50 protein-coding genes and 1 pseudogene are annotated in these 56081 nt (G+C 73.4%); 24 read left to right on the forward strand and 27 right to left on the reverse strand.

All coding sequences use genetic code 11. From position 1 onward, the window contains the following. Nucleotides 1-836 precede the first annotated feature (836 nt). The gene (locus F8568_RS17800) at nucleotides 837-1610 is read left to right on the forward strand and encodes a hypothetical protein (RefSeq protein WP_328600933.1); all 774 of its coding nucleotides are present in this window, start codon (nucleotides 837-839) and stop codon (nucleotides 1608-1610) included. Here F8568_RS17800 and F8568_RS17805 read toward each other — a convergent pair. Beyond that, nucleotides 1548-2387 carry a putative RNA methyltransferase gene (locus F8568_RS17805; RefSeq protein WP_151594684.1) on the reverse strand — a complete coding sequence of 280 codons (840 nt, stop codon included), beginning with the start codon at nucleotides 2385-2387 and terminating at the stop codon, nucleotides 1548-1550. The genes F8568_RS17800 and F8568_RS17805 overlap by 63 nt on opposite strands. Before the next feature lie 162 nt (nucleotides 2388-2549). After that, on the reverse strand, nucleotides 2550-2903 hold the full coding sequence (gene trxA, locus F8568_RS17810) for a thioredoxin (RefSeq protein WP_151594685.1): 354 nt from the start codon (nucleotides 2901-2903) through the stop codon (nucleotides 2550-2552). Between the two features lie 131 nt (nucleotides 2904-3034). Between trxA and F8568_RS17815 the strand changes: the two genes are divergently transcribed. Further along, nucleotides 3035-4045: a sigma-70 family RNA polymerase sigma factor gene (locus F8568_RS17815; protein ID WP_236008875.1), complete on the forward strand. Its 1011-nt coding sequence runs from the start codon at nucleotides 3035-3037 to the stop codon at nucleotides 4043-4045. Nucleotides 4046-4249: 204 nt separating this feature from the next. Then, nucleotides 4250-5599, forward strand: a complete 1350-nt coding sequence (locus F8568_RS17820) for a class II 3-deoxy-7-phosphoheptulonate synthase (protein WP_328600934.1) — start codon at nucleotides 4250-4252, stop codon at nucleotides 5597-5599. Nucleotides 5600-5702: 103 nt separating this feature from the next. On the opposite strand, the gene F8568_RS17825 is transcribed toward F8568_RS17820, so the two are convergent. From F8568_RS17825 to F8568_RS17835, 3 genes are all read right to left on the reverse strand, one after another. Then, complete coding sequence (locus tag F8568_RS17825) at nucleotides 5703-6071, reverse strand: ATP-binding protein (protein ID WP_067469847.1); 369 nt, start codon at nucleotides 6069-6071, stop codon at nucleotides 5703-5705. Between the two features lie 84 nt (nucleotides 6072-6155). Further along, entirely contained in the window at nucleotides 6156-6482 is a 327-nt protein-coding gene (locus F8568_RS17830; protein ID WP_202125101.1) for an STAS domain-containing protein, read from the reverse strand. A 43-nt stretch (nucleotides 6483-6525) separates the two neighbouring features. Then, nucleotides 6526-8808 carry a SpoIIE family protein phosphatase gene (locus F8568_RS17835; RefSeq protein ID WP_151594688.1) on the reverse strand — a complete coding sequence of 761 codons (2283 nt, stop codon included), beginning with the start codon at nucleotides 8806-8808 and terminating at the stop codon, nucleotides 6526-6528. A gap of 337 nt (nucleotides 8809-9145) precedes the next feature. Here F8568_RS17835 and F8568_RS17840 point away from each other — a divergent pair, with 337 nt between their 5' ends. The 3 genes from F8568_RS17840 (at nucleotide 9146) to F8568_RS17850 (ending at nucleotide 15315) form a co-directional block, all read left to right on the forward strand. Further along, nucleotides 9146-13381, forward strand: coding sequence for a HAMP domain-containing protein (locus F8568_RS17840; RefSeq protein WP_202125102.1), 4236 nt, complete (start codon nucleotides 9146-9148; stop codon nucleotides 13379-13381). A 141-nt stretch (nucleotides 13382-13522) separates the two neighbouring features. Further along, nucleotides 13523-14185, forward strand: a complete 663-nt coding sequence (locus F8568_RS17845) for a response regulator (protein WP_151594690.1) — start codon at nucleotides 13523-13525, stop codon at nucleotides 14183-14185. Nucleotides 14186-14292: 107 nt separating this feature from the next. Then, nucleotides 14293-15315 carry an urease accessory protein UreH domain-containing protein gene (locus F8568_RS17850; RefSeq protein WP_151594691.1) on the forward strand — a complete coding sequence of 341 codons (1023 nt, stop codon included), beginning with the start codon at nucleotides 14293-14295 and terminating at the stop codon, nucleotides 15313-15315. An 11-nt stretch (nucleotides 15316-15326) separates the two neighbouring features. Here F8568_RS17850 and gltX read toward each other — a convergent pair whose 3' ends face one another. Both gltX and F8568_RS17860 read right to left on the reverse strand, forming a co-directional pair. After that, entirely contained in the window at nucleotides 15327-16727 is a 1401-nt protein-coding gene (gene gltX, locus F8568_RS17855; protein WP_151594692.1) for a glutamate--tRNA ligase, read from the reverse strand. A gap of 83 nt (nucleotides 16728-16810) precedes the next feature. After that, nucleotides 16811-17407, reverse strand: a complete 597-nt coding sequence (locus tag F8568_RS17860; RefSeq protein WP_236008876.1) for a TIGR03086 family metal-binding protein — start codon at nucleotides 17405-17407, stop codon at nucleotides 16811-16813. A 118-nt stretch (nucleotides 17408-17525) separates the two neighbouring features. On the opposite strand from F8568_RS17860, the gene F8568_RS17865 reads away from it, so the two are divergent. After that, a complete protein-coding gene (locus tag F8568_RS17865; RefSeq protein WP_151594693.1) occupies nucleotides 17526-18170 on the forward strand; it encodes an NUDIX hydrolase in 645 nt (214 codons plus the stop codon). Between the two features lie 64 nt (nucleotides 18171-18234). Here the strand turns inward: F8568_RS17865 and F8568_RS17870 are convergent, their stop codons facing one another. Both F8568_RS17870 and F8568_RS48250 read right to left on the reverse strand, forming a co-directional pair. Beyond that, nucleotides 18235-18735, reverse strand: a complete 501-nt coding sequence (locus F8568_RS17870) for an HAD domain-containing protein (protein ID WP_151594694.1) — start codon at nucleotides 18733-18735, stop codon at nucleotides 18235-18237. 358 nt (nucleotides 18736-19093) lie between these two features. Further along, nucleotides 19094-19492: a transposase gene (locus F8568_RS48250; protein ID WP_328600949.1), complete on the reverse strand. Its 399-nt coding sequence runs from the start codon at nucleotides 19490-19492 to the stop codon at nucleotides 19094-19096. Between the two features lie 644 nt (nucleotides 19493-20136). Between F8568_RS48250 and F8568_RS17880 the strand changes: the two genes are divergently transcribed. After that, nucleotides 20137-20991 (forward strand): class II glutamine amidotransferase, encoded by an 855-nt coding sequence (locus F8568_RS17880; protein WP_151594695.1) that lies wholly within the window; start codon nucleotides 20137-20139, stop codon nucleotides 20989-20991. 67 nt (nucleotides 20992-21058) lie between these two features. Continuing rightward, nucleotides 21059-21874, forward strand: a complete 816-nt coding sequence (locus F8568_RS17885) for a PIG-L family deacetylase (protein ID WP_151594696.1) — start codon at nucleotides 21059-21061, stop codon at nucleotides 21872-21874. Nucleotides 21875-21899: 25 nt separating this feature from the next. Here F8568_RS17885 and F8568_RS17890 read toward each other — a convergent pair whose 3' ends face one another. The 5 genes from F8568_RS17890 to F8568_RS17910 form a co-directional block, all read right to left on the reverse strand. Beyond that, a complete protein-coding gene (locus F8568_RS17890) occupies nucleotides 21900-23054 on the reverse strand; it encodes an ARPP-2 domain-containing protein (protein WP_151594697.1) in 1155 nt (384 codons plus the stop codon). Further along, nucleotides 23051-24493, reverse strand: a complete 1443-nt coding sequence (locus tag F8568_RS17895) for a hypothetical protein (protein WP_151594698.1) — start codon at nucleotides 24491-24493, stop codon at nucleotides 23051-23053. Before F8568_RS17895 ends, F8568_RS17890 begins: the two co-directional genes overlap by 4 nt. 178 nt (nucleotides 24494-24671) lie before the next feature. Beyond that, on the reverse strand, nucleotides 24672-25061 hold the full coding sequence (locus tag F8568_RS17900) for a VOC family protein (RefSeq protein WP_236008877.1): 390 nt from the start codon (nucleotides 25059-25061) through the stop codon (nucleotides 24672-24674). A gap of 58 nt (nucleotides 25062-25119) precedes the next feature. Further along, on the reverse strand, nucleotides 25120-25794 hold the full coding sequence (locus F8568_RS17905; protein ID WP_151594699.1) for a TetR/AcrR family transcriptional regulator: 675 nt from the start codon (nucleotides 25792-25794) through the stop codon (nucleotides 25120-25122). Beyond that, entirely contained in the window at nucleotides 25791-27083 is a 1293-nt protein-coding gene (locus F8568_RS17910; protein ID WP_151594700.1) for an acyl-CoA dehydrogenase family protein, read from the reverse strand. The genes F8568_RS17905 and F8568_RS17910 overlap by 4 nt, the downstream gene beginning before the upstream one ends. A gap of 118 nt (nucleotides 27084-27201) precedes the next feature. Between F8568_RS17910 and F8568_RS17915 the strand changes: the two genes are divergently transcribed. Both F8568_RS17915 and F8568_RS17920 read left to right on the forward strand, forming a co-directional pair. Next, a complete protein-coding gene (locus tag F8568_RS17915) occupies nucleotides 27202-28266 on the forward strand; it encodes a phosphotransferase family protein (RefSeq protein WP_328600935.1) in 1065 nt (354 codons plus the stop codon). A 126-nt stretch (nucleotides 28267-28392) separates the two neighbouring features. Continuing rightward, nucleotides 28393-28905: a GNAT family N-acetyltransferase gene (locus tag F8568_RS17920; protein ID WP_151594701.1), complete on the forward strand. Its 513-nt coding sequence runs from the start codon at nucleotides 28393-28395 to the stop codon at nucleotides 28903-28905. A 155-nt stretch (nucleotides 28906-29060) separates the two neighbouring features. On the opposite strand, the gene mctP is transcribed toward F8568_RS17920, so the two are convergent. After that, on the reverse strand, nucleotides 29061-30695 hold the full coding sequence (gene mctP / locus F8568_RS17925) for a monocarboxylate uptake permease MctP (protein ID WP_151594702.1): 1635 nt from the start codon (nucleotides 30693-30695) through the stop codon (nucleotides 29061-29063). Beyond that, complete coding sequence (locus F8568_RS50435) at nucleotides 30692-30877, reverse strand: DUF3311 domain-containing protein (protein WP_202125103.1); 186 nt, start codon at nucleotides 30875-30877, stop codon at nucleotides 30692-30694. Before F8568_RS50435 ends, mctP begins: the two co-directional genes overlap by 4 nt. A gap of 251 nt (nucleotides 30878-31128) precedes the next feature. Between F8568_RS50435 and F8568_RS17935 the strand changes: the two genes are divergently transcribed. Beyond that, nucleotides 31129-32103 carry a TIGR03621 family F420-dependent LLM class oxidoreductase gene (locus F8568_RS17935; RefSeq protein WP_151594704.1) on the forward strand — a complete coding sequence of 325 codons (975 nt, stop codon included), beginning with the start codon at nucleotides 31129-31131 and terminating at the stop codon, nucleotides 32101-32103. A 6-nt stretch (nucleotides 32104-32109) separates the two neighbouring features. Here F8568_RS17935 and F8568_RS17940 read toward each other — a convergent pair whose 3' ends face one another. From F8568_RS17940 to F8568_RS17950, 3 genes are read right to left on the reverse strand one after another with little or no spacing between them, the layout of a single operon-like run. Further along, nucleotides 32110-33642 (reverse strand): sugar ABC transporter ATP-binding protein, encoded by a 1533-nt coding sequence (locus F8568_RS17940; protein WP_151594705.1) that lies wholly within the window; start codon nucleotides 33640-33642, stop codon nucleotides 32110-32112. 1 nt (nucleotide 33643) lies between these two features. Continuing rightward, the gene (locus F8568_RS17945) at nucleotides 33644-34717 is read right to left on the reverse strand and encodes a sugar ABC transporter substrate-binding protein (RefSeq protein ID WP_151594706.1); all 1074 of its coding nucleotides are present in this window, start codon (nucleotides 34715-34717) and stop codon (nucleotides 33644-33646) included. Continuing rightward, on the reverse strand, nucleotides 34714-35778 hold the full coding sequence (locus F8568_RS17950; RefSeq protein ID WP_151594707.1) for an ABC transporter permease: 1065 nt from the start codon (nucleotides 35776-35778) through the stop codon (nucleotides 34714-34716). The genes F8568_RS17945 and F8568_RS17950 overlap by 4 nt, the downstream gene beginning before the upstream one ends. A gap of 102 nt (nucleotides 35779-35880) precedes the next feature. Here F8568_RS17950 and F8568_RS17955 point away from each other — a divergent pair, with 102 nt between their 5' ends. Genes F8568_RS17955 through F8568_RS17965 form a run of 3 tightly spaced genes read left to right on the forward strand, consistent with a single transcriptional unit; the run spans nucleotide 35881 to nucleotide 39197 of the window. Continuing rightward, the gene (locus tag F8568_RS17955; RefSeq protein WP_151594708.1) at nucleotides 35881-36636 is read left to right on the forward strand and encodes an SDR family NAD(P)-dependent oxidoreductase; all 756 of its coding nucleotides are present in this window, start codon (nucleotides 35881-35883) and stop codon (nucleotides 36634-36636) included. Nucleotides 36637-36663: 27 nt separating this feature from the next. Continuing rightward, nucleotides 36664-38331: a thiamine pyrophosphate-binding protein gene (locus F8568_RS17960; protein ID WP_151594709.1), complete on the forward strand. Its 1668-nt coding sequence runs from the start codon at nucleotides 36664-36666 to the stop codon at nucleotides 38329-38331. Between the two features lie 53 nt (nucleotides 38332-38384). Continuing rightward, the gene (locus F8568_RS17965; RefSeq protein WP_151594710.1) at nucleotides 38385-39197 is read left to right on the forward strand and encodes an IclR family transcriptional regulator; all 813 of its coding nucleotides are present in this window, start codon (nucleotides 38385-38387) and stop codon (nucleotides 39195-39197) included. Here F8568_RS17965 and F8568_RS17970 read toward each other — a convergent pair. Both F8568_RS17970 and F8568_RS51050 read right to left on the reverse strand, forming a co-directional pair. After that, nucleotides 39188-40201 (reverse strand): glutamine amidotransferase, encoded by a 1014-nt coding sequence (locus F8568_RS17970; RefSeq protein WP_151594711.1) that lies wholly within the window; start codon nucleotides 40199-40201, stop codon nucleotides 39188-39190. The two genes, F8568_RS17965 and F8568_RS17970, sit on opposite strands and share 10 nt — an antisense overlap. A 160-nt stretch (nucleotides 40202-40361) precedes the next feature. Next, nucleotides 40362-40853, reverse strand: a pseudogene (locus F8568_RS51050) (BtpA/SgcQ family protein); the annotation flags it as partial. A 144-nt stretch (nucleotides 40854-40997) separates the two neighbouring features. Here F8568_RS51050 and F8568_RS17980 point away from each other — a divergent pair. Genes F8568_RS17980 through F8568_RS46845 form a run of 3 tightly spaced genes read left to right on the forward strand, consistent with a single transcriptional unit; the run spans nucleotide 40998 to nucleotide 43018 of the window. Then, nucleotides 40998-42017, forward strand: a complete 1020-nt coding sequence (locus F8568_RS17980) for a LacI family DNA-binding transcriptional regulator (RefSeq protein WP_151594712.1) — start codon at nucleotides 40998-41000, stop codon at nucleotides 42015-42017. Between the two features lie 43 nt (nucleotides 42018-42060). Continuing rightward, a complete protein-coding gene (locus tag F8568_RS46840) occupies nucleotides 42061-42339 on the forward strand; it encodes a hypothetical protein (RefSeq protein ID WP_202125138.1) in 279 nt (92 codons plus the stop codon). A 31-nt stretch (nucleotides 42340-42370) separates the two neighbouring features. Then, nucleotides 42371-43018, forward strand: a complete 648-nt coding sequence (locus F8568_RS46845; RefSeq protein ID WP_328600950.1) for a peptidase dimerization domain-containing protein — start codon at nucleotides 42371-42373, stop codon at nucleotides 43016-43018. 162 nt (nucleotides 43019-43180) lie between these two features. Here F8568_RS46845 and F8568_RS17990 read toward each other — a convergent pair whose 3' ends face one another. The 4 genes from F8568_RS17990 to F8568_RS18005 form a co-directional block, all read right to left on the reverse strand. Beyond that, nucleotides 43181-43843 (reverse strand): RlpA-like double-psi beta-barrel domain-containing protein, encoded by a 663-nt coding sequence (locus F8568_RS17990; RefSeq protein WP_328600936.1) that lies wholly within the window; start codon nucleotides 43841-43843, stop codon nucleotides 43181-43183. A gap of 786 nt (nucleotides 43844-44629) precedes the next feature. Further along, a complete protein-coding gene (locus tag F8568_RS17995; protein ID WP_151594714.1) occupies nucleotides 44630-45070 on the reverse strand; it encodes a hypothetical protein in 441 nt (146 codons plus the stop codon). A gap of 146 nt (nucleotides 45071-45216) precedes the next feature. Next, complete coding sequence (locus tag F8568_RS18000; RefSeq protein ID WP_202125104.1) at nucleotides 45217-45999, reverse strand: siderophore-interacting protein; 783 nt, start codon at nucleotides 45997-45999, stop codon at nucleotides 45217-45219. A 37-nt stretch (nucleotides 46000-46036) separates the two neighbouring features. Further along, nucleotides 46037-47563, reverse strand: a complete 1527-nt coding sequence (locus tag F8568_RS18005) for an MFS transporter (protein WP_202125105.1) — start codon at nucleotides 47561-47563, stop codon at nucleotides 46037-46039. Nucleotides 47564-47757: 194 nt separating this feature from the next. On the opposite strand from F8568_RS18005, the gene F8568_RS18010 reads away from it, so the two are divergent. The 4 genes from F8568_RS18010 to F8568_RS50440 all read left to right on the forward strand — a co-directional run bounded on the left by F8568_RS18010 (nucleotide 47758) and on the right by F8568_RS50440 (nucleotide 52260). Next, nucleotides 47758-48678, forward strand: coding sequence for a LysR family transcriptional regulator (locus F8568_RS18010; protein WP_202125106.1), 921 nt, complete (start codon nucleotides 47758-47760; stop codon nucleotides 48676-48678). A gap of 94 nt (nucleotides 48679-48772) precedes the next feature. Further along, the gene (locus tag F8568_RS18015; protein WP_151594716.1) at nucleotides 48773-49870 is read left to right on the forward strand and encodes a winged helix DNA-binding domain-containing protein; all 1098 of its coding nucleotides are present in this window, start codon (nucleotides 48773-48775) and stop codon (nucleotides 49868-49870) included. Nucleotides 49871-50534: 664 nt separating this feature from the next. Next, nucleotides 50535-50804 carry a hypothetical protein gene (locus F8568_RS18020; protein ID WP_151594717.1) on the forward strand — a complete coding sequence of 90 codons (270 nt, stop codon included), beginning with the start codon at nucleotides 50535-50537 and terminating at the stop codon, nucleotides 50802-50804. A 133-nt stretch (nucleotides 50805-50937) separates the two neighbouring features. Next, nucleotides 50938-52260 (forward strand): DUF2786 domain-containing protein, encoded by a 1323-nt coding sequence (locus F8568_RS50440; RefSeq protein WP_151594718.1) that lies wholly within the window; start codon nucleotides 50938-50940, stop codon nucleotides 52258-52260. A gap of 97 nt (nucleotides 52261-52357) precedes the next feature. On the opposite strand, the gene F8568_RS18030 is transcribed toward F8568_RS50440, so the two are convergent. After that, nucleotides 52358-52570 (reverse strand): helix-turn-helix domain-containing protein, encoded by a 213-nt coding sequence (locus F8568_RS18030; protein WP_151538805.1) that lies wholly within the window; start codon nucleotides 52568-52570, stop codon nucleotides 52358-52360. Between the two features lie 166 nt (nucleotides 52571-52736). Next, nucleotides 52737-53867: a class II glutamine amidotransferase gene (locus tag F8568_RS18035; RefSeq protein WP_328600937.1), complete on the reverse strand. Its 1131-nt coding sequence runs from the start codon at nucleotides 53865-53867 to the stop codon at nucleotides 52737-52739. A 254-nt stretch (nucleotides 53868-54121) separates the two neighbouring features. Between F8568_RS18035 and F8568_RS18040 the strand changes: the two genes are divergently transcribed. Further along, nucleotides 54122-55054 carry a hypothetical protein gene (locus tag F8568_RS18040; RefSeq protein WP_151594719.1) on the forward strand — a complete coding sequence of 311 codons (933 nt, stop codon included), beginning with the start codon at nucleotides 54122-54124 and terminating at the stop codon, nucleotides 55052-55054. 23 nt (nucleotides 55055-55077) lie between these two features. Next, nucleotides 55078-55371, forward strand: a complete 294-nt coding sequence (locus tag F8568_RS18045; protein WP_202125108.1) for a hypothetical protein — start codon at nucleotides 55078-55080, stop codon at nucleotides 55369-55371. Nucleotides 55372-56081 lie beyond the last annotated feature (710 nt).

Below are 56081 nucleotides of genomic sequence, written 5' to 3' on the forward strand. Positions count from 1 at the left end.
CGCCAGCGTTCGTCCTGAGCCAGGATCAAACTCTCCATCAAGGCCCAACGACCACCCCAGGGGGCGAACCCCGAAGCAGCCAAACCTCAGAAGAAAATCCCAGCAACACGATCCATCCGAAAACAGATCGCTTTGCCTCAAAGAAATCCCCACCACCCTCGCGAACGAGGATGGCCACGGGGCGACCCGGCCTGCCGACCGGATCGATAAAGGCACTGGCTTTTAACACGCTGTTGAGTTCTCAAGAAACGGACACCCACCGCGCCGGACCCGCTCTCGCGAGCCCCACCCCGGGGCAACCCTGCTAACTTACCAGGTTCATCCTCGGTGTCAAGCCGATCAGTGAAGATCTTTTCGACAGTCGGGGAAGTGCCTGTGTTCTCCACGCGTCACGGCTCACAACAGACCTGAGGCCTGCCGCGTTCGTTCGTCGGGAGATGCCCTCCGGGCCGGCCACCTTGCGGCGTCCTGCATCCCGTCTCGGGCTGACCCAGTCATCGTACATCAGTCCGAGCGGTGCCCGAACCATTTTCCGAGTCCTGGTTCCCCAGGGCCGTCCGCCTCTCGGCGTCCCGCATCCCTCGGGGCGAGTGAGACATTAGGACCCGCCCGCGGGAGCGTCAAATCGAGACGCTCCGGCTTCGCCTCCCACCGGCGTCCGGGCGCCATCGTAAGCCCCGTTGACCTCCCTTTTCACACCTTTCGTGGACCGGGTCACAGTGCGGTACCGTTCGCAGTCCCGAGTCGCTCGCCCGTCCGCCGGTTCCGGCGGACCGGCGGCGCCGGTCCCCGGTTCGGCCGGTCCCCGATGCCGGCCGAGGTGAGGAGGAACGCCCGTGAGTGTCCCCGCAACCGTCCGCGCGTCGGCGGAACGCCTGGTGGTCGCCGCCACGATGGGACCGACAGTCCACGACGTGCACGCCTGGCGGTTCAAAGTCGTCGCGGGCCTCATCGAACTGCACGCCGATCCGGACCGGTTCAAGCCCCTGCGCGATCCCGCGGGCCGCGGGCTGCATCTGGCGAGCGGGGCCGCACTGGTGAATCTGCGTCTCACCGCCGCCCAGCTCGGGCACGAGGCCGTGGTGCGGCTGCTTCCCGACGCGGGACGCCCGGCGCTCCTCGCCACCGTCCGCCTCGCGGGACGCCACCGGGTGACACGTGAGGAGCGGCTGCTCTGCGCGGCGACGCTGCGCCCGTTGTCCGCCACGGCGTCCCCGTCGGGTGACCGTCCGTCCGCGAACATCCTCAACGAGCTGCGGGAGGCGGCCCGGCTGGAGGGGGCCGCGCTCCATCCTCTTCCGACCGCGGCGGACGGGGGCGCGCAGCGCGCCGTCCTGACCACCACAGGGGACGGCCGCACCGAGTGGCTTCGCGCGGGGCAGGCGCTACAGCGGGTTCTGCTCAGCGGCACCGCGCGTTCGGTGTCGGCGTCGTTCAGCTTCGAGGCCGCGGACGTCCCCGGCGTGCGGGAGGTCACCACGCCGGGTGAGATCCCCCAGGCATTGCTCGAACTCGCTCAGCAGGCCCCGGTGCGCCCTCGCGGCCGGCTATTCGAGCCGGCGGTAGACCGACAGCGCGAAGGAAAGGGGAACTGGCAGCGGATCCGGTAGCGGCCGGAGCCGTTCCCACAGTTGCTCCGCCGGTACGTGGTGGGCGCTCGGTCCCATTCCCACGAGCGTCGCGGCCTCCTCATGGGTGAGAACGGCCTCGCCTTCGATCTGCTGCCGTGAGTCGAACTTGAAGTAGCCGGACAACGCCGCGTCCATGCGCTCGGTCTTGCGCTCGTCGATCGACAGCAGCCCGAGCGACTCCACGAGCGTGCCGAGATGCCGGGGCGACGGCGTGACGGTGAAGAGCAGCCCGTCGGCGCTCAGGACGCGGTGGAACTCGGCGGCGTTGCGGGGAGCGAACACGTTCACGACGGTCGCGGCGGCGCCGTCGCGCACCGGGAACGGACGCCACAGGTCCGCGACCACCGCGCCGGCTCGCGGATGCGCCTTCGCGGCACGGCGGGCGGCGTGCTTGGAGATGTCCAGGGCGAGGCCCGCCGCGTCCGGCGCCCGGTCCAGGATGCGGGCGAGGTAGTGGCCGGTGCCGGCGCCGGCGTCCAGGACCAGGCAGCGCCCCTCCAGCGACCGACCGACGCTCGCGGCGAGGCGTGCGGCGAGGGCGTCGAAATGGCCGGCGCCGAGGAACGCGGCGCGGGCGCGCACCATCTCGGGCGTGTCGGCCGTGCCCGGCCGGGCGTTGCCGGGCAGCAGGTTCGCGTAGCCCTGCCGCGCGATGTCGAACGTGTGCCCGGACGGGCAGAGCAGGCCCCGCTCCGCCAACCCCAGATCCTCTCCGCAGACGGGGCACACCAGGTACGGGACGACATCGGCGAGCATCCGTCCATCATCGTCCATCGGCGGGCCGCGGCGGGCACCGCGGGCCGCATCTTTGCCATCCCGCCGCGCCCGGGACGGCTGCTCGTCCCCCGCCCGCAACCCCGCGCACGACCACCGCGCGAGTCTCGCCCGCGCGGCCGCCGGGACGGGCGGCCCGGAGTCTCAGGTGTCGGCGCGGCGGTGGACGTCCTCCATGTCGAGGGCCCGGACCTGCTCGATCACGTTCTCCAGCACGGACTCCGGCAGCGCGCCCGGCTCCGCGAAGACGATCACTCCCTCGCGGATGGCCATCAGCGTGGGGATCGAGGCGATCCCGAAACGCTCGGACAGCTCCGGCTGGGCCTCGGTGTCGACCTTGCCGAAAACGATGTCCGCGTGCTTGCCCGCGGACTTCTCGAAGACCGGCGCGAACCGCTTGCACGGGCCGCACCACTCCGCCCAGAAGTCGACCAGCACGATGCCGTCCCCTTGGGCCACCTCGTCGAAGTTCTCGGCGGTGAGTGTGACGGTCGCCATGTCGGTTTCTCCTCTGCCGGGGTATCAGGACGGTAGAGCGGCTGCCAGCCTCGCAGTATTCCCCACTCGGGAATCACAGGACGGTAATTAGCGTTGACCTCATAGGGAGATCGCACCGGAGAAGGGTCAGGATGGCTGCAACCCGTACCAAGGGCGACAGGGTCGACGTCACCGACAAGGATCTTGTCGGAGCGTACCTCGACCGGATCGGCCGTACTCCCCTGCTCGACGCGCAGGAGGAGGTCGATCTGGCCAAGGCGATCGAAGGGGGCCTGTACGCCGAACAGCTGCTCGAGGAGGGACGCACGCCCGCGGGCGCGTCCCGCGAGGAGCTGGAGGACCTGGTCGCGGCGGGGCTGCGCGCCAAGCAGCGCTTCGTCGAGGCCAACCTGCGGCTGGTCGTCTCGATCGCCCGGAAGTACCCGACCGACTCATTGCCCCTCATAGACCTCATTCAGGAGGGGAACCTGGGGCTGATGCGCGCGGTGGAGAAGTTCGACTACCGGCGCGGCTTCAAGTTCTCCACGTACGCGACGTGGTGGATCAGGCAGGCGATCGGGCGCGGGCTCAGCCACACGGCCCGCACCATCCGGCTGCCCGTCCACGTGGAGGAGGAGCTTTCCCGGCTGCGCCGCGCCGAGCGGCAGCTCGGCCGCGAGCTCGGCCGCGAACCGACCCGCGAGGAGCTCGCCGGATCGCTGGGGGCCGAACCGGAGCACGTCGACGAGCTGCTGCGCTGGCGGCGCGACCCGGCGAGCCTGGACGCGACCGTCGACGACGCCGGCGAGACGCCGATGGGCGACCTGCTGGAGGACCCGGAGGCGGTGACGCCCGAGGCGGAGATCCTGGCGCTGGACGACCTGGAGGGCCTCGGCCGGCTGCTGGACCGGCTGCCCGAGCGGGAGTCGGCGATCCTGCGGGCCCGGTTCGGGATGGACAACGGCCAGCCGCTGTCCTACGCGCAGATCGGCGCCCGGTACGGCCTGAGCCACAACCGGGTGCGGCAGATCACCGACCGCTCGCTGCGGCGGCTGCGGCAGCTGGCCACCGAGACCGACCTGAGCGGGCGCCGTGCCCTGGCGGGCGCGCCGCATGCCGCGCAGGAGCCCGTGCGGGCCGGTGCGGGAAGCCGCGCGGCCTAGCGGCTCCGGGCCCGGACAACTGAACGATCGACCATCGCGCGCCGGCCGGGCGGCCCTCGGGGCCTTCCGGCCGGCGTTCTGCTGCGCCCCCGCGGCGCTCCTGTGGCGGCTCCGCACCGTCCCTTGGGGGAAGAAGCGCCGCAGAACGGCAGGCGGACTCCGGACGAGGCCTCGGCAGCGCGCGGAGCCCTATAGCCTTTGCGCGTGAGTACTTCCAGCGTCTCGGGGGCGCTCGACGCCTGGCGCGACCTCCCCGCACTGCAGCAGCCCGAGTGGGACGACCCGGCCGAGGTCCGCGCCGTCGCCGCCGAACTCGCCGCGCAGCCGCCGCTCGTCTTCGCGGGCGAGTGCGACCAGCTCAAGGCCCGCCTCGCGGACGTCGCGCGGGGCGAGGCGTTCGTCCTGCAGGGCGGCGACTGCGCCGAGACGTTCGAGGGGTCGAACGCCGACGCCGTCAAGAACAAGCTCAAGACGCTGCTGCAGATGGCGGTGGTGCTCACCTATGCCGCCAGCGTGCCGGTGGTGAAGATCGGCCGGATGGCGGGGCAGTTCGCCAAGCCGCGGTCCAAGCCGTCGGAGGTGCGCGGCGGCGTGGAGCTGCCCGCCTACCGGGGCGACGCGGTGAACGGCTTCGCGTTCGACGCCGAGTCCCGCCGCAACGACCCGCGCCGGCTGCTGCGCGCCTACCACTGCTCGGCGGTGACGCTGAACCTGTGCCGGGCGTTCACCAAGGGCGGCTACGCCGATCTGCGGCAGGTGCACGCCTGGAACCAGGACTTCGTGGCGACGAGCCCGTCGGGCCGCCGCTACGAGCAGCTCGCCGGGGAGATCGACCGGGCGCTGACGTTCATGAAGGCGTGCGGGGTGAGCCCCGACGAGTTCCACAGCGTGGAGTTCTACTCCAGCCACGAGGCGCTGCTGCTGGAGTACGAGCGGGCGCTGACCCGCATCGACCACCTCAGCGGCCTGCCCTACGACGTGTCGGGGCACTTCCTGTGGATCGGTGAGCGGACCCGGCAGCTGGACGGGGCGCACGTGGAGTTCCTGCGGCGGATCCGCAACCCGATCGGGGTGAAGCTCGGGCCCACGACCACCGCCGACGACGCGCTGGCGCTGATCGACAGGCTGAACCCGGAGCGGGAGCCGGGCCGGCTGACGTTCATCACCCGGATGGGCGCGGGCCGGATCCGCGACAATCTGCCGCCGCTGATCGAGAAGGTGCACCAGTCCGGCGCGCCGGTCGCGTGGATCTGCGACCCGATGCACGGCAACACCTACGAGGCGCCGAGCGGGCACAAGACGCGGCGGCTGGACGACGTGCTGGACGAGGTCGCCGGGTTCTTCGAGGTGCACCGGGCGCTCGGCACGCACCCGGGCGGCATCCACATCGAGTTCACCGGCGACGACGTGACGGAGTGCACCGGCGGGGGGCACGGGCTGGCGGAGGACGACCTGCACCAGCGCTACGAGACGGCCTGCGACCCGCGGCTCAACCGCGGCCAGTCGCTGGACCTGGCGTTCATGGTCGCGGAGCTGTACCGCAAGTCGTCCTGACGAGAAGGCCGGACACGGCGCGCCCCGCGCGGGCGCGCCGTTGTCTCCGGGCACGGCCGGCGGGCGGCGCGGCGAACGCGTTCGGGAGCGGCGGGGCGCCGGGTCAGATGCTGACCTCGGCCCAGACGACCTTCCCGCCGGTGACCGGGTCGGCGCCCCAGGAGGTGGCGAACCGGTCGACGATGAACAGCCCGCGGTGCGACTCGTCGAGGGGGCCGGGGACGGTCAGGCGGGGCAGTTGCGCGGCGCGGTCGCGGACCTCCACGCGGACGCGCCCGGTGCCGCGCAGCAGGCGCAGCTCCAGCGCCGTCCCCGCGTGCCGGACGGCGTTGGCGACCAGTTCGGCGACGATGGCGGTGACGAGTTCCTCGCGCTCCATCAGCGCCCAGGTGCGCATGGTGCGGGCGGCGAGGCGGCGCGCGTACTCGACGGCCTCCGTCTGGGGCGCCGCGCGCAGCGTGGTCTCCGTCATGGGATCGGTCACTCCGCCCGCTCGCCGTTCCGCATCGTGTGCCGTCCCGTCCGGTCCGGCGGCCGCCGCACGGGCGGCCGCGTGTCAGCGTCCATCGGCGGACGCCTCCTCCGCGGGCCCCTCGATCAGGAAGCGGTCGAGGCCGGTGGTGCGCAGCACGTTCTCGACCCGGCCGTAGGCGCCGGTGACGGTCAGCGTGGCGTTCTGCGCCCGCGCGTGCTTGTAGGCGCGGACGAGGACGTTCAGCCCGGAGGAGTCGCAGAAGTCGACGGCGGTGAGGTCGACCACGACGACGCGCTCACCGGCGTCCACGAGCTCCGCAAGCCGGGCTCGCAGCTCGTCGGAGGAGTGCAGATCGATGGAGCCGCGCGCGGCGATCGTCGCGCGGCCGTCCTGTCGTGTCGTGTGCATGGCAAGCCCCACGCCACCCCACCTTACCGATTGTTGGTCTCCATCATGACGCCCGCAGAACGATGAGGGCAACGTCGTCGTTCGAGGGTTCGGGGCCGAAGTCGCGGACCGAGCGCTGGATGCGGGCGGCGACGGCCCCGGCGCTCAGCCCGGTGCAGCCGGCCAGCAGCCGCTCCAGGCCGTGGCCGTCGCCGAGCAGCCGGTTGCCCGAGCGCCGCTCGGTGACCCCGTCGGTCACGCAGAGCATCACCTCGCCGCGGCGCAGCTCGAGGGTGTCGGTGTGGAACTCCACGCCGTCGAACACGCCGAGCAGCGGCTGGGGCTCGGCGGCCTCGCGGACGCCGCCCTCCGGGTCGAGCACCAGCGGGGGCGGGTGCCCCGCGCTCGTGAGCCTGATCGTCACGCCGTCGCGGCGGCGGCGCGCCGCGATCTCGCCGTGCAGCAGGGTGAGCAGCCGGCCGCGCTCGCCCTCACCGAGGATCAGCCGGTTGAGGCGGGCGAGCACGCCCGGCACCGACATGTCCTCGGCGGCGAGGATGCGCAGCGCGTGCCGGGCGAGGCCGGTGACGGCGGCGGCCTCCGGTCCGGTGCCGCACACGTCGCCGATCGCGAAGCGCCAGCGGGACGCGGCCTGCGGCGCGCCGGGCCGGACGCCGGACTCGAACACGTCGTAGAAGTCGCCGCCGACCTCGCTGCCCTCCCCCGCCGGCTCGTAGACGACCGCGACCTCCAGGCCGGGGATCTCCGGGATACCGGGCGGGAGCAGGCTGCGCTGCAGGGCGCTGCTCATGGCGGTCTGGGCGGAGAACAGGCGGGCGTTGTCGACGGCGAGGGCGGCGCGGCGGCTGAGCTCCTCGGCCAGCTCGATGGCGCTGCGCTGGAACCGGTCGCCGGCGGGCCGGCCGATGACGATGCTGCCGATGCGGCGGCCCCGGGCGATCAGCGGGAACGCGTAGACCTGGTCGTCGGCGGTGTCGCCGGCGGCGGCGCGGACGTCCTCCGGGGCGCCGGCGAGGCCGTTCCAGGGGCCGGGGGCGTCCATCGGCGGTGCGGAGCTGGCCTGGTCGAGCAGGTCGCGCAGGCCGTCGGCGCGGGTCTCGTCGGCGTGCCAGACGTAGGCGAGCCGCGCGGGCTCGGCCTCGGTGACGGTGTAGACGGCGCACCAGGTGGCGAGCCGGGGCACGACGAGCTGGGCGACCAGCGCCATCGTCCGCTCCTGGTCGAGGGTGCCGGCGAGCAGGTCGCTGGCCTCGGCGACGAAGCTGAGCCAGCCGCGCCAGGACCGTTCCAGCTCGCCCACCCTGGCCTTCTCCAGGGACAGCGAGATCTCGTCGGCGAGGCGGCCGAGGCGCGCGCCGTCGGCCTCCTGGAACCGGCCGGGGGCCGACGTGACGGCCACGAGCAGGCCGGTGAGGCGGCCCTGCGACTCCAGGGGCGCCGCGGCCAGCGAGCCCGCCCGCAGCGCGGCGGCGGCCGGGTCGGCGGCGTCGGGGGCCACCCAGGGCGAGCCGGCGCGGACGGCGGGGGCGAGGCCGCCGACCGTGAGGCCGCCGAGCGGCATCTCCGCGGCGGTGCCGCCGGACGCGCCCATGATCAGGCGTCCGTCGCGCTCGGTGAGCAGGACGGCCGCGCCGTCGGCGCCGAGGACCTCGCGGACGGCCGCGACGGCGTCCTCCATGGCCTCGACCGCGGCCGGGGAGCGCAGCAGCCGGTCGCCGGCGGCGGGCGTCTCGCCCATCCCGTCGGACTCCAGGCGCTCGCCGCCGAGCCGGTCGTCACGGGGCTGCGCGCCGGGGACGGCCGGGACGGCGGGCTCGAGCCCGGCCTCCGCGGACGCGTCGAGGCCTGTGAAGCCGCGGGCGGCCCGCTCCGCGCGGGCGATGCCGTGGTCCGGCGCCGGCTCCGCGGCCTCGTCGGCGGACGCGCCCGGCTGGGCGCCGTCCTCGTCGGCGCCGGGACGCGGCAGCCGGAACCACACGCCCTTGGTGCGGCGGTCGTAGGAGACGCCCCAGGAGGCGGCCAGGCGGGCGATCGAGGGCAGCCCGCGGCCGCTGGAGGCGGTGACGCCCGGCATCTCGATGCCGCGGGTGGGGTGGCGGTCGCGGACCTCGATCTCGATGCCGCCGGCCTCCAGGCGGCAGGACACCTCGAAGGACGTGCCCGCGTAGGCGACCGCGTTGGTGGCCAGTTCGCTGGTGGCGAGCACCGCGTCGTCGGCGGCCTCCTCCATGCCCCAGTCGGCGAGCACCTTCCGGACGAAGCGGCGCGCGTCCGCCACCGCCGCGGCGGCGGACGGGAAGGTCGCCGACGCCGTCTGCCGATCCAACTGCCGTCCCTCGTTCGAAGCCTGTTCATCCTGGCCCGTTCACCCGGGCCTGGCCATCGTGGCAGACCGTGCGGCCCCAGGGCCACGAGAGTGCCGAACCGGGGCCGCGCGATGCCTCTGACCTCGGTGTGCGCCCCTCCGCCACAACACGACAGACCGTAACACGAAGACTACGGGCCCCGATCCATGACCTATGCCGCGTGTCACCCGTGAGCGTGCGATTCGGGTTCCGGAACGGGTGGCAACGTAGAGTACAGATGCGGCCGGGAGGCGGTCCGGAACAGACCGGCCCGTCGCGTCGGGCACCCGGCGACCGCGGGCCAGGAGGATGAAGAACATGCCGCGTACAGCGTCCCGTGCCCGCCCCGCGGGCGGGTCTCGCGACACCACTCCGCGTTACAGCGACGCCGATCTGGCGCCGCTGCTGAAGGCGCTGGCCGCCGTCCGAGACGGCCGGACGGGCGCCGGGCTCGACGTGCCCGGCGAGGGCGCCGTGGCGGAGGCCGCGGCGATCCTGGACGAGATCCGGCAGAACGGCCAGGAGCTGGCGTCCGGGCTGGCCCGGGTACGGCGCGAGATCGGCCGCGAGGGGCAGCTGCGCGGGCGGCTGACGCCGGGGACGCTGCGCGGGTCGTGGGCGTCGGCGGTGGAGGACTCGAACGCGATCATCGACAAGCTGACCGACCTGGCCACCGGGATGCACCGGGTGGTGGAGGCGGTGGCGGCCGGCGACCTGAGCCAGCGGGTGGAGCTGCGGGTGCGCGGCAGGCCGATGCGGGGCGAGCTGCTGCGGATGGGCAAGTCGGTGAACGGCATGGTCGAGCTGCTGGACCAGTTCACCTGGGAGGTCACCCAGTTCGCCCGCGAGGTCGGCACGGAGGGCCGACTCGGCGGCCAGGCCCCGTCGCGCGGCATGACGGGCCGGTGGCGGGACGTGACGGCGTCGGTGAACGTGATGGCGGCGCGGCTGACGTCGCAGGTCCGCGACATCGCGGAGGTCACGACGGCGGTGGCGCAGGGCGACCTGACCCGCAAGGTCACGGTCGAGGCGACCGGTGAGCTTCAGGAGCTGAAGCTCACCGTGAACCAGATGGTGGACCAGCTGTCGGCGTTCGCCGACGAGGTCACCCGCGTCGCCCGCGAGGTCGGCACCGAGGGCCGCCTCGGCGGCCAGGCCAACGTGCGGGGCGTGAGCGGCGTCTGGAAGAACCTGACCGACAACGTCAACGCGATGGCGAACAACCTGACGTACCAGGTGCGCAACATCGCGCAGGTCACCACCGCCGTCGCCGAAGGCGACCTCGGCAAGAAGATCACCGTTGACGCCCAGGGCGAGATCCTCGAACTCAAGGACACCGTCAACACGATGGTCGACACCCTCTCGGCCTTCGCCGACGAGGTCACCCGCGTCGCCCGCGAGGTCGGCACCGAAGGCCGCCTGGGCGGCCAGGCCAATGTGCCCGGCGCGGGCGGCGTGTGGCGGGACCTGACCAACAACGTCAACGGGATGGCGTCCAACCTGACCTACCAGGTGCGCAACATCGCGCAGGTCACCACCGCCGTCGCCGAAGGCGACCTCGGCAAGAAGATCACCGTTGACGCCCAGGGCGAGATCCTCGAACTCAAGGACACCGTCAACACGATGGTCGACACCCTCTCGGCCTTCGCCGACGAGGTCACCCGCGTCGCCCGCGAGGTCGGCACCGAAGGCCGCCTGGGCGGCCAGGCGAACGTCCAGGGCGTCAGCGGGGTCTGGAAGAACCTGACCGACAACGTCAACTCGATGGCGAACAACCTGACCGTGCAGGTCCGCGGGATCGCGCAGGTCACCACGGCGGTCGCGCAGGGCGACCTGACCCGCAAGATCGAGGTTGACGCGCAGGGCGAGATCCTCCAGCTCAAGGACACCCTGAACACCATGGTCGACACGCTGTCGGCGTTCGCGGACGAGGTCAGCCGCGTCGCCCGCGAGGTCGGCACGGAGGGCCGGCTCGGCGGCCAGGCGCACGTGCCCGGCGCTGGCGGCATGTGGAAGGACCTGACCGACAACGTCAACGGCATGGCGTCCAACCTGACCTACCAGGTCCGCAACATCGCGCAGGTCGCGACCGCGGTCGCGCACGGCGACCTGACCCGCCGCATCGACGTCGACGCGCAGGGCGAGATCCTTGAGCTGAAGACGACGCTGAACACGATGGTGGACACGCTGTCGTCGTTCGCGTCCGAGGTGACCCGCGTCGCCCGCGAGGTCGGCAGCGAGGGGCGGCTCGGCGGGCAGGCCGAGGTCGAGGGCGTCTCGGGCACCTGGAAGCGGCTGACCGAGAGCGTCAACGAGCTGGCGCGCAATCTGACCACGCAGGTCCGCGCGATCGGCGCGGTGGCCAGCGCGGTCGCCACCGGCGACCTGACCCGGACGATCACCGTGGAGGCGCGCGGCGAGGTCGCCGAGCTGTCCGACAACGTCAACCTGATGGTCGCCACCCTGCGCGAGACGACCCGCGCGAACGAGGAGCAGGACTGGCTGAAGACCAACCTCGCCCGGATCGGCGGGCTCATGCAGGGCCACCGCGACCTGATGCAGGTCGCCGAGCTGATCATGCGGGAGCTGACGCCGACCGCGAGCGCCCAGTACGGCGCGTTCTACCTGGCCGAGGGCGGCGAGGAGGCCGAGCTGGTGCTGATCGCCGGGTACGGGACGCGGCGCAGCCGGATCGGAACGGTCCGGTTCGCGCTCGGCGAGGGACTGGTCGGGCAGGCGGCGCAGGAGCGCCGGGCGCTGCTGATCAACGACGCGCCGGCCGACTACGTCCGGATCGGGTCGGGGCTGGGCGAGTCGTCGCCGGTCAACATCATCGTGCTGCCGATCGTGTTCGAGGACGAGGTGCTCGGCGCGATCGAGCTGGCTTCGTTCGGCCGGTTCACCGACGTGCACCTGGCGTTCTTCAGCCAGCTGATCGAGACGATCGGGGTGACGCTGAACGCGATCCGCGCCAACACCCGGACCGAGGCGCTGCTCGGCGAGTCGCAGCGGCTCGCGCAGGAGCTGCAGGAGCGCTCCGACGAGCTGCAGCGCCAGCAGGGCGAGCTGCGGCACTCCAACACCGAGCTGGAGGAGAAGGCGGCGCTGCTGGCCCAGCAGAACCGCGCGATCGAGATCCAGAACTTCCAGATCGAGCAGGCGCGGCGGACGCTGGAGGAGCGCGCCGAGCAGCTGGCGATCTCCTCGCGGTACAAGTCGGAGTTCCTGGCGAACATGTCGCACGAGTTGCGGACGCCGCTGAACAGCCTGCTGGTGCTGGCCAAGCTGCTGTCGGAGAACCAGGGCGGCAACCTCACCGACAAGCAGGTGGAGTTCGCGCGGACGATCCACGAGTCCGGCACCGACCTGCTGGAGCTGATCAACGACATCCTGGACCTGGCCAAAGTGGAGGCCGGGAAGATGGAGGCGCACCCGCAGCGGCTGTCGGTGCCGGCGCTGGTGGACTACGTGGACGCCACGTTCCGCCCGCTGTCGGTGGACAAGGGGCTGCACTTCGGGGTGGAGGTCGCGCCGGACGTCCCGCCGACGCTGAACACCGACGAGCAGCGGCTGCAGCAGGTGCTGCGCAACCTGCTGTCGAACGCGGTGAAGTTCACCGCGGAGGGCGAGGTCCGGCTGGTGATCGAGCGGGCCGGGGACATCGACTTCACGCTGCCCGCGCTGTGGAACACCCCGGACGTCATCGCGTTCCGGGTGATCGACACCGGCATCGGGGTGAGCGCCGACAAGCTGCAGGAGATCTTCGAGCCGTTCCAGCAGGCCGACGGGACCACCAGCCGCCGCTACGGCGGCACCGGGCTCGGCCTGTCGATCAGCCGGAACATCGCCCGGCTGCTGGGCGGGGAGATCCAGGCGGAGAGCCAGCCGGGCCGCGGCAGCGTGTTCACGCTGTACCTGCCGGCCCAGTACAGCGAGGCCGAGGGCCGCCGCCGGGCCGCGGCGGCCGAGGAGGCGGACGGCGCGGCGGAGGCCGTGCCCGTGCTTCCGGCGGCCGGTTCCGCGGACGGCGGCGGCGCGCGCGCGGCGTCCGGCCGGGAGAACGGGCGCGCGGCCGACCAGCGGCCCCCGGCCGAGGGCCAGGGGCGTCCCGAGCCCGCGCTGAACGGGATGCTGGCGGAGCCGCCGGCGGACTTCGTCGACACGGTGCTGTCGGGCCGCAAGGTGCTGATCGTCGACGACGACGTCCGCAACGTGTTCGCGCTGACGTCCGTCCTGGAGGGGTACGGGATGGAGGTCCTGTACGCCGAGGACGGGCAGGCGGGGATCGACCTGCTGCACCGCAACCCGGACGTGGCGATCGTGCTGATGGACGTGATGATGCCGGGCCTCGACGGGTACGCGACGACGGCGGCGATCCGGCAGATGCCGCAGTTCGCCGAGCTGCCGATCGTCGTGATCACCGCGAAGGTGATGAAGGGCGATCGCGAGAAGAGCCTCGAATCGGGCGCGTCGGACTACGTGCCGAAGCCCGTCGACGTGGATCATCTCCTTGACGTCATGAGGAACTGGCTGCAACCCTCCATCGTCCGCTGAGGAGAGGAGTCGCCTGGCAGGTAGGGTCGCCGTGGACGTGGTCATGGGACGTGGTCATCGGGCGGGGTCGCCGGGCATGGTCATCGGGCATGGGCGTGGCCGCACGGCGGGAGGGCCGGACCGGAATCGGAGAGACGACGCGTGGACGACAAGGCGAAGATCCTGCTCGTGGACGACCGCGAGGAGAACCTGATCGCGCTGGAGGCCATCCTCAGTTCCCTCGATCAGGACCTGGTCCGGGCGCGGTCCGGCGAGGAGGCGCTGAAGGCGCTGCTCACCGACGAGTACGCGGTCATCCTGCTGGACGTCGTCATGCCGGGGATGGACGGGTTCGAGACGGCGCGCGACATCAAGCGCCGCAAGAAGACCCGCGACCTGCCGATCATCTTCCTGACGGCGGTGAACAGCGATCCCGACTACGCGTTCCGCGGGTACGCGGCGGGCGCGGTCGACTTCATCTCCAAGCCGTTCGACCCGTGGGTGCTGCGGGCGAAGGTGTCGGTGTTCGTGGAGCTGCACACCAAGAACAAGCAGCTGCGCGACCAGACGGCGCTGCTGCGGGAGCAGGCCGCGCTGCTGCGCGAGCAGTCGACGCTGCTGAAGGCGCGCGGCGCCGAGGGCTCCGCCGAGGCCCCGGCGCCGGGGGATGCGCGGGTCGCCGACCGGCTGGCGGCGGTGGCCGAGCAGGCGGCGACCGTCGGCAAGCACCTGCCGCCGGCGCTGCACGGCGAGTACGACGAGCTGGAGCGGCGCCTGGCGGCGCTGCGCGAGGTGCTGCGGCCCGGCGGCTCGACCGGCGACTGAACCGGCGGCTGAACCGGTACCGCGCCCGCGGCGATCGACTGGCCGTGTCCGGTCAGTGACGCTTTGCGCCCCTTCGTACCGGGGATGGTTCCGTCGGGAGGTGGGCCGTGGACGTCGCGGGGCTGTTCCTCGCCGGCGCCGGGGCGGGCCTGCTGGCGGGCGGCACCACGTGCGCGGCGACGCAGCTGGGCCTGCTGACCGGCGCGGTGGGCGGTGCCGCGGGCGCCGGCCCCGGTCCGGCGGCGACGCGTCCGGTCCGGCAGGTGTCGGTGTTCCTGACGGCGAAGCTGGCCTCGCATATGGCTCTGGGCGCGTTGCTCGGGCTGGTGGGCGGTGCGGTGCAGCCGGGCCCGCGGGTGCGGGGGGCGCTGCTGGCGGGGGCCGCGGCGGTGCTGGCGCTGTTCGCCCTCGATCTGCTGGGCTTCCGGCCGGCGCGTCGGCTGCTAAGACGGAACGGAACGCCCTCGTCCAGGCCCGGCGAGAGCGAGGACGGCTGCCATCCGCCCCGAGCCGGACGGTCCGGGCGGCCCGTGCTGCTGGGGGCCGCGACGGTGCTGGTCCCGTGCGGGCTGACGCTGTCGGCGGAGCTGCTGGCCGTGACCTCGCGTTCCGCCCTCGGCGGCGCGGTGGTGATGGGCGCGTTCGTGCTGGGGACGGCGCCGCTGTTCGGGCTCATCGGCGTCGCCGTCGGGCGGACGCTCGCGCTGCTGCGGGGGCGGCTGACCGCGCTGCTCGCCGTCGCACTGCTCGCGGCGTCCGGCTGGACGCTGCTGTCGGGGCTGCGGCTCGGCGGCTGGCTCCCGTCCGGCGGCGCGGCCACCGCGACGGCCGATTCGGCCCGGTTCGTCCGAACGGACGCGGCGGGCACCCAGGTCGTGACCATCTGGGCCCTCGACCGCGGCTACCGGCCCGCGCTGCTCACCGCGCGGGCGCGCGTCCACACCGTCCTGGTCCTGCGGACCCGGCGGACCTCGGGGCACATGCGGGTGTTCACCATCCCGAGCCGCGGCAAGGACGTGTACCTGCCCGCGACGGGCGAGACCCGCGTCGCCCTGGGCGCCCCGGGGCCGGGCCGGATGCCGTTCATGTGCGCGTCCGGCCACTTCCCCGGGGCGATCACGTTCCGGTAGCTCCGCGCGGGTCAGGAGGACGCGGCGAGCTTCGCGCGGGCGGCGGCGATGCGGGCGAGGGTCCGGTCGCGGCCGAGGATCTCCAGCGACTCGAACAGCGGCAGGCCCACGGTGCGGCCGGTGACGGCGACGCGGACGGGCGCCTGCGTCTTGCCGAGCTTCAGGCCGCGCTCGGTGCCGACGGCCTCCAGCCGGTCCTTCAGCTCGGCGGCGTTCCACGGCGCGTCCCGGTAGGCGGCCTCGGCGGCGGCCAGGATGTCGGCGGCGGGCTCCTTCATCGCCTTGTTCCAGGACTGCTCGTCCTCCGGCGGCTCGTCCAGGAACGCGAAGTCGATCATCTGGACGATCTCCGACAGCAGCGCGACGCGGGTCTGCGCGAGCGGCGCCAGCTCGGCGAACACCGCGACGTCCACGTCGAACGGCGCCTCCTGCAGGAACGGCAGGCACTCGGCGATGAACTTCTGCTCCGGCAGCGCCCGGATGTACTCGCCGTTGATCGCGCGGAGCTTCTTGACGTCGAAGAAGGCCGGCGAGGAGTTGACGTCCTCGATGCGGAACTCGTCGACGATCACGTCCCAGGGCACGATCTCGCGGTCGCCGGACGGGGCCCAGCCGAGCAGCATCAGGTAGTTGCGCATCGCCTCGGCGAGGTAGCCCTCGGCCCGGTAGTCCTCCAGGGCGACCTTGTCGCGGCGCTTGGACAGCTTCTGCCGCTTCTCGTTGACGATCACCGGGACGTGCGCCCAGACGGGCGGCTCGCCGCCGAGCGCCTCCCACAGCAGCTGCTGCTTGGGCGCGTTGGACAGGTGCTCCTCCCCGCGCACGACGTGGGTGATGCCCTGGCTCATGTCGTCGACGGCGTTGGCCAGCAGGAACGTGACCGACCCGTCGGCGCGGGCGATGACGAAGTCCTCCAGGACGGCGTTGTCGAAGACGGGCTTGCCGCGCAGCAGGTCCACGACGGTGGTCTGGCCCTCGTCGGGGGTGCGGAAGCGCAGGGCGCGCCCGGGACCGGCCTCCAGGCCGCGGTCGCGGCAGAACCCGTCGTAGCCCTTGTGCTGGTCGCCGGTGCGGGCGACGACGGCCTCGCGGGTGCAGTCGCAGTAGTAGGCGCGGCCCTGCTCCCGCAGCGTGCGGGCGGCCTCGACGTGCTTGTCGGCGTTGGCGGACTGGAAGTAGGGGCCCTCGTACTGCTCGCCGTCCATGCCGAGCCAGGCCAGGGCGCGGATGATGCCCTCGGTCCACTCGGGGCTGTTGCGGGAGGCGTCGGTGTCCTCGATCCGCAGTACGAGCGTGCCGCCCGACTGGGCCGCCATCACCCAGTTGAACAGCGCGGAGCGGGCGCCGCCGACGTGGAACATGCCGGTCGGCGACGGCGCGAAACGTACCCGGATCGAAGAGCTCGTTGACATGCCCTCAAGGGTAGAGCGCGCGGGACCCCGCTCGCGCCCGGTCGGCGCGCGGCGCGCCGCCCGCCAGAGGCGCCGGACGCCCGTCAGGGCGTCCAGTGCGGGTCGCGGCCGGCGAGCCCGAGGACGCGGTCGAGCAGCGGGGCGTCCTCCGGGACCGCGACCCGCGGGCCGAACGCGCCGTACTCGCGGCTGATCTCCGCAGTGGGGACGATCTGCTCCCAGGCGGCCTCGACGACCTCCGGCGGGAAGCCGGGCTCGCGGCCGGCGGCGACGGCGAGGTCCCAGCCGTGCACGACGCACTCGCCGAAGACGATCCCCCCGATGAACGCCGCGGGCATGCCCTTCCCACCGCCGGTGAGGCTGGTGTCGCCCTCCCACGCGTCCGGGTCGGTCCACGCGTCGGCGGTCCTGCGGGCCTGCTCCTGGAAGCGCTCGGCCCAGCCGGGCTCGGCGGTGAAGTCGTGGTCCTCGCCAGGCCCGGTCACGGGCTCCCTGCGCGCGGCCGTCTCGCCCCGCCCGTTCCACAGGATCAGGTGGTTGACCAGCGCGCGCACGTCCCAGCCGGGGCACGGGGTGGGCGCGCCCAGCCGGTCCTGCGGGACCTCCAGGACGATCCGCGCCGCGGCGTCCGCGGCCGGCCGCATCTGCTGCCGGATGTCCATGACGACTCCTTCGCTCATCCGTTCGAACATGGCGCCATGCTAGGCCGGGCCGCCGCGCGCGGTCTTGAAGAAACGCGACACCGCCACCCGTCCCCCGCCCGGTACCCGCGCGAGGCGGTCCTGGCAGGATCGGGACATGACGGACCCCCTCCCGGCCCCCGGCCCCCTCGATGACCTGACGGCCTTCCACCGGCTCGCCGCGGAGCGGCTGGCCGGGTTCGAGCACACCACCGTCCCGGACGCGCCGGGCCTGCGCCGCGCCGGGGTCGTGCTGTGCGCGGTGGAGGACGGCGGCGTCCCGTCGGTGATCCTCATCAAGCGGGCGTACCGGGGACGCAACGCCGGGCAGTGGGGCCTGCCCGGCGGGCGGCTGGAGGACGGCGAGACCGCCGAGGAGGCGGCGCTGCGGGAGCTGCGGGAGGAGATCGGCTTGGCCGCGGGCCCGGGCGACGTGGTCGGCCGGCTGGACGACTTCCCCGCCGCGTCCGGTTTCGCGATCACGCCGATCGTCGTCGTGCTGGACGATCCCGGGCCGCTCGCGCCGAACCCCGACGAGGTCCATTCGGTCCACTACACGAGCCTGCGCAGGCTGGCCGACGACGACACCCCGAGGTGGGTGCCGCTGCCGGACGGCGGCAGCCTGCTGCAGATGTGGCTCGCGCCGGACTGGCGGGTGCACGCCCCGACCGGCGCCATGCTGTGGCAGTTCCGCGAGGTGGTGCTGCTCGGGCGCCGGGCCAGGGTCGCGGACTTCGCCCAGCCCGACTGGACCCGCAACTAGCGGGCCGCGCCGGGTCCGGCGGGCCGGCGGCGGTCAGACGCGGAGCACCGTCCTGACCGGTCGGTCAGCCGTCCAGGGAGCGCAGCCACGCCGCGCCCCGCTCCAGATCGTCGTCGGTGAGGCCCACCAGCGGGTCGACGGCGACGAGGAGGTGCTCGGCGACGCCCTCCTCGGCGGCGATGCACTCCGTCGCGTCCGGCTCGTCCTCGAACCACACGAACGGCCTCCGCTCGGTCCAGGCCGCGACGTGCCGGGCCTTCCACGCGCCGAGGGTGCGCCCCTCCTCGATGCCGGGGAACCGCGGGATCGGCACGAACGGGAGCCGGGGCAGCCCGACCCGGGGCGAGATCCACTCGTTGGCGTTGTCGCACCAGTAGCTCGCCCAGGCAAGTTCGGCGCCGGCGGCCTCGGCCAGCGCGAGCAGCGCGGGCCCGTGCGCGGCGTTCAGCCAGAGGCGGAACGTGACGCCGTTGGGCGAGCAGCGGTGCCGGCGGTAGCCCCGGTGCGGCCTTTCGAACGGATTGAGAACCCCGTCAACGTCCAGCAGCACCAGCGGCGACCCCATACCCGAGAACCTACGGCATGGAGCACGGAAGTTACATCAAGGTCATTTCGGGCAGCGTTTTGACAGGTTCGGATCCATGACCGAAACTGCGCCGGGCCATCGAGGCGACACCCCGTGGAAAGGCGGTAACGAGGCGTGAGCGGGCGCTCGGCGAGCTGGTCCTGCACCGCCCGTCGCCGGGGTCGTTCGTCTCCTACTCGCGCGAGTTCATGTGCTGGAAAGGAGGCTGGATGCACTTTGTCAACTACTCGGCCTTTCTAAACCGAGCTTGTTGGCTCGGTCCGGTGAGGCTTGGTTTATGCTCCCGGCTGTCCTCTACGGTGGGGCGGTCACGGGGCACATCGCCGGTCCCCGGTGCTCAGATGGGGGCCGGTTGGGGCATGTTGACGAATACCCACGCCGAGCGTGCGCGGTCGCGCACGTTGACCCCGGCGACGACGTCGGCGGGCCCAGCGAGACCGCACCGGCGACAATAGAAGGTGTCCCGCGAAGGCCGGTTGGCCTTGGCGGTGTGGCCGCAGCGCGGGCAGCGCTGCGAGGTGTAGGCCGGGTCCACCTCGATGAACGGCACGCCGGCGCGGCGGGCCTTGTAGGCGATGAACGCGCCGAGCTGGTGGAACGGCCAGGACGACAGTCGTGCTCGCTGGTCGCGTCGAACCGTGACCCGCTCGCGGATGCCCTGCAGGTGTTCCAGGGCGATGCCGCGTTCGGTGCGTTGGGCGACAGCAACGACCGCCTTGGAAATCCGGTGGTTGATTGCGTGGCGTGCCGCGACTCACGGCGTGCACGTTTCTTGAGGAGCTGCTTGGCCGAGCGTGTCCGCTTGGCTTGGATCTCGGCTTTCTTGCGGGCCTGCCAGCGGCGGTAGCGGTCCAGCCGCCGCCCGGAGTGGTTGTCGCCGTCGCTGGTGGTGGCCAGGTTGGCGATGCCCCGGTCCACCCCGATCCAGTCCCGCGGCTCATACTGCTCGGCTTCGCCGATCTCGCAGGTGGCGACCAGGAACCACTTCCCGTCCCGGCGGACGAGGTCGGATTCGCCCTTGCGGTGTTCGGTGAGCTGCTTGAGCGCTGCCGCCGAACAGGCGAAGCGGACGGCTTTCAGGCGCCCGTCCATGGTCCAGATGGACACGGTCTGGGCGTCGTAGTTCCACGACAGACACCGGTCGTCGTAGGTGTGCGCCGCGTCCGGATACCCGGTTGGCGCAGTGGTTGACAGTGCGCAGGGTGCGCTCAAGCGCCGACGCTTGCGCGGCGTCGGGGGTGAGCTTGACCTGCACCACGATCTTCACGTCCGTGATCGTGGCATTACCCTTTGTTACCGTGGGGTGCAGGTAGGGGAAGATGACCGATCCCTGACCCGCCGCGGCCGGTTCGGCCCCGGCGGCGCGGGCACCGTGCAGGCATGTGCCGACTCTTCGGGATGACGAGCGGCGGGCCGCGCGTGCACGCCACGTTCTGGCTGCTGGACGCCTCCGACAGCCTGGCGTCGCAGAGCCGCCGGATGCCCGACGGGACGGGGCTCGGCTGGTTCTCGCTCGGCGAGGAGCCGGTCCGCGACCGGGCGCCCATCGCCGCGTTCAGGGACGCCGACTTCAACGCCGAGGCCCGCGACCTGGTCTCGCACACGTTCATGTCGCACGTCCGGTACGCCTCGACGGGGCGGCCGGACGTGCACAACTCCCATCCGTTCGTGATGGACGACCGGCTGTTCGCGCACAACGGCATGGTCCGGGGCCTGGACGTGATCCGGTCCTGGCTCTCCGCCGTGGACCGCGCGCGGGTCCGCGGGCAGACCGACTCCGAGCTCGTGTTCGCCTACGTCACGGCGGAGATCCGGCGGCACGGCGACACCACCGCCGGGCTGATCGCCGCGGTCCGGCGGATCGCCGCCGAGGTGCCGGTGTACGCGCTCAACGTGCTGCTCGCCGAGCCGGGGCGGCTGTGGGCGCTGCGCTACCCCGGCACCCACGAGCTGTGGGTGCTGAAGCAGGAGCTCGGCGAGGAGGAGACGCCCTGCCGCCTGGAGGCCGGCCGGGAGCCCGGGCGGGTGCACGTGTCGGCGCACCGCGAGCCGGCGCCCGCGCACATCGTGGCCAGCGAGCGGATGGACGCCGCGCCCGGCTGGCGCCTCCTCGACCCCGGCGAGCTGCTCGTCGTCGACGGCGCGGTCGCGACCTCGCTGTTCCCGTTCGACCCGCCGGCCCGCCCGATGTCCGTCGACGATCTCTCGGTGACCGAGGCCACGTCGCAGACGTGATCTGCTTCACCCGCGGCCACGTAGGGTTGATCGGGTCGGACGAGCGCCCACGAGGAGTCGCGGAGCAATGGAGCACGAACTCACCTTGATGGCGGTCCACGCCCACCCGGACGACGAGGTCCTCAGCACCGGCGGGCTGCTCGCGCGCTGCGCCGCCGAGGGGATCCGGACCGTGCTGGTCACCTGCACCAACGGCGAGCAGGGCGACGACTCGGGCGGCGTGAAGCCGGGCGAGCCGGGCCACGACGCGGAGGGGGTCGCGCGGCGGCGGCTGGCCGAGGTGCGCGAGTCCGCCGGGATCCTCGCGGTCGAGCACCTGGAGCTGCTCGGCTACCGCGACTCCGGCATGGAGGGCTGGTCCACCAACGACGACCCGCGGGCGTTCGCGAACGTGCCGCTGGAGGAGTCCGCCGGGCGGCTGGGTGAGCTGATGGAGCGGTACAGGCCGCAGGTCGTCGTCACCTACGACGAGAACGGCGGCTACGGGCACCCCGACCACATTCAGGCGCACCGCATCGCCGTCGCGGCCACCGAGAAGACCGGCATCCCCGACAAGCTGTACTACACGGCGATCCCCCGGTCCGGCATCGCGCAGATGTTCGAGGTCGCGAAGTCGGCCGGCGTGGACCTCGGCTTCGAGCCGCCGGACGACTTCGGCGTCCCGGACGAAATGATCACCAGCGTGGTGGACGTCGCGCCCTACGCGGCCCGCAAGGTCAAGGCGCTGGAGGCGCACGCGAGCCAGGGCGAGAACATCTTCTTCCTGCGGCTGCCCGAGGAGGTCCAGCACATGGCCTTCTCGAGCGAGACGTTCATCCGGCACTTCAACCGCGTCGACGCCGCCCCCGACCACGAGGACGACCTGTTCGCGGGCCTGCGCTGAGGGCGCGGTCCGCCGGAGGCGGGGCTCAGGCGGGCGCGGCGCGCCTCGCCTGGGCCCTGTAGTGGTCGAGGACGTCCTGCCGCAGCAGGTGGCCGAAGCCCGCCCGCTCCAGCCGCAGCGCCAGCGCCGCCTCGCCGATGCCGAGGGCGGCGGCCGTCGCGTCCAGCCGCCACTGGTGCGCGGCGAGGCGCGTCAGCAGGTGGCCGCGGCGCACCTGCGAGTCCGAGAGGCGGTACGTCTTCAGGTAGGCGATCCGGCCGTCCGCGTCGGTGATCGTCTCGCCGATGTGGTTCTCCTTGCGCAGCCCGAACGACGGCAGGAACCGCGACAGCTCGAACCCGTGCAGGTGCTGCACGACCTGGCGTGAGCCGTCCTCGTCGAACAGGTCGCCGGCCATGACCTCGTCGTGGAAGGCGGCCCATTCCTCCCGGCGGCGCGCCGCGGCGGCGCGCAGGTCGCCGATCGAGGCGATCCCGGCGCCGTCGATCCCCGCCGACAGGTCGCCGGCCGGGGCGCCGAGCAGCCCGTAGGTGTAGATCAGCTCGCCGAACAGGTCCTCGACCAGGGTCGCGTGCAGGGCGCGGTAGTCGTCCGGGTGCGGCGTGACGAACGCGCTGGCCAGCGCGTCGCCCACGTAGACGAGCACGCCGCACTGCCCGGGATGGATCTCGAAGATCCGCAGCGCGTCCTCCAGTCCGTGGACGTGCAGCCCGAGGTAGCTCTCCTCGCAGCGCGGCGACAGGCCGCGCGCCACCGCCCGCCGCGACCACTCCTCCCAGAGGATCTCCGGGCCGCCGAAGTGCAGCGCGAGGTAGCCCTCGACGGCCAGGTGCAGGGGCAGGAACCGGAGCCGGTCCCTGCCGGCCTTGCGCGCCATGCGCCGGGTGACCCGGACGGGCACGCGCGGCGACGCGACCGCCGTGTCCTGCTCCAGCAGCCGGGTCCCGTAGGAGGCCGCCGGCGCCTGGTCGCCGTCGTTCCACGTCGCGACGAACGCGTGCGGGACGAACGAGACATAGGCGGTCCCGTCGCCGACGTCGACGGCCGACACCGGCTCCTCGTAGGCCTTCCGGTGCAGCCGCAGGTGCGGGACGGGCTCGTCGCGCACGAGCGGGACGAGCCGCACCGACCCCCAGACCTGTGCGGGCGCGGTCCGCAGTCCTGCCAGTTCGAAGCTCATGGGCGCTCCCCCAGGAACCGGGCGGTGCGGTCGTCCAGGTGGGCGCGCAGGCCCGCCAGGCCGACCTGCCGCTCCGCGAAGCGGGCCAGCTCGACGAGCGTCGGCAGGTCCTCGGCGTCGCGGACGCCCGCGGTCGGCACGGTCGGCGACAGCCGGCGCACGTCGAAGTCGTCCGCGTCGTACACCGGGTTGAGGTGGGCGATCAGGACGCGCTGCCCGGGCGCCGACCGGTGCCCGGGGTCCAGGCGCGTCCGCCAGATCCGCAGGACGTCGGCGGCGAGGCCGGGCGGCGCGTTGTCGAAGCCGTCGGAGACGATGATGAGCCGGTCGGGCCGCGTCTCCAGCGCGTCGATGATCCGCTCCCCCAGCGGCGTCGGGCCGAACGGGTAGGCGAGCAGCCCGTCGGTGCGGCCCGACGTCCACAGCGGCGTGTAGTCCCTGGCGAGCGCCTCCAGCAGGTAGTGCGCGGCGAGCGCGACCGCGAGCGGCCGGCGGCGCTTCTGCCCGGAGCCGGTCGAGGAGAAACTGTCGTCCAGCACCGCCGCGACGCGGCCCCACGAGCCGCGCGCCGCGCCGGCGACGCGCCGGGCGGCGGTCCGCAGCGCCTCGGTCAGCTCGGCGCGGCGCGCGGCGCGGTCGTCGAGCGTGAGCGCGAGCACGTAGGACGCGAGCCGGGTCAGCGGCATCGCGGTCAGGTCCGCCGCCACGGCCCCGGCGCCGGCCTCGCGCGCGTTCTCCTGCAGGCGCAGCCGCTCCAGCCGGGTCATGCGGGGCGCGATGCGCTCGAGGAACACCTCGCGCGGGACGCGGTGCTTGGCCGCGAACCCTTCCGCGACGGTGTAGGGCAGCTCGTACAGCGCGCCCTTCTCGTAGTGCGCGCGCCGCCACTGCTCCAGGATCGGCGTCTCGTAGGACTTCGCCGCGAGCGGGTCGAACAGGAAGCCGCGGAGCTCGCCGCCGGGCTGGACGTGCGCGTGCCGGACGGCGGTCTTGACGCCGTTGCGGTACTTGACGGCGTCGAACGCGGGGTCCGCGCGGGCCTGCAGCCAGTCGCGGATGATCGCGCGGGTGCGCCGGTTGTTGACCTTCAGCCGGCGCAGCTCGCGGAACAGCCGGTACACCCGCTGCCGCGGCATCAGCTCCAGCCGCCGCGCGATCAGCCGGCCCTCCAGGCGGCGCCGCTCGGCGTCCGCGTCGGCCGAGCGCACCAGCAGGTTCCGGATGATGATCGCGGCGTTGTGGTCGTTGACGTCGAGCGCGAGCGCCGCGGCGTACACCTCCCGGTAGTTCTCCAGCGTGTAGTCGTGCAGGAACTCCAGGGAGAGGCGCTGGTCACCGGGGGCGTGGTGGAACTCCCGCTGGCCGGTGGAGGTGATCGCGGCGTTGACGAACATCAGCGCGTCCTCGCAGGCGATCAGGTCCGCGAACGTCTCGCTCATCGTGATCCAACATCGGCCGGGGGCTGGGCCCAGGAACGGGGGTGCCGGCCGGGGAAGGGGAGCGCGAGCAGCGAATCATCGCTTTACAGGGCGGGTTCCGGAAGTCGCACCGAAGTCCCGCGGCCGGCCCCCGCACCGTAGCACCGGGGTGCAGGGGCGGTCGCGGCCATTTCCGGCGTCAGGGGCGGTAGGTGCCGAAGTACCACTCGTTGCCGTCCAGGTCGCGGGCGGCGTAGTCGCGCGAGCCGTAGTCGGTGTCGGCGAGTTCGCGGAAGATCTCGGCGCCGGCGGCCTTCGCGCGGTCGTGGTGGGCGTCCGGGTCGTCGACCGCCACGTACACCGCCGCCTTGACCCGCACGCCGGCGCCGAACATGAAGAGCCCGGTGTCGTACCCCATCTCGGCGTGGACGATCTTGCCGGAGTCGTCCCGGTACACGTTGTGCGGGACGAACCCGAACGCCTTCTCCAGCCACTCCATCGACGTGTCCGGGTCGGCGGTGGCGATCAGCGGGTAGAAGGTCCGGCGGATCTCGCTGGTCATGTCGTCCTCCTCGGTCGTCGGTGACATGCCCAGTCTCCGCCGCTTCTCTCCCGCGGGTCTTGGACGGATGGGAGGTCGGGCGGGGTCAGCGGCGGGCGGCGTCGCGCTCGTCGGCGAGCCGGCGGGTCTCCGCGGAGACCGGGGCGCCGAGGATCGCGGCGACGACGTCGATCAGGTAGCTGGTGAACAGCCGGTCGTCGGTGCGCGGCCCCGAGCGCGCGCGGCGGGCCAGCTCCGTCGAGGCGTAGAGGATCGCGGTGAACCGGCGGTGCAGCCGCGCCGCGTCCTCCTCCAGGACGGGTTCCACGAGGTCCCGCCACCGGCACAGGCTGTCGCTCTTCGGCTGCTGGGCCGCTCCCCCGCCCGCGGCGTCCGGCGGGTCGTCGGGGACGGCGAGCGGGAGCAGCGGGCGCGGCCGGTTCACCACGTCCGCCCAGATCTGCAGGAACGCGCGGCCGGACGCGTCGCCGAGGCGGGCCGCCATGGGCCGGACGAGCGCGGCGGCGAGCGCGCGCCCGCCCGTCCGGCCGTCGGCCTCGTAGGCGTCGAGCAGGGCGTGCCGGCGCGCCTCGATCTCCGGGGCGTGCCGGGCGAAGATCGCGCGCACGATCCCCGCCCGGTCGCCGAAGTGGTACTGCACGGCCGTGGCGTTGCGGGCGCCGGCGGCCTGCACGATCTCGCGCAGGCTGACGGCGTCGATCCCGCGCTCGGCGTAGAGCCGCTCGGCCGCGTCCAGCAGCCGCTCCCGCGTGTCGTTCATTCGTTACCTATAGCGTGTTCCAGCGCGTCGGCGAAGCGGGCGCGTGCCTCCTCGCGCCGGGTCGGCAGGTGGCCGGACGGCCACAGGCCCTCGACGGGCTCGACGTCGCGCAGCAGCTGCCGCGCCACGGTGATCTTGTGGACCTCGGTGGGGCCGTCGGCGATGGCCATCGCCTGCGCGCCCATCATCATGGCGGCGAACGGCATCTCGTTCGACACGCCGAGGGCGCCGTGCAGGTGCATCGCGCGCTGCGCGACGTCGTGGTACACCTTCGGCATCGCGGCCTTGACGGCGGCGATGTCCTTGCGGACCTTCTTGTAGTCCTTGTGCTTGTCGATCAGCCAGGCGGTGCGCAGCACGAGCAGCCGGAACTGCTCGATCTCGATCCAGCTGTCGGCGATCTTCTCCTGGGTCATCTGCAGCTTGGCGAGCGGCCCGAACCGGGTCCGCCGGGACACCGCGCGCTCGCACATCATGTCGAACGCCTTGCGGACCTGCGCGATCGTGCGCATGGCGTGGTGGATGCGGCCGCCGCCGAGTCGGGTCTGCGCGATGACGAACGCGCCGCCCTCGTCGCCGAGCAGGTTCTCGGCCGGGACGCGGACGTTCTCGTAGCGCAGGTAGCCGTGCGAGCCCTCGCGCTCGCCGCCGACGCCGACGTTGCGGACGGTGGTCAGCCCGGGCGCGTCGGCCGGGACGATGAACATCGACATGCCCTCGTAGGCGGACACGTCGGGGTTCGACACCGCCATGACGATCAGGAACTCGGCGTGCCGCGCGTTGGAGGAGAACCACTTCTCGCCGTTGATGACCCAGCCGTCGCCGTCGCGGACGGCGCGGGTGGTGAACAGGGTCGGGTCGGCGCCGCCGTGCGGCTCGGTCATCGAGTAGGACGAGGAGATCTCGCCGTCCAGCAGCGGGCGCAGGTAGCGCTCCTTCTGCGCGGGCGTGCCGAAATGGGCGATGATCTCGGCGTTGCCGGAGTCGGGCGCCTGGCAGCCGAACACCGACGGCGCCCACCGGGACCGTCCGAGGATCTCGTTCAGCAGCGCCAGCTTCACCTGCCCGTAGCCCTGGCCGCCGAGTTCGGGGCCGAGGTGGCACGCCCACAGGCCCTTCTCGCGGACCTGGTCCTGCAAGGGCCGGACCATCGTCTTGTAGCGGGGGTCGGACTTGTCGTAGGGGTCGCCGAGCACCAGGTCGAGGGGTTCGACCTCGTCGCGGACGAAGGCGTCCGCCCAGTCGAGAAGTTCCTGGTAGGCGGGGTCGGTCTCGAAGTCCCAGGCCATGGCGGGCCTCCTGCGGTCGGGTGCGCTCTGCTCCGTGAATAATCGGGCCATCTCAATGAATAATGCAAGTGCATGACTGTTACTCTCCGGTAGACCGCCGTACCGGAAGGGAACCGCCGTGCAGCCTGAGCAGATCGACCCCGCGCTCGTGGACTTCGCCGTCCTGGCCGCGTGGATGGACGGGCAGGGCCTGCCGGGCGGCCCGTTCGAGCAGGTCGAGCCGCTCACCGGCGGGACGCAGAACACGCTGGTCCGCTTCCGCCGCGGCGGCCGGGACTACGTGCTGCGGCGCGGGCCCGCGCACCTGCGCGCCCGCACCAACGACGTGCTGCGCCGCGAGGCGCGCGTGCTCGCGGCGCTCGACGGCACCGACGTGCCCGCGCCCCGCGTGATCGCCGCCTGCCCGGACGAGTCGGTCATGAACGGCGCCGTGTTCTACCTGATGACGCCCGTCGAGGGCTTCAACGCCTCGGTGGCCCTGCCCGACCTGCACGCCGGCGACGCGTCCGTGCGGCACGCGATGGGCCTGAACGCGGCCCGCGCGCTGTCCGCGCTGGGCGCGGTCGACCACGAGGCGGCCGGGCTGTCGGACTTCGGCAAGCCGGAGGGCTTCCTGGAGCGGCAGGTGAGCCGCTGGCTCACCGAACTCGAGTCCTACAGCGCGCTGGACGGCTACCCCGGGCCGGAGATCCCGGGCCTGGACGACGTGGCGCGCTGGCTGGAGGAGCGCCGTCCCGCGACCTGGCGGCCCGGCATCCTGCACGGCGACTACCACCTGGCCAACCTGATGTACTCCTTCGACGGCCCCGAGGTCGCAGCGATCGTCGACTGGGAGATGTGCACGATCGGCGACCCGCTGCTCGACCTCGGCTGGCTGCTGGCGACCTGGCCGCAGCACGGCGACGAGAGCGCGCAGCTCGCCGGGCCGCTCGGCGCGGCCGGGGGCCTGCCGGCGACCGGCGAGCTCGTCGCCGCCTACGCCGAGCGCGCGGACGCCGTCGCCGGCCGCGACCTGTCGTCGATCACGTGGTACGCGGTGCTCGCCTGCTTCAAGCTCGGCATCGTCCTGGAGGGCACGCACGCGCGGGCGTTCGCGGGCAAGGCGCCGAAGGAGACCGGCGACCTGCTGCACGCCATCACGCTGGGGCTGTTCCGCCGCGCGCAGGCCTTCATCGCCTCCTGAGCCCCTCGCCGGCCGCTTCCACATCTCCCGTCCGCGGCCCGTCCGGCGGGATCAGCGAGCGGACCCGCCCGCTCGCGGCGGAGCGGTGCCGCGCTGATGCGATGATCAAGGGTGGGAGGTGGCGCGATGGAGATCCGCAGCGGCGGGCCGGACGACGTGCCCGCGGTCATGGCGATGCTGGACGGCGCCGTCGCCTGGCTGGCGAGCAACGGGCGGACGGGCCAGTGGGGCGCCGAGCCGTGGTCGCGCGACCCGCGCCGGGTCGAGCGCATCACCGGCATCGCCCGCGACGACGAGATCCTGGTCGCGGAGGCGGCCGGCCGCCCCGCCGGGGTCATGGCCGTCGCGCCCCGCCCGCCGTCCTACGTGGGCGCGGCCGACGAGCCGGAGCTGTACATCACGCTGCTGGTCACCGACCGGGCGTTCGCCGGCCGGGGCGTCGGCGCCGCGCTGATCGGCGAGGCGAGACGGCTGGCGCGGGCGCGCGGCGCCGGGCTGCTGCGCGTCGACTGCTACGGCGGCGGCGACGGGCGGCTCGTCGGGTACTACCGGAGCCAGGGGTTCGCGACGGTCGCCGAGTTCAAGGTGGGCGACTGGCCCGGGCAGGTGCTGGCCCAGCGCGTCGACGCGGCGGGCTGAGCCCCGCCCGCCTTGCGGATCGCGGCGGGCGGGGCGCAGTCTGGAAGGGACCGGTGGGATCGGGGCAGTCGGTGACGCCCTTACGCCGCACGGACGGCGACCGAGCCGCTCGCCCCGTCCCACCGGTCTGCGCCGTCCATTGGCCGGGCCGCGCCTCAGGCGGACCGGCCGGTGAGCTCGCCCGCCGGGTCCCCCGGCGCGGCGAGCCTGTCGCCCGCGTCGGCGGTGTAGTCGTCGGCGCTCGTCTCGTCCTGCCCGGCCGGCACCTTCAGCGCCCGCACGACGGCCGTGACCACGACCGCGACGACCATGTTGAGCACGAACGCGGTCAGCGCGATGTACCCGGTGTGGCCGATGAACGGGATGTCTGCGAGCGGCGAACCGAAGTGGCTCTGCGTCGGCGACGCCTGGTCGTAGGCGGTGTACGTGCCGTACGCCATGCCCGCAGCCCAGCCGGCCAGCAGGCCCCAGCGGTCCAGCCACCGCGTGTACAGGCCGATGCCGATCGCGGGGAACGTCTGCACCACCCAGATGCCGCCGAGCAGCTGCAGGTTGATCGCCAGCGACTTGTCGAAGCCGAGCACGAACACCAGCGCGCCCAGCTTCACCAGCAGCGACACCAGCTGCGACACCCGCGTCTCCTCCTCCGGCGAGGCGTCCGGCCGGATGAAGGAGGTGTAGACGTTGCGGGTGAACAGGTTGGACGCGGCGATCGACATGATCGCGGCGGGCACCAGCGCGCCGACCCCGATGGCGGCGAACGCGACGCCGGTGAACCAGTCCGGGAACACCTGGTCGAACAGCTCCGGCACCGCCAGTTGCGGGTTGCCGGCCTGTTTGACGGCGGCGACCACGCCCGGGTGGGCAAGCGCCATGTAGCCGAGCAGCGCGAGCAGCCCGAGCAGCAGCGAGTACGCGGGCAGCAGCGCCGCGTTCCGCCGGATCACGTCGCGGCGCCCGGCGGCGAGCGCGCCGGTCACACTGTGCGGGTAGATGAACAGCGCGAGCGACGAGCCGAGCGCCAGCGTCCCGTACGCCCAGTGCGTCATGTCACTGGTGAACAACGACCCGGCGGGCTTGCCCGTCGCCGGGTTCGGCTTGGCGAGCGCGGCGGCGGACTTGTCGAAGATGCCGTCCCAGCCGCCGAGCTTGGTCGGGATGTAGACGATCGCGACGATGATGACCATGTAGATCAGCGCGTCCTTGACGAACGAGATCAGCGCCGGCGCCCGCAGCCCCGAGGTGTAGGTGTAGGCGGCCAGCAGCGCGAACGCGATGAACAGCGGCAGGTCCTTCGCCCAGCCGGACCCGGACACGCCCATCACCGTCAGGACGGCCTGGATGCCGACGAGCTGCAGCGCGATGTACGGCATCATCGCCAGGATCCCGGTGAGCGCGACGGCGAGGCCGAGCGACCGCGAGCCGTACCGGCCGCGCACGAAGTCGGCGGCGGTCACGTACCCGTGCCGCTGCGCGACCGACCACAGCCGCGGGCCGATCAGGAACACGATCGGGTAGGCGATCGCGCCGTACGGCACCGACCAGAAGCCCATCGCGCCTCCGGCGAACACCGCGGAGGGCACGGCGACGAACGTGTAGGCGCTGTAGAGGTCGCCGCCGAGCAGGAACCATGTGATGAACGTGCCGAAGCTGCGGCCGCCGAGGCCCCACTCGTCCAGGTGCATGATGGTCTGGCCGCGGCGCCAGCGCGCGGCCGCGAAGCCGACCACGGTCACCACCGCGAAGAAGACGATGAAGATGGTCAGCTCGACGCCGTTGACGTCCTTCACTTCGCCGCACCCCGCTTCCGGGTCAGCAGGTGGGCGCCGCCGATGCACACGGCGGTGAGCACCACCCACAGCAGCTGCCACCAGTAGAAGAACGGGAAGCCCGCCAGGTGCGGGCCGTCCTTGGCGTACGTCGGCACGGCCAGGTAGACGGCGAACGGGACCACCAGCAGGACGCCCGCCACCACCTTCCGCGCGAGGGACGCGCTAGGCGAGGCAGGGGGCGAAGGGGCCGGGGGCGTAGGGGCGGGGGACGTTTCACTCACGGGCTGACCTCCGGGGCCGGGGGAACGAGCGGCCAGGGCGACTCTCGCCCCCGGCAATATTGCGATCTTCGAACCGCGGACACCAGCCCCGGGGCCATTTGTTGACCAAGTCGAGCCCTCTGCCGTTTTCCTGCCAGCGCGACCGCCCGCGGGCGCGGCATGCTCGGCCCATGGACGACAGCCGCGAGGATCAGGCCGGCACCGGACGGGACCGCCGCGCGTTCCGGTTCGGCGTGGTCGGCGAATCGGTGCGCTCCGGCGCGGAACTGCTCGCGACGGCGCGGCGTGCCGAGGACCTCGGGTACTCCACGCTGATCCTGCGCGACCACTTCGTGGCCGAGCCGTTCGGCGACCAGCTCGCCCCGATGGTCGCGCTGGCGTCGGCCGCCGCCGCGACGAGCGCGCTGCGGGTCGGCACGATGGTGCTCTGCAACGACTACCGGCACCCGGTGATGCTCGCCAAGGAGGCCGCGACGCTCGACCACCTGTCCGGCGGGCGCTTCGAACTGGGCCTCGGCGCGGGCTGGCTCCGCGAGGAGTACGCGGCGGCGGGGATGGCGTTCGACGCCGCGGCGGCGCGGGTCGGCCGCCTGGAGGAGTCGCTGCGGATCCTGCGGAGCCTGCTGTCCGGCGACCGGACCTCCTTCGCCGGCGAGCACTACCGGATCGACGGCCTGACGGTGTTCCCGCCTCCGGAGCGCCGCCCGCGCCTGGTGGTCGGCGCGGGCAGCCGGCGGATGCTCGGCATCGCGGGGCGGCTCGCCGACACCGTCGGCATCCTGCCCCGCGCCCTTCCCGACGGGACGATCTCCGAGGAGATCACCGAGCGGCTCCCGGAGACGATCGAGCGCAAGGCCGGCTGGGTCCGGGAGGCCGCCGCGGGCCGCGACGTGGAGCTGAGCATGCTGGTCACGCCCGCGTTCGGCGCCGACCCGCGGCGCGCCGCCGCGAAGGTCGCGGTCACCCGCGGGTGGGGCACCGCGGCCACGGACCTGGTGCTGGAGATGCCGTCGCAGTTCGTCGGGCCGCCCGAGCACATCGCCGAGCAGATGCTCGCCCGCCGCGACCGCTACGGCTTCACCTACTACCAGGTGCCCGACACGGTGATGGACGCGTTCGCGCCCGTCATCGCACACCTGGCCTGACGCGCGTCAGCGCGCCGAGCCGGCGAAGCCCGCGTTCATGGCGAGGCTGAGCGCGGGCTCGGTGAGCCGCCCGCCGGCCAGCGACCCGACGACGCGCCCGCGCTGGAACACCACCACCCGGTGGCAGAGCTCGACCAGCTCGGCGAGGTCCGACGACGCGATCAGCACCGCCTTCCCCTCGGCGGCCAGCCCGCGGACGATGCCGTGCAGCTCGGCGCGGGCGCCGACGTCGACGCCGCGCGTCGGGTCGTCCAGCGCCAGGACGGACGGGGCGGCGTCCAGCCACTTGGCGAGGACGACCTTCTGCTGGTTGCCGCCCGACAGGTCGCCCGCACCGGCGCGCACGTCGCCGCGGACCCGCAGCCGCTCCAGGTGAGCGCGCGCCCGGCCGACGAGGCGGGAGCGGCGCGGCAGGAACCCGCCGCGCCCCTGCCCGAGCCAGCTCACCGCCGTGACGTTCTCCCACAGCGCCTTGTCGAGCATCAGCCCGCGACCCTTGCGGTCGCCGGAGACGAACGCGACGCCCGAGGTGACGGCGTGCCGCGCCGAGCGGGGCGCCCGCCCGCCCGGCAGCCACACCGACCCCGACGACGGCCGGGCGCGTCCGCACACCGCGTCCAGGACGGCGAGGTGGCCGGCGCCCTGGAGCCCGGCCAGCCCGACGATCTCCCCGCCCGCCGCCGTCAGCGAGACGTCCCGCAGCCGGCCGGGGACGGTGACGCCGGTGAGGGAGACCGCCGCACCGCCGGGGCGGTGCGGGGCGGCGGCGGGCTCCGCTCCGGCCCGTGCGCCGGGCTCCGCTTCGGACGGCGCGCCGGGCGTCGCGGCGGGTCCGGCGGCGGGCCGACCGAGCATCGCGCCGACCAGGGAGTCCAGGCTGACGTCCGCGGCGTCGGCGCCCGCCAGCACGACCCGCCCGTCGCGCAGCACCGTCACCCGGTCCGCGATCCGCATGACCTCCTCGAGGAAGTGCGAGATGAACAGTACGGCGAGGCCCCGTGCGGCGAGCCGCCTGATGACGCCGGCGAGCCGGACGGCGGCGTCGCGGGGCAGCGCGGACGTCGGCTCGTCCAGGATGAGCACGCGGGGCTCCAGCAGCAGCGCCCGGCAGATCTCCAGCAGCTGCCGGTCGGCGAGCGGCAGCTCACCGGCTCTGGCGTGCGGCGGCGGGTCGATGCCCAGCCCGGCCAGGACGGGCCCGGCGAGCCGCCGCATCTCGCGGGTGCTGACCAGCCCGCCGTAGGGGAAGAGGTTCTCCAGCACGGTCAGGTCGTCGTAGGTCATCAGCTCCTGCGAGACGATCGCGACGCCCTGCGCGGCGGCCTGGCGGGCGCCGGCGAACCGGACCGGGGCGCCGTCCAGCTCCAGCGCGCCGCCCTCGGGCCGCACCGCCCCGGAGACGATCTTCACGAGGGTGGACTTGCCCGCGCCGTTCTCGCCGACGAGCGCGTGCACCTCCCCCGCGTCCAGGGTGATGCCGACCCCGTCCAGCGCGGTGACGCCGCCGTAGTGCTTGACCAGGCCGGAGGCGACCAGCATGTCAGCGGGCCTCCTTGAGCGGCCTGATGCTCGCGTTCGGGTCCGCAAGCAGCTTGTCCAGCTGCGGCTTGTACCAGGCGTAGGCGTTCTGCACCGACCGCTGCCGCTGGAGGATCTCGTCGATGTTGCCGGAGTCCATCACCAGGCCGGGCGTCTTGAACCAGCCCGACGGCAGCTTGCCCTTGCCGTCGCGGACCGCCTTGATGAGCACTGCGGTCGCGATGTAGCCCTTGAGGTAGTGCTCGGGGTCGATGCCGGCGAAGTTGACGCCGCGCTTGATGGCGTCCAGGGTCTTCGGGTCGACGTCGAACCCGGCGGTCAGGTACCGGCCGTGCCGCTGCTCCTTCAGCCGGGCGAGGTTGTAGCTGTCGGCGTCGCCGACGCCGAGGAACGCCAGCGCGTCGGGGTGCGCGTTCACCTGCGCCTGCCAGGCGCCGTAGCTCTGCGCCGGGTCGCTGTAGGTCTGGAACGGGCCGAGGACGCGGATGCCCGGCGCCTGCCGCGCGAGGGTGTCCTTGATGCCCTTCGCGCGGCTGTCGAGGACGGGCGTCCCCGGGTTCGGGACGCCGATGACGACCGTGCCCTTGGCGTCCGTGCCGAGCTTGTTCACCGTCGCCTGCGCGAGCAGCGCGCCGAGCTCGTAGTTGTCGTTGCCGACGTAGAAGCCGACCTTGCTGCCGTCGGTGGGCGCGGTGTCCAGCGCGACGATCGGGATGCCCTTCGCGACGGCCTGCGCCGCCGGCCGGGTGAAGATCGGCGGGTCGAGGTTCTCCAGCACGATCCCGTCCGGATGGGTGACGGTGAGGTTCTGGAACAGCTGCTGCTCGGCGGGCCCGTCGGTGTTCGGCGGGCCGACGACCTTGAAGTCGACGTTCCCGGCCCGCCTGGACGCCTCGGTCGCGCCCTCGTACATCTCGCGGGCGAAGTTGAGGCTGTAGTTGGCGACGGCGATGCCCATCTTCAGCCGGCCGCTCTTGCCGCCCGAGCCGCCGTCGCCGCAGGACGCGGTGGTCAGGGCGGCGGCGAGCAGCAGCGCGGCGGCCGCGGCGAGGGGCCCGCGGGGACGCGGGGTCATGGGTTCCTCCCAGGTGAGCGCAGGTCACGGACGGCGCGCAGGTCACGGACGTCGCGAACGCGGCGCAGCAGCGGCGCGGCGCCGACGGCGACGAGGATCACGCCCCCGGTCGCGAACGTCGTCCAGTTGATGGGGACCTCGAAGAACACCAGCGCCGCGGTGACGGCGCCGAGGATGAGGGTGCCCGCCGCGGCGCCGAGGACGGAGCCGCTGCCGCCCTTCAGCGGGGTGCCGCCGATGATGGCCGCGGCGATGGCGGTGAGCTCGTAGCCCTGCCCGATCGTGGGGTCGCCCGCGATGAAGAACGCCAGCGCCAGCACCGCGGCGAGGCCCGCCATCAGCCCCGACAGCGCCAGCGCCGCGATCCGGGTGCGGGCGACGGGCAGCCCGCCGAACTCGGCGGCCTCGGGGTTGGAGCCGATCGCCCGGACCCGCGCGCCGAACCTCGTCCGGGTGAACAGCACGGTCAGCACCGCGACGGCGAGCACGAACACCCACACCGCGTCGGGCACGCCGAGCAGCTCGCCGCCGCCGAGGACGCGGAACAGCGCGTCGTCCTGCGGAAGGTCGGTGATCTGCCTTCCCTCGGCGAGCGCCAGGCCGACGCCGCGCAGCAGCATCGCGGTGGCGAGCGTGACGATGAACGACGGCAGCCGCAGGTACGTCGTCACCGCCCCGTTGAGCGCGCCGACCAGCGCCGACAGCGCCAGCACGGCCAGCGCCGCGAGCCAGGTGTTCCAGCCGTCGCGGATCAGCAGCGCGCCGGCGACGACGCCCATCGCGTACATCCCGCCGACCGACAGGTCGACCTCCCGCATGGCGAGGGCGAACACCATGCCGAGCGCCATCAGCCCGACGTAGACGGAGTTGTGCGCGGTCGTGAGCAGGTTGCCGGTGCGCAGGAAGTCGGGCTGGAAGAGCCCGACGCCGAGCACCAGCGCGATCAGCACGCCGACGACGCCTGCCTCGTCGGGGACCGCGCGGCGCGTCCGCCGCCGGGGCGCGGCGCCGCCGTCCCCGTTCGCCGGCGGCGCGTCGGCCGAGGGCTGTGGAACTGACATGCGGCGAGCATGTGACCGGCCGCCCGCGACGACAAGGACGCCGTTTCAATGGGTGAAAACGGCGCCTTGTCGGCGCCGCCGCGGTGGCGCACGCTGCCGTCCATGACCGAGACGCCGTCCTTGAACGGAACGCAGCGGGTCGCCCTCGTCACCGGAGCCGCGGGCGGCCTCGGCCGGGAGTTCGCCGTCGCGCTCGCCGCGCGCGGCCATCGGGTCGCGGGACTCGATCTGGCCGACATGTCGGGCACCGCGGAGCGCATCCCGGACGGCCGCTTCCTCCCGGTCCGCTCGGACGTGACCGATCCGGACGAGGTCGGGGGGGCGGTGGAGGAGGCCGTCGCGCGGTTCGGCGGGCTGCACATCGTGGTCAACAACGCCGGGATCTACCCGCCGATCGCGTTCGGGAAGACGACGCTGGAGGACTGGCGCCGGATCATGCGGGTGAACCTGGACGGCCCGTTCCTGGTGTCGCGCGCCGCGCTCCCCCATCTGCGCGCGGCGGGGTGGGGCCGGATCGTCAACATCGTGTCGGCCGTGGTGTTCCTCGGCCCTCCCGAACTGGTCGCCTACACCACCTCCAAGGCGGGACTGGTCGGCTTCACACGCGCGCTGGCGAGCGCGGTGGGCGGCGACGGGATCACCGTGAACGCGATCGCGCCCGGGCTCACCCGCACCGCGACCGCGGCGCGGACGACGGGCGCGGACGGCGGCTTCGACCGGGTCCGGGCCCTGCAGGCGGTCCCGGCGACCGCGGAGCCGCGCGACCTGCTGTCGACGCTGCTGTACGTGGTCGACGAGGGCAGCGGGTTCCTCACCGGGCAGACGATCAACGTCGACGGCGGCTCCGCGAAGCACTGACGGGGCGGGCGGACGGGAAGGCGGGACATGAGGCCGATCGAGGCGCTGCTGGAGATCGCCCGCGACGAGGGCGTCACGCGGATCTTCGGCAATCCCGGCACGACCGAGCTGCCGCTGATGGACGCGCTGGTGCGGGCGCCCGATCTGCGGTACGTGCTGGGCCTGCAGGAGGCGTCGGTGGTCGCGATGGCGGACGGGTACGCCCGCGCCGCGCGGCGCACGTCGATGGTCAGCCTGCACGTCGCGGCGGGCGTCGCCAACGGGCTGATCGGGATGCTGAACGCGCTGCGGTCGCGGACGCCGATGGTGGTCGTCGCGGGGCAGCAGGACCGCCGGCACCTCGTCCAGGACCCGATGCTGTCGGGCGACCTCGTCGGGCTCGCGTCGGCGGCGGCCAAGGGCGCGGTCGAGGTGCAGCACGCCCGGGACCTGCCGATCGTGCTGCGGCGCGCGTTCGCGCTGGCGGCGCGGCCACCGGCGGGCCCGGTGCTGGTGGCGGTCCCGATGGACCTGCTGGAGGAGGACCGCGACGTCGCCGTCCCGGCCCGCTCCCCCGTGACCGGCCCCGGACCGGCGGACGTCGCGGACGCGGCGGCGCTGCTCGCGGCGGCGCGGCGTCCGGTCGTGGTCGCCGGTGACGGGGTGGGCCGGGCCGGTGCCGTCGCGGAGCTGGTCGCGGTCGCCGAGCGGCTCGGCGCGGCGGTGCACCACCAGCCGATGAACGACGGCGTGGACTTCCCCACCGGCCACCCGCTGTACGCGGGGATGCTGCCGCCGCGCAACGCGGTGATCCGGGAGGCGCTCGCCGCGCACGACGCGGCGCTGATCGCCGGATGCCACGCGTTCATGCCGCACCACTACACGCCCGGGCCGGCGGTCCCGGACGGCCTCGCGATCGTGCAGATCGACGAGGACCCGGCCGAGCTCGGCCGCAACTTCGCCGTCCGGCACGGCCTGACCGGCGACCTCGCCGGGACGCTGTCCGCGCTCGCCGCCGCGCTGGACGGGCGCGTGCCGTCCGCGAGGGAGCGGCTCGAACGGCTCGCCGCCGCGCACGCGCGGGCCCGCGCGGAGACCGAGGAGCGGGCGCGCGCCGCCTACGGCCCGGCGCCGATGGATCCCGGCGCCGCCGCGCACGCGGTCGCCGCGGGCCTGCCCGGCGAGGCGATCGTGGTCGAGGAGGCGATCACGACCGGGCTGAAGCTGCGCGCGGTGCTGCGGCAGGACCGGCCCGGCTCGTACGTGCACACGGTCGGCGGCGGGCTCGGCTGGGGCATCGGCGCCGCCGTCGGCACCCGGATGGCGGCCGGCGACCGGCCGGTGGTCGCGGTCCTCGGCGACGGCTGCGCGATGTTCGGCGTCCAGGGGCTGTGGAGCGCCGCCCGGTACCGGGTGCCGGTCGCGTTCGTCGTGATGAGCAACGGCGAGTACCGCACCCTCAAGGAGACCCTCGACGAGAGCGGCGGCGCGTCCGCCGAGCACGGCCGCTACGTCGGTATGGACCTGGCCCCTCCGGCGCTGGACTGGCAGGCCGCGGCGCGGCTGTTCGGCATCGCCTCGCTGCGCGCCGGGTCGGCCGCCGAACTGGCGGAGGCGGTCGCGTCGGCGAAGGACCTGGAGGCGCCGCTGCTGATCGAGGCCCCGCTCGCCGGGCACACCCCCTCGTCCGCCGGCCGGCCTCCGGGCGCCCGGTGAGCGGCGGGCCGCGGCCCCTTGCCGGGACGCGCGATCACGGTGACGATCGGGGCATGGACGCGCGCGCCCGCGGAGCGGAGCCGGAGCCGGAACCGCCGCGGTCGGTGCTGGCGCGCGGGCTCAGCCTGCTGGACGCCTTCGGCTCCGCCGACACCGAGCTGACGCTGACCGAGCTGGCCGCCCGCACCGGGCTGCCGAAGCCGACCGCGCACCGGCTGCTGGCCGAGCTGGTGCGGTGGGGCGGCGTCGAGCGGACCGCGGCCGGCTACCGGCTGAGCATGCGGCTGTTCGTGCTCGGCCAGCGGGCGCCGAGCCCGCGCGGATTCCGCGAGGCCGCGCTGCCCCACATGGAGGACCTGTACGAGGCGACGCACGAGAACATCCACCTCGCCGTCCTGGACGGCGTCGACACGCTGTTCCTGGAGAAGGTGAGCGGCCGCCGGTCGATGCCGATCATCTCCCGGGTCGGCGGCCGGCTGCCCGCCTACTGCACCGCGACCGGCAAGCTGTTCCTCGCGCTCGGGCCGCAGGAGCGGCTGGACCGGGTGCTGGACGCCGGCCTCGTCCGGCACACCCCGCACACGATCGTGATGCCGGGGCTGCTGCGCCGCGAGCTGGCCCGCACCGCCGACCGCGGCTACGCGGTGAACCGGGAGGAGTCGGAGGCGGGGGTGTCCGCCGTCGCCGCGCCGATCCTCGACCGCCGCCGCCGGGTGATCGCCGCCCTGTCCATCACCGGCAACGTGTGCCGGCTGGACCTGGACCGCCTCGCCCCGGCCGTCCGGACCGCCGCGCTGTCGCTGTCGCGCGAGCTCGCCCGCGACGGCACGAGCCCGCTGCCGCACCCGGTCCGGCGTCAGGCGTAGACGGCGTCGTGGAAGGCGATCTCCGCCTCCAGCATCCCGCCGAACCAGCGGATCAGCAGGTCGTCCGGGACGCTCCCGGGCAGGGCGTCCACCTGGCGGGCGAGCGCGTCCACCCCCTCGCGGAACGCCGCGGTCGCGTGCAGCGCGACCCAGTCCGCTATCGGACCGGACGGCGCGCCGCCCCCCGCGTGGGCGCGCGTGCACCAGGCGAGGTACAGGCTCTCGGCGGCGAAGAGCACCGTCGTCACCGCCCCGTAGCCGCCCTCGCGGGCCGCGGCCAGCGCGAAGTCGGACAGGATCCGGGCGCGCTCGGCGGCGCCCGGCCGCGCCTCGGCGGGCCAGGCCGCGCGGGCGGCGCGGAAGTAGTCCGCCTGCTCGGTGGTCAGCGCGTGGACGGCCCGCGCGTTGCGCTCCATCGCCGTCCAGTCCGGCGCGTCCCACACGGCGAGGCCGTGCAGCCGGGCCGCCGTCGCCACGAACGACGCCTCGATCTCCAGGTAGTCGGCGTAGTCCTGGTCGCCGATGGCGCCCGCGGCGACCTCCTGGACGAAGCGCATGGCCAGCGCCCGTTTCATCGCCTCGGAACAGGCGTCGAGCAGCCGCTGGGAACGCGTCACCGTGCGAGCCACTCGACGAGGCCGCCGAACACGCGGGCGTAGCCGTCCCATTCCCCCGCAGAACGGCTTGGGCGCCCAGTGCGGGGAGCAGTCGGAGGTGAACACCGCGGACCGCCCCTTGCCGTACCCGGCGACGGCGACGAGCGGATCGCCGTTGAGGGTGGCGAGGACCTCGGTGTTCTCCCGGGCGCGGACCCGGTTGTAGCCGAGCAGCGCGGGCCACTCGCCCGCCACCCCGCCGAGCGCGGCGTGGCCGGCGGCGGTGACCTCGGCGTTCGCGCCCGCTGGCAGCTCGACGCGGTCGTCCTCGGGGAGCAGCTCGACCGGCAGCGCCTCGTGCAGCGCCGTGTTGCGGAAGGCGGCCTTGCCTTCGAAGCCGGTGAACACCGGACGTCGGCGCCCATCCGCGCGGCCGCCACCGCCGCGTTCGCCCCCATCCCGCCCTCGCCGCGGCGGACGGCGGTGGCCTGGACGCGGGCGGCATCGCGTGCGCGCCGTGCTTGACGTGCACGTCCGCGAAGATCTTGACGGGGTTCGCGCCGATCCGGCTGCGGTAGCGGGTGGCGTGCGCGGCCTGACCCTCGATGATCCCCTCGTTGGCGACGTAGGCGTTGGCCCACTGGTTGACGCGGACGAAACCGGTGCCGCCCGACCAGGCGGCGGCGATCGAGCACTCGGCGGCGTTCGACAGGACGCTGACGCCGACCCGCCCGGCGGTCGCGTGCCGGACCCGGTCGGTCACGACGGCCATGGCGGCGGCGGTCTTGTAGCCGTGCTCGCCGGGCTTGAGGAACGGGATGTCCCAGTGGTTCTCGACGATCACGCCGTGGGCTCCGCCGTCCAGGTAGGCCCGCGCCTCCTCGATCGCGAACGCGCAGATCTCGTCCAGCGGCGCGCCCTCGTAGTGCGGGCTGCCCGGCAGCGGCGGCAGGTGCACGGCGCCGATGACGACCTTGGGGGTGCCGAACAGCTCCTCGACGGCGTTCGGCTTCGGCGGGAACACGCCCGGTGCCCGCTCGCTCCCCGTCGCCCTCACCATTTCACCTCCTGTGTAATCGATTGCAGTCACGTTGCCCTGCACCGTAGATACGAGATGCACTAGGCGTCAGGGGGGCTATGATCGGACCGGCCATCATCGAACTGCCCAGCATCCGAGCTATCGCCGAGGTGGAGAGGTAAACGATTGCAGCGGGTCACCATCGCCCAGGTCGCCGAGCGCGCCGGGGTCTCCACCGCCACGGTGTCGCGCGTGCTGTCCGGCCGCGGGCCGGTGTCGGCGGGCGTCCAGCGCAAGGTCAGGAAGGCCGCCGACGACCTCGGATACCAGGTCAACTCCATCGCCCGCGCGCTGCGCAACAGCCGCACCGACACCGTCGGCATGGTCGTGCCGAGCATCTCCAACCCGTTCTTCACCTCGCTGGTGGAGAGCGTCGAGCACGCCCTCGGCCGCGAGGGCAAGGAACTGCTGCTCTGCGACGCGCGGTCCGACCCCGAGGTCGAGGCGCGGCGACTGGCCACCCTCGTCGCCCGCAACGTGGACGGCATCATCGTCAGCCCGAGCCACGGCACGCTGAGCGGCGCCGCCGTCCAGCGGACGGCCGGGCGGCTCCCGCTGGTCCAGCTCGACCGGTTCGTCGGCGGCACCAGCACCGACTGGGTCGGCGTCGACGACGTCGCCGCGATGCGCCAGGTCATGGACCACCTGCACGCGGGCGGGGCGCGGTCGGCGGCGTTCGCCGGCTCGCTGCTGACCAACTCCTCCACCGAGCAGCGCTTCGCCGGGTTCCGCCGCCGCTGCGAGGACCTCGGCATCGCCGTGGACCCCGACCGGATCCTGCTCGGCGACTACAGCGTGAAATGGGGCGAGACGGCCGCCGGGCGGCTGATCGCCGCCGGCGACCTGCCCGACGCCATCGTGTGCGCCGACGACCTGATCGCGCTCGGCGTGACCCGCGCCTGCCGGGCGCACGGCGTGGACGTCCCGGGCCGGGTCCAGGTCACCGGGTACGACAACATCGAGTTCTCGCGGCTCAGCGAGCCCGCGCTCACCACCGTCGACCAGCCGCGCGAGCGGATCGCGGCCGAGGCCGTGCGGCTGCTGGCCGCGGCCGCCGGCGAGGCCGGCGGGGACCGCGGGCCGTCGGCGCACATCGCGCTCGTCCCGACCCTGGTCGTCCGGGAGAGCACGCGGGCACGGGCCTGAGGCGTCCCGGCCGCCCGGCCGGGACGGAGAGGGAGGTCAGGAGATGGGCGACGCGCTCGAGCTCGCGCGGCGGCTGGTGCGGATCGACACCCGGGGCGGCGGCGAGCGGCGGGCCGCCGGCGTCGTCGCGGACGTGCTGGACGGCGCGGGGTTCACCGTGCGGGTGGACGAGCCGGTCGAGGGACGGGCGAACGTCGTCGCCCGGCACGGGCCCGACGCGCCGCGCGTCCCGATCACGTTCACCGGGCACCTCGACACCGTGCCCGCCGACGCGTCCGGCTGGTCGTTCGACCCGCTGTGCGGCGGCGTCCATCCGTCCTAGTCCGGCCGCGCTCGCCGCCACGGACCTGCTGATCGTCGCCGAGCCCACCGGGAACCGGACGGTCCTCGGCCACAAGGGCACGCTCTGGCCGAAGGCCACGGCCCGGGGCGTGTCCGCGCACGGATCGCGGCCCGAGCTCGGCCGCAATGCCCTGGCGGCGCTGGCCGCCGCGGCGGTCCGCGTGCACGGGCACGGCGGCTGGCCGGTGAGCGCGACGCACGGGCCCGCGACGGTGAACGTCGGCACCTTCCACTCCGGCGTGCAGCCGAACCTGGTGCCCGACCGCGCCGAGATGCGGCTGGACGTCCGCACCGTCCCGGGGTTCGGCGCGGACGAGGCGGTCGCGGCGATCTCCGATCTGTGCGGCGCGGAGATCGAGCTCGAGCGGCTCGTGGACCTTCCCGGCGTCGCCACCGACCCGGCGGCGCCGGGCATGCCGGAGGTGCTGGAGCTGCTCGCCCCCGGCTCATCGGGGGCCGCGCCGGAGTACGCGACGTACTTCACCGACGCGTCGGTCCTCGCGGGCCTGCTGGGCGGCCCGGACGTGGTCGTCTACGGGCCCGGCGACCCCGAGCAGGCGCACGTGACCGACGAGACGTGCTCGGTGGCGCGCATCGGCGCCGCGGCGGAGGCGCTGTACCGGCTGCTGGCCGCTCGTCCGCAGCGGACCGGGAACTGAGCGGGTGCCGTCCCGCACGTGCGGGAACGCCCCGGCGATCGTACGAATCGCCGGGGCGTCCCCGTTCCATGCGTTCCGGCGCTGCCGGAGAGCCGCTGAGCGGCCGCGTGTGCGGCTCACGGGCCGTCGCTGAGAAGTGGCCCGCGAGTCCCCTCACGGACGTCAGCCCAGAGGCTGCGGTTCGCCCTTGGTGCCCGCGCCGGAGCCCCAGGACAGGACCTCCCACTTGACGCCCTGGAGGTGTCCCTCGCCGGTGCCGGCGTCGTACTTGCTGTCGGGCTTGCCGCCGTCCAGCAGGTAGCGGAAGGTGTAGGTGTCGAGGTCGAGCATGACACCGTCGTGCGAGGGGGCGCCGGGCCCGCGGTCGCCGATGAAGCCGGTGATGCTGCGGCCGTGGTAGGTGACCCTGACCTTGGTGTTCATGGGCCAGCTCGGGCTGGCGAACAGGCCCTTCTGCATCGGCTTGCCGCTCGCCGGGGCGCCGGTGTCGCCGTTGATGCCGGAACCGTCGTCCCAGAAGTAGGACGCGGTGGTCGTGCCGCTGAGGATCGCCTTCGGGCCCGTGTCGGCCTTCTTCGCGGCGTCCTTCGAGGCGGAGGCCTTCGTGTCCGCCTTCTTCGTGTCCGCGGAGGCGGACTTCGAGCTGGACTCGGCCAGGGTCTTGGAGGAGGTGTTCTTCTCGGGTGCCTTCTGCTTCAGCGCGGCCATGTCCTGCTGCTGCGCGAGAAGCCTGTCGGGCTTGGGAGCGGAGTCGTCGTGGCTGGCGGCCGCCACGCCGCCCACCAGCATCCCGGCAAGAGCCGCGCCGGTGACACCGGTCAACACGCGATTGATCGTCCGCTGCTGCATGAAAATCCTTAGTTCGGCGTACAGGGCAGCCGTTCCGGCGCCGGAGCACAGGGAGGATCCGGGCATGCGGAACGGGGTCCGAGACTCGGGACTCGGATGCCGCCGCGGAAAGGAACCCGCAGGGACGGCCCGCGGACATGACGGGTCGCGCTCGCGTCCGTCCGCGCAGGGCCCGTTGCGGGCCTGCGTGCGACGCGGGCTTCGATGACGCGGGAGAGAGTGCCGACCGGGGGCTCACGGGCCCCGCACGGTCACGGCCGGTGCATGGTACGGCCGTGGTTCGGCTGAAGGGTCCCGCCTGGCGGGCGGGAGGCGGCGGCTATGCGATTGGCCAGGTCAACGGTGCTTTGACCTCGACCTGGCGTTGACTATATCCGGCATTACCACTCTTGAGTCAAATGGGCGATTTCTTTACCTTTGCCCGGGTAGATCGTTTTCTCGGGCGGTCGGCGGGATCGCCTTTCCCGCCGCGGATCCGGGCGGACGCGCACGTCGGCGCACGGATGGAGAGATCGCAAAGAATGATCTTTATGCCGCCTGATCACCGCCGGCGGGGCGTCCGGAGCGGAGATCGGCACCAGTCCGGCGAGCCTCTCGGGCGACGGCGGGCACAAGAAAACCCGGCCGGGCGAACCGGCCGGGTGCACGCCAGAGACGGCCCCTGGCAGGGCTATGACTCGAAACGGCAAGGCGGCGGCCATGACGGCGGCGCCGGGCCCCGGACCGCGCAGGGCGGCCCGGAAGCGTAGGTGGAGACGCGGGTCAGGGCGCCGGGTAGACCGACGGCACGAGCGGGGTCGGTCCCGTGCCGCCCGCGAAGAACGGGTCGACCACCGGCGCCTCGGCGAAGGGGGCCTGCGCGTAGGCGGGCTCCGGGAACGGCGTGGCCGCCACGATCGGCTGGTACGGCGCGGGAGCGGCCTGGGGGGCGCCCGGCGGCGGCACGGGCGGCGGGACGTGGGAGCCGTCGGCCCGGCGCGATTCCGGCGCCGGAGGGGCCGTCCGATCCGCACGGCGCTCGGCCAGGACGGCCATCAGCGCGCGGGCGGTGTCGGCGTCCATCCGGAGCAGGACGCTGGGCGTCCCTCCCTGGTCGACGAACGGGGAGACCGAGGGCGCGGAGGGGAGCTGGGGCAGCGCCGCCCGCATCTCCTCGCGGAGATCCTGGGCCAGCCGCAGCGCCTGTCGGTCACTGTCGCTCAAGTGTGCGGTCATCGCGATCTCCGGCGAGTTCACGTGCGGGGGTCCGGGGCAATCCTGCTAGGAATGGCGTGCAGGTGCAAGGGCTGATGCACGTGCATTTTGCGAAATATCACCCCGTAACCCCGGCCCCCGCCGCTCGTTCCCGATCAGTCCATCCCCCGCCTGCCGGGCGTCCAGTAGGGCTTGACCTGCACGGATCTGCGCGGCCAGCCCCGTTCCCGGACCAGATGGGCGCGCACGGCCTGTACGGTGCGCGCTTCCCCGGCCACGTAGGCGAACCCCGGCTCGGCGGGAAGATCGAGCCGGCGCACCGCGTCGACGAGGGCCTCCGACGACGCCGCCGAGGCGCCGCCCCGCCGGCACCAGGCGAGCTCCCCGCCCCTCGGCAGCGGCAGGCGGTCCTCCGGCTCGGCGACCTCCACCGCGCCGTACACGGGCTCCTCCGGCCCGACGGCGCGCAGCATCGCGCCGAACGTGACCGAGGCGGTCTCCTCCCCCGCGAACAGGTGGTACGGAGCCGAGCGCAGCGCGAACGATCCTTCCGGCTTGTTGAAGACGACCTCGTCACCCGGCCGGACGGACCGCGCCCAGCACGCCCCTGGCCCCGCGTCCTCATGGTCCATGACGCACAGCTCCAGCACGCCGGAGGACGCGTCGTAGTCCCACACGGAGTAGGTGCGCAGCGCGTCGCGCACCTTGCCGCTGACCCACGTCCGCGCGGACGTGATGTCCACCATGTGCACGCGGACATGCTGCCCGGGCGTCCAGTCCAGGCCGGGAACGCCGCCGACGCCGATCCACCGCATGCGGCCAGGCGCGGGCCGGACGTCCTCGACCCGTCCCCGGACGAACATCCGGTCCAGCAGCCTGCCGCGGACTCCGCGCGCGGGCGGGCTCTGCGCCACGGTCATCGCCACCTCTCCGCTCATCGCGTTATATCTCGTATGCGAACGTTCACGATATATCTCATTCGCCGCCACCGCCAGCCCTCTCCGCCCGGTTCCGCCCGGGGAGCCCCGGGGCGATCAGCACCGCGGCCACGCAGGCGATCAGCGCGACCACCCGGAACCCCGCCGACATCGCGCCGGTGAAAGCCGAGATCACCTGCGCGTGCGTCCCGGCACCGGCGCCCGCCGCGTCCGCCGCGGCGATCGCCTCGCCCGCCGAGTGCGCGTGCCCGGCCAGCGCCGCCGGCAGAGCGCCGGTGAAGCGGCTCGTGAGCACCGTCCCGAGGACCGCCACGCCGAGCGCGCTGCCGATCTCGCGGGCGGCGCTGTTCAGGCCCGACCCGAGCCCGGCGCGCCCGGGCGGGAGCGCGGACATCACGCCGACCGACAGCGGCGGCACGCACAGTCCCATGCCGGCCGACATGACCAGCAGGTCCACCGCGTAGAGCGGGTAGGGCGTGGACGCGTCGGCGAGCGAGAGCAGCCCGAGCCCGCCGGCGATGACGAGCAGCCCGGAGGTGATGACCGCGCGGTTCCCGAACCGCCCGGCCAGACCGACGCTCCGCCGGGACACCACGATCATGCCGACCACGAGCGGCGCGATCGCCACGCCGGTGAGCAGCGGCGAGTACCCCTTGGCGTACTGCAGGTACTGGGCGTTGACGAAGAACAGCGCGAACAGGCAGAAGAAGCCGGCCCCGATGCCCAGCACCCCGCTGCGCAGCGCGGGGGCGGCGAACAGGCGCGGGTCGAGCAGCGGATGCGCGGCGCGCAGCGCGTGCGCGGCGAACACCGCCAGCAGAACGGCGGCGCCCGCGAACCCGCCCAGCACCGGCGCCGACGTCCAGCCCCGCTCGGAGCCCTCGATGATCCCGAAGAGCAGCGCGAACAGGGCCCCGGTGAGCAGCGCCGCTCCCGGGACGTCCAGGTCGGCGTGGTGCCGCTCGCCCGCGGGGGCCGCCCAGGCCGTCAGCGCGGCCAGGGCGCCGGCGGCGAGGGCGCCCCCGAGGAACAGGGACTGCCAGGGCAGCCACTCCAGCACCGCTCCCCCGGCGAGGTTGCCGACCGCCCCCGCGATGCCGGTCGCGGCCGTCCAGACAGCGATCGCCTGCGGGCGGCGCGCCGGCTCGGTGACCTGCATCAGCAGCGACAGCGTCGCGGGCATGATGAGCGCGGCCCCCACCCCGGTGACCAGCCGGCCCGCCAGCAGGACGGGGACGGCGGGCGCCGCCGCCGACAGCAGGCAGCCGGCGGCGAAGACGCCGAGGCCGGCCAGCAGCGCGCCCTTGCGTCCGAACCGGTCGCCCGCGGCGCCCGCCGGGATCAGCAGGCAGCCGAAGACCAGGACGTAGGAGTCGACGATCCACAGCAGCGCGGTGGCGGACGGATGCAGGCCGCTCGCCGACAGCTTGGGGATCGAGAGGTTGATGGCCGCGACCATCGCCACGACCAGGATCACGCACGCCGACATCAGCGGCGGGACGGCGCGCCGGGCGGCGCGTCCCCGGCCGGGGGGCGCGGCGGCGCGGACGGCATCGATCGTCATGAGGGGTTCCTCGGAATCTCTCGCGGGCGCGCCTCGGGCGCGCCGGAACAGGCCGAACAGGCGGGTTGGAGGGGATCCGGCCGCGCGCGCCGGGCACGAGGGAGGCGGTCGTGCGCGCCGCCTCCGCGATCTCCAACGTAGGCTGGCGGTGACTTGCTTTCAAATGCATCTTTTGCACGTGAGGAATGCGCCTGATGCAATCCAGGCTGGATCTCAACCTGCTCGTCGCGCTCGACGTGCTGCTCGACGAGGGCAGCGTCACCGGCGCCGCGGAGCGCCTGCACCTGTCGAGCCCCGCGATGAGCCGGACCCTCGCGCGCATACGCAAGGCCCTGGGCGATCCCGTGCTCGTGCGTTCGGGCCGCGGCATGGTGCCGACCCCGCGCGCGCTTGCGATGCGCGCGGAGGTCCATGACCTCGTCCAGCGCGCCTACACGCTGTTCTCCGCCGGCGACGGCTTCTCCCCGCGGACGCTGCAGGGCACCTTCACCCTGCAGGCGGAGGAGGGCACGATCGCCGTCCTGGCCGGCCCGCTCCTGGAGCGGATGGCGCGCGACGCACCGGGCGTCACCCTGCGTTTCCTCGGCGAGGGGCCGCGCGACACGCACCTCCTGCGGCGCGCCTCCACCGACCTGGAGATCGGCGTCATCACCGCCGAGACGACCGACACCCGCCTCGGCCTTCTCCTGGAGGACCGGATCTCTTCCGTCGTCCGCCCCGGGCATCCGCTCGCGGGGCGGAAGGTGACGCTGGACGAGTGGTGCGCGGCCGCACAGCTCATCAACACGCGGCGCGGACGCCTCGCCGGGCCCATCGACGAGATCCTCGCCGAGAGAGGACGCGCCAGGCGCATCACCGGGACAGTCCCGACGGTCAACACCGCGCTGACGGTCGTCCGGGGAACCGACCTGCTGGGTTTCGCGGCGGAACGGCTGCACAGGCCGCTGGTGGAGCGGCTGGGCCTGGTGTGGGTGCCGATCCCGCTGCCCATGCCGCCCCTGCGGCTGTCGATGGCCTGGCACGCGCGCTACGACGCCGACCCCGCGCACGCGTGGCTGCGCCGCTGCGTCCGCGAGACGATCGCGGACGTGGCAGGCGGGAACACCGGCGGCTAGGAGCGTCCTGGGGCGTCGGTAGTGTCGGTATCCCGAACCATCCCCGCCGCACCGGGCGACCCGGTACCGCCGGGGCGGCGAGAAGGCGGAGACGATGGCGGACACTCTCAGCGTCCAGGCCCTCAACAGGGCCACGCTGGCACGGCAGCTGCTGCTCGCACGCGAGCGCGTCCCGGTCACCGACGCCGTCGGGCGGCTCTTCGGGATGCAGGCGCAGGAGCCCAGGCCGCCCTTCCTCGGGCTGTGGTCCCGCCTGGAGGGCTTCCAGGCGGCCGACCTGCACGCGGCCCTGCGCGACCGGACGCTCGTCCGCGCGACCATGATGCGTGCGACCCTGCACCTGATGACGGCCCCGGACTACCTCGCGTTCCGCACGTCGCTGCAGCCGATGCTGGACGCGGCGATGCGCGTCCTCGGAGAGCGCGCCAAAGGCCTCGATCTCGACGAGGTCGTCCCCGCCGCCCGCGCCCTCCTCGACGAGCGGCCGCGCACGTTCAACGAGGTCCGCGCCCTGCTGCAGGAACGCTTCCCGGACGTCAACGACCGCGCGCTCGGCTATGCCGTGCGCATGTGCGTGCCGCTGGTCATGGTCCCGACCGACGACAGGTGGGGCTTCCCGCGCTCCGCGGAGTTCGCGTCCGCCGGCGGCTGGCTCGGCGCCGCACCGTCCGCCGACGCCGCCGACGACGACCTCGTCCTGCGGTACCTGGAGGCGTTCGGCCCGGCGTCCGCCGCCGACGCGCAGACCTGGTCCGGGCTGCGCTCGGCGGGCGAGGCCCTGGAACGGCTGCGGCCGCGCCTGGCCGTCTTCGCCGACGACAGGGGCCGTGAGCTGTTCGACCTGCCCGGCGCGCCCCGCCCGGGCGCGGACGTCCCGGTCCCGGCGCGGTTCCTGCCGGAGTTCGACAGCCTGGTCCTCGCGCACGCCGACCGGCGGCGGATCATCGCCGACGCGCACCGCCCGTCGCTCACCACGAAGAACCTCCGGGTCCGCGCCGTGTTCCTCTGGGACGGGTTCGCGCGCGGCGTCTGGGAGACCGAGTACAAGCGCAAGGTCGCCACCCTGCGGCTGCGGCCCTTCGAGCCCCTTCCCCGGGCCGCCCTCGACGAGCTCACCGCCGAGGGCGAGGCCCTGCTGCGCTTCGCCGAGCCCGGCGCCAGGGACACCGTGGTGACCGTCGCCGAGGACTGACACCGGCGGGCCGGGTCAGGCGATCGTGTCCGGCCGAGGCCCTCCCAGTACGGCGCCCGCAGGTCCCTCTTGAGGATCTTGCCGCTGGGGTTGCGCGGCAGCGCGTCCACGAAGTCGACCGAGCGGGGGCGCTTGAAGCCGGCCGGCCGCTCGCGGGCGTAGCCGATCACCTCGTCCTCGGTGAGCGCGGCGCCCGGCGCGCGTTCCGCGTCCCCGCCCGGCTCGACGATCTTCACCTCGACCCAGGCGTACGACCGGCCCGCCGAGCGCGTCAGGTGCGCGCGCGGGCCGTCCGGGTCGTGGTCCTCGGGCTCCGGCTGGACGACGGCGCCGGTCAGCCCGTCCCGCCGATGTGGAACAGCGGCATCGGCACCACGGTCACCGGCGCCCGGGCGTCCGCGACGATCGCGGCGCGGTAGTCCACTCCGACCCCTTCCGAATCAGATTCGGTTCTATGCGCCCGCCCCTGCCGACCGGATCCGCAGAGTGGAAAGCGCTCACTCGCCCCACGTGCGAACATGACACTGCGCCCGTGCACGGCTTCGAATAGTGATCAATCCGATACCTGTATTGATTGAAAGATCCATTAAACCGGCGCAAGCTGTCCCCGACGCCTGGAATGCCCCGCCCGTTCCTTCCGACCGACCGCCGACAGGACGCGACCATGTTCGAGATCTGGGAGACGAGTGAGCCGGCCCGGCTCATCAGCGACGCGGGCAGCCTGAAGGTCGCGCTGGAGAAGGTCGACACCATGTGCCGCCTCCGCCACGACCAGGCCGTGGCGCACGTCGGCGACGCCGCCGAGGGCTACCACTTCGAGATCAGGGACCACGACGGCAAGGCCCTCGCCAGGCTCAGCTACGTGCCCGACACCACCCGCGCCTACCAGAGCGTGGTGGTCGAGGAGATGCGCGGCGAGGACCTCAGCAGGTAGCCCCCGCACCGGCACGGTGCACCGACGGTGAAATCTCCGTTTCGCACGGATGTCCGCGCACGGGCACCCGCCCGTGCGTGGCAGTATGCCTCGTGGTCGGGTGACGGACCCTCGGACGACGACGGGAGTACCGGTGCGGAAGGCGTGGTGGCGGCCACGGCAGGCTGATTCCTCTTCCGATGCGGAGCCGTGCGGCCCCCGCCCGTCCCTCCTGGACGAGGCCGAGACGCTGACGTCCGAGGCCGTCCGCGCGGTGGCCCGGGGCGACGACGAGGCGTTCGACCTCCTCGTGGCCGCGCTGGCCGACCGTCCGGACGTGCCGGGCTGGCCCCTCGTCACCGCGCGGTGCCTCGCCGCCCGGCTGGAGCGCGGCGTCGCCCTCGCCTGGGAGCGCGGCTGGCAGCCCGCCGACGTCGTCCGGTACGCGGCCCGCCGCCGCGGCGCCAGGCACGGCCGCCTCGCCGCCGACGCGATCGCCGCCGAGATGCGCGCCTACTCCGCCGCGACCGTCGCCGCGCAGTGGCGCGAGCAGCTCGCCCTCATCGGCGCCGAGGTCTGGTGGGAGGACGACGACGAGCATCCCGACGCCTGGTGCGACCGCGAAGGGACCGACCGGGCCGGCTTCGTCGCCTGCGGCGCCGAACTCGTCCACCTGCTGGAGGGTCTGCCGAGACTGGCGAGCATCGGCCCGCCCCCGGGGACGCCGCTGCGCGAGACGCCCGTACGGGACGGGTTCGAGGGCGTCGACCAGCGGATGCTCGGCAAGGTCCGCGCCCTGCTCGCGAAGGCGGAGTCGACCGAGTTCCCCGAAGAGGCCGAGGCGCTCAGCGCGCGCGCACAGGAACTCATCGCGCGGCACAGCATCGACCACGCGCTGCTGGCCGCCGAGACCGGCGACCTGGGCGGTCCCGCGGGCCGCCGCGTCGCGGTGGACAACCCCTACGACGCGCCGAAGGCCGTGCTGCTCACCGTGGTGGCGGACGCCAACCGGTGCCGCGCCGTATGGCACAGGGAACTGGGGTTCTCCACGGTCCTGGGGTTCCCCGCCGATCTCGCGGCGGTGGAGATGCTCTTCACATCGCTGCTGGTGCAGGCGACGGCGGCGATGGTGCATGCCGGGCCCCGCCGCGACGCGCGCGGGCGGTCACGGACGCGGTCGTTCCGCCACGCCTTCCTCAACGCCTACGCGGCGCGCATCGGGGAGCGCCTCCGGGACGCGGCCGGTGAGGCGGCGAACCGGGCGGCGGCCGACGCCGGCGGGAAGGATCTGCTTCCCGTTCTGGCCGCGCGCGACCTGGCCGTCGAGAGGGCCGTCGACGCGATGTTCCCCAACCTGGCCAAGGGCCGGGCCGGTTCGGTGTCCAACTACGAGGGCTGGGTCGCCGGCCGCGCCGCGGCCGACCTCGCCAGCCTGAACGGGCGCTCCGAGGTCTCCGGGGCGTCCCGCCGGTCCTAGCGCGCGGGGTCCCCCCGGGGGGCGAGGGGGACGTCCGGCCATGGTGTCGCTTCCTTCTCTTCGTGCTCGACTGTTGGGTACGACGTCGGGAGCGGGGTCAGTCCTTCTTGCGCCGGGTGTTGCCGCCGCGGCCGCGCAGCGGGACGCCGGCCTCCTTCAGCACGTTGTAGATGAACCCGTACGACCGGCCCGTCTCGGCGGCCAGGTCGCGGATGCTCTCGCCGCCCGCGTAGCGGGGTGCGAGCTCCGCGGCGAGCTGCGTGCGTTCGGCACCGGTGACACGGGTGCCCCTCGACAGCGTTCGGGTCACGGGGACCTCCTGTTCCCAGAGCTGGGCCGCGGGACCGTCCCCGCAGCTCACAGCAGTGTTGATCTACCCAACGTACACATTCCCTCTGAATCCGCCCCTGATGCGGCGCCAATCCGCACAAAATCGGCCAATGCTGGTCTTTTCCGTGGTCAACGGCGTGTCGGAACTAGACAGACGGCCCTCGGACGGCTTTCCGCTGGGCGTTCCGCAGGACCAACGGCGTGAGGGGGCGGCGGACCGGAACCGCCTGCGCGCCCGCGCCCGCCGCCGCGCCCGCTGCCGTGCCTGCCATCGCGCCCGTCGTCGCGCTCGGCGAAGCGCCTCGCAGCGAGGCGACCGGCACGCCCTGGACGGGCTCGTCGGCGACGGCCGTCTGCTGCGAGGCGGCCTCCCGCGCCGACAGGTCGCAACGGCGCAGCGGGTGCCGGGGCGGCTCGAACGGGAACAGCGAGGTCTCGGCCAGCCCGTCCACGACGAGCAGTTCGCCGGGCTCGAGCGGCCGCCACCCCGGCCGGTCGTCCATCGGCTCGCTCGCGATCACCACGGCGGGCACCGGGCCGTCCGCCGCCGCGTCGCCGGGGCCGCTCGTGCCGCCCCTGTCCGGCGACAGCACCCACAGCTCGTTGCTCTCCGGGTAGCGCAGCGCCCACAGCCGCCCCGACTCGGCGATCAGCAGGTTGACCGCGAACACCGGCAGTTCGGCGCCGATCCGCCGCACCGCCTCGATGATCCCCTCGGTCGTGTCGCCGCGCCGCCGGATCTCCGCGGTCACGAAGGCGAACACCAGCTCCGAGTCGGTCTCGCCCGCGACGTGCGCGCGCTCGACGTCGGTCAACCACGTGCGGAGCGTGTCGAGCCCCTTCACCACCCCGTTGTGCGCGAACAGGCGGTCGTTCATGACGAACGGATGGCAGTTGTGCACGGTGAGGCCGCCGACCGAGGCGTCACGCACGTGGGAGACGAACGTGTGCGACGGGACGTTGCGGGCGTGCAGGTCGAAGTCGGCGTTCTCGAAGGCGGCGAGCGGCGCCCGGTCGCGCACGGGCTCACCGCCGAGCGAGAACCAGCCGAGACCCGCGCCGTGCGGCATCCGGTGGCTCTGCGCCCGCAGGCTCGACGGCGCGTCCAGCAGCCAATGAGCCGCCCTCACGCGGGGTCCGCCCGTGCTCATCCCGAACAGTCGGCACATGCCGTTCGCCTTTCGATATCGAGAGTGATCCCGCGCCTCGGGTCCCCGGCCGGCGACGCAAAGGAAGATCATAACTACGAGTGATGATGATTTTACCCAACGTTGCATCGAGCGTCCGGCGATTCCGCCAGTCGGCCGAGGTGCCGCGCCATCGCCACGGTCGTGGCACCCGGGGCCTGCGAGGCGCACCCGGGCCGCTGCGCCCCACCGGATCACGCGGTCGGCGGTCGCCGCCGTGCACCGACTTTACGTCGCTCTGTCCATGCGTTGACCTGATTATCCACAGAACGTCGTTCTGCTTCCGTCTGTTCCGCGATGGCCGCAGGCTGGTCGCGATCGGCCCCATCCACCGAGGAGAAACCATGATCGTCTTCCCTGTCCCGGCCTCCACCACCACCCGGTTCGCCGTCGCGGCCGACCATGTCCCGCACGACCTCGGCGGCCTGCTCCGCGACGCGAACGGCCCCTACGCCGCGCACATCGCGGGCCGGATCGGCTCGCCCCAGCTCGAGGTCGTCCGCGAGGACGCCGCCTCCCTCCGCTGGGATCCGCGCGGGATCCGGGCGCCCCGCCCACAGGACCGCCGCCGCGAACGCGCGTTCCAGGACGCCTCCGAGTTCGCCGTCGTCACCGCCTGCGCCCCGATCACCGACCAGCCCCGCGCCGTCCAGGTCGCCCGCGCGGCCGCGTTGCACCTGTGCGCCGCGCTCGGCGGCGTCCCGGCCGACCTCGTCACCGGCCACGTCCTGACCCCGCTGGCCGAGGAGCGGACCCGCTTCGTCCTGGCGGACCAATGGCTCGGCGACGTGCTGCCGCCCTTCCGCGCCAACGGCCGCTGCACCGCCCCCGACCCCGACCGCGATCCCGAGGGCGTGAACGGCTGTTCCTGCGTCCGCCTGCGCACCCGCGGCCTGCGCCGCTTCGGCCTGCCCGAACTCCAGATCACCGACGTCGCCTGCCCGCACGACCTGGCCGCTCTGAACGTCCTGCGCACCACGGCCCGCCGCCTCCTGGCCGACCACTGGTCCTGGCTGTCCACCGGCCCAGCGGGGCGGACCCGCGAGATCGACGCCGACGTCCCGCTCACCCAGGCCGACTTCAGCGCCTTCTGGGGCGGCCACCGCGCCCACCCCGCTCGCCCGTCCCCGTTCCAGGTCCGCCTCACCCTCCTCACCCCTCGCCTCCTCGCCGTGGCGCCGCCCGACGACGTCCCCGGCACCGTCAACGACTGGCTCTGCGGAGACACGCTCCCGCTCGGCATGTACGACGTCCTCCACTCCCCCCGAGCCGCCTGACAGCCGCACCCGACGACCCCGGGATGAGCCACCCCACGAACGGCCCACTCGACCCGCGCAAGAAGCTAGGGCCGCCTGACACCCCACCCCCGCAACCGGCGTCCAAGCACCTGCGGGTCCTCCGGGAGTTCGAGCTCATTCGTGTCCGCAGGGCGGGCAAGCAGCGGCTGTGCTGCCTCGACGCGCGCGGCTGCGGCCCGTCCACGACCGGGGTGGGCGGATTCGAGCGCTCGAAAAGCGAGAGCTTCGACCGGTTGGACGAGTACGTCCAGGATCTGAAGCAAAGACAGCAACCGCACGACGATGACGACCAGTAGCGGCGGCGAGCCCGCGTTGGTCCTGACCTTCGAGGCGGTCGGCGAGCAGGACCGGATCGTGATGCGCACGGTCCCCACCAAGCTGGGCATCCGCCGACGACTCAGGGCACATCGATGTTGTCAGGCTTGTAGACGCTTATGCTCTTCAGAGCTTTCGGCCGACGGCATTCCATCCTCCGACTTCGGCATTGATGTGCTGCGCCGAGGTCGCGGAACCTTACTTTTCGGTTCGCACGCGGAGACCTTCGCGTTGGTCAAGTGTGACTGCGCCCGGGACCCCCGATGAGGCCGATTATATCCGGACGATTATGGATGTGCGGCACATTTCGCTGGAGTGGTGACCGGACGATCGGCGAGTCGAGTGCGAGCAATGGTCAACGCTCCGTAGCCGAATTGACTACGATCGGCATTCTGACGGTGACCAACGCGATCCCCCGGGGCGAAGATGACCCGTTTCCTGGCAGATCCCAGGATGGCAGACATATTCGGCGAAATCGTCCGCTGCACCTGCGGACTGCTCGGCTGCACCGCGGCCGCGGGCGTGATCTCCTTCAGCGCCGCGCCCGCCGATGCCGCGTCCGGACCGCCGCCGAAACCGCGAAGATCGGCGTCGGCTCCCTGCCGGAACGTCCTCGACCGTGACTGGTACACCGCCCAGCTCTGCAGGGAGGCTTGGCTGGCGATGTTCGACGCCGCGCGCGAGAGGGGGG

Origin of the sequence: Actinomadura physcomitrii (assembly GCF_008923205.2) — a bacterium.
Taxonomy (GTDB): Bacteria; Actinomycetota; Actinomycetes; order Streptosporangiales; family Streptosporangiaceae; genus Spirillospora; species Spirillospora physcomitrii.

Excerpts from the sequence above, each read along its gene's own strand:
- F8568_RS17885 (WP_151594696.1), top strand. The coding sequence starts at position 21,059 with ATGGAGCACGAACTCACCTTGATGGCGGTCCACGCCCACCCGGACGAC.
- F8568_RS18010 (WP_202125106.1), top strand. The coding sequence starts at position 47,758 with ATGCAATCCAGGCTGGATCTCAACCTGCTCGTCGCGCTCGACGTGCTG.
- F8568_RS17865 (WP_151594693.1), top strand. The coding sequence starts at position 17,526 with ATGACGGACCCCCTCCCGGCCCCCGGCCCCCTCGATGACCTGACGGCC.
- F8568_RS18020 (WP_151594717.1), top strand. The coding sequence starts at position 50,535 with ATGTTCGAGATCTGGGAGACGAGTGAGCCGGCCCGGCTCATCAGCGAC.
- F8568_RS17960 (WP_151594709.1), top strand. The coding sequence starts at position 36,664 with ATGAGGCCGATCGAGGCGCTGCTGGAGATCGCCCGCGACGAGGGCGTC.
- F8568_RS17870 (WP_151594694.1), bottom strand. The coding sequence starts at position 18,735 with ATGGGGTCGCCGCTGGTGCTGCTGGACGTTGACGGGGTTCTCAATCCG.
- F8568_RS17825 (WP_067469847.1), bottom strand. The coding sequence starts at position 6,071 with ATGACGGAGACCACGCTGCGCGCGGCGCCCCAGACGGAGGCCGTCGAG.
- F8568_RS17815 (WP_236008875.1), top strand. The coding sequence starts at position 3,035 with ATGGCTGCAACCCGTACCAAGGGCGACAGGGTCGACGTCACCGACAAG.
- F8568_RS18015 (WP_151594716.1), top strand. The coding sequence starts at position 48,773 with ATGGCGGACACTCTCAGCGTCCAGGCCCTCAACAGGGCCACGCTGGCA.
- F8568_RS17895 (WP_151594698.1), bottom strand. The coding sequence starts at position 24,493 with ATGAGCGAGACGTTCGCGGACCTGATCGCCTGCGAGGACGCGCTGATG.
- F8568_RS17910 (WP_151594700.1), bottom strand. The coding sequence starts at position 27,083 with ATGGCCTGGGACTTCGAGACCGACCCCGCCTACCAGGAACTTCTCGAC.
- F8568_RS17955 (WP_151594708.1), top strand. The coding sequence starts at position 35,881 with ATGACCGAGACGCCGTCCTTGAACGGAACGCAGCGGGTCGCCCTCGTC.
- F8568_RS17905 (WP_151594699.1), bottom strand. The coding sequence starts at position 25,794 with ATGAACGACACGCGGGAGCGGCTGCTGGACGCGGCCGAGCGGCTCTAC.
- F8568_RS17900 (WP_236008877.1), bottom strand. The coding sequence starts at position 25,061 with ATGTCACCGACGACCGAGGAGGACGACATGACCAGCGAGATCCGCCGG.
- gltX (WP_151594692.1), bottom strand. The coding sequence starts at position 16,727 with ATGTCAACGAGCTCTTCGATCCGGGTACGTTTCGCGCCGTCGCCGACC.
- trxA (WP_151594685.1), bottom strand. The coding sequence starts at position 2,903 with ATGGCGACCGTCACACTCACCGCCGAGAACTTCGACGAGGTGGCCCAA.
- F8568_RS17935 (WP_151594704.1), top strand. The coding sequence starts at position 31,129 with ATGGACGACAGCCGCGAGGATCAGGCCGGCACCGGACGGGACCGCCGC.
- F8568_RS17805 (WP_151594684.1), bottom strand. The coding sequence starts at position 2,387 with ATGCTCGCCGATGTCGTCCCGTACCTGGTGTGCCCCGTCTGCGGAGAG.
- F8568_RS18005 (WP_202125105.1), bottom strand. The coding sequence starts at position 47,563 with ATGACGATCGATGCCGTCCGCGCCGCCGCGCCCCCCGGCCGGGGACGC.
- F8568_RS18045 (WP_202125108.1), top strand. The coding sequence starts at position 55,078 with ATGAGCCACCCCACGAACGGCCCACTCGACCCGCGCAAGAAGCTAGGG.
- F8568_RS17940 (WP_151594705.1), bottom strand. The coding sequence starts at position 33,642 with ATGCTGGTCGCCTCCGGCCTGGTCAAGCACTACGGCGGCGTCACCGCG.
- F8568_RS18040 (WP_151594719.1), top strand. The coding sequence starts at position 54,122 with ATGATCGTCTTCCCTGTCCCGGCCTCCACCACCACCCGGTTCGCCGTC.
- F8568_RS18000 (WP_202125104.1), bottom strand. The coding sequence starts at position 45,999 with ATGAGCGGAGAGGTGGCGATGACCGTGGCGCAGAGCCCGCCCGCGCGC.
- F8568_RS17920 (WP_151594701.1), top strand. The coding sequence starts at position 28,393 with ATGGAGATCCGCAGCGGCGGGCCGGACGACGTGCCCGCGGTCATGGCG.
- F8568_RS17840 (WP_202125102.1), top strand. The coding sequence starts at position 9,146 with ATGCCGCGTACAGCGTCCCGTGCCCGCCCCGCGGGCGGGTCTCGCGAC.
- F8568_RS17830 (WP_202125101.1), bottom strand. The coding sequence starts at position 6,482 with ATGCACACGACACGACAGGACGGCCGCGCGACGATCGCCGCGCGCGGC.
- F8568_RS17950 (WP_151594707.1), bottom strand. The coding sequence starts at position 35,778 with ATGTCAGTTCCACAGCCCTCGGCCGACGCGCCGCCGGCGAACGGGGAC.
- F8568_RS46840 (WP_202125138.1), top strand. The coding sequence starts at position 42,061 with ATGGGCGACGCGCTCGAGCTCGCGCGGCGGCTGGTGCGGATCGACACC.
- F8568_RS17965 (WP_151594710.1), top strand. The coding sequence starts at position 38,385 with ATGGACGCGCGCGCCCGCGGAGCGGAGCCGGAGCCGGAACCGCCGCGG.
- F8568_RS17945 (WP_151594706.1), bottom strand. The coding sequence starts at position 34,717 with ATGACCCCGCGTCCCCGCGGGCCCCTCGCCGCGGCCGCCGCGCTGCTG.
- F8568_RS17860 (WP_236008876.1), bottom strand. The coding sequence starts at position 17,407 with ATGAGCGAAGGAGTCGTCATGGACATCCGGCAGCAGATGCGGCCGGCC.
- F8568_RS17890 (WP_151594697.1), bottom strand. The coding sequence starts at position 23,054 with ATGAGCTTCGAACTGGCAGGACTGCGGACCGCGCCCGCACAGGTCTGG.
- F8568_RS17880 (WP_151594695.1), top strand. The coding sequence starts at position 20,137 with ATGTGCCGACTCTTCGGGATGACGAGCGGCGGGCCGCGCGTGCACGCC.
- F8568_RS18035 (WP_328600937.1), bottom strand. The coding sequence starts at position 53,867 with ATGCAACGTTGGGTAAAATCATCATCACTCGTAGTTATGATCTTCCTT.